The organism is Pectinatus haikarae (genome assembly GCF_015732185.1).
Taxonomy (GTDB): domain Bacteria; phylum Bacillota; class Negativicutes; order Selenomonadales; family Selenomonadaceae; genus Pectinatus; species Pectinatus haikarae.
In genome coordinates this window covers 114,179-171,849 of sequence record NZ_WIQM01000004.1, presented here as the reverse complement: position 1 = coordinate 171,849, position 57,671 = coordinate 114,179, and the positions used below count along the sequence as shown (strand labels likewise).

Annotated in this window: 54 protein-coding genes (2 of these 54 running past the window's edge); 3 read left to right on the top strand and 51 right to left on the bottom strand. The window is 41.2% G+C overall.

The window, feature by feature from the left end; all coding sequences use genetic code 11:
- The 3 genes from I6758_RS01985 to I6758_RS01975 form a co-directional block, all read right to left on the bottom strand.
- Positions 1 to 532: the 5' portion of an alpha-galactosidase gene (locus I6758_RS01985; protein WP_196603542.1), read on the bottom strand. Its footprint begins 1,694 nt before the window's first position; only the first 532 of its 2,226 coding nucleotides appear in the window; the start codon lies at positions 530 to 532; its stop codon lies off the left edge, out of view.
- Between the two features lie 43 nt (positions 533 to 575).
- On the bottom strand, positions 576 to 2,480 hold the full coding sequence (locus I6758_RS01980; protein WP_196603541.1) for a PTS sugar transporter subunit IIA: 1,905 nt from the start codon (positions 2,478 to 2,480) through the stop codon (positions 576 to 578).
- 389 nt (positions 2,481 to 2,869) lie between these two features.
- Entirely contained in the window at positions 2,870 to 4,111 is a 1,242-nt protein-coding gene (locus I6758_RS01975) for an ATP-binding protein (RefSeq protein ID WP_196603540.1), read from the bottom strand.
- Positions 4,112 to 4,313: 202 nt separating this feature from the next.
- Here I6758_RS01975 and I6758_RS01970 point away from each other — a divergent pair, with 202 nt between their 5' ends.
- Positions 4,314 to 4,775, top strand: coding sequence for an Hsp20/alpha crystallin family protein (locus I6758_RS01970; RefSeq protein ID WP_196603539.1), 462 nt, complete (start codon positions 4,314 to 4,316; stop codon positions 4,773 to 4,775).
- A gap of 216 nt (positions 4,776 to 4,991) precedes the next feature.
- The gene (locus I6758_RS01965) at positions 4,992 to 6,782 is read left to right on the top strand and encodes a heme NO-binding domain-containing protein (protein WP_196603538.1); all 1,791 of its coding nucleotides are present in this window, start codon (positions 4,992 to 4,994) and stop codon (positions 6,780 to 6,782) included.
- Positions 6,783 to 6,942: 160 nt separating this feature from the next.
- On the opposite strand, the gene ftsZ is transcribed toward I6758_RS01965, so the two are convergent.
- Complete coding sequence (ftsZ, locus tag I6758_RS01960; protein WP_196603537.1) at positions 6,943 to 8,070, bottom strand: cell division protein FtsZ; 1,128 nt, start codon at positions 8,068 to 8,070, stop codon at positions 6,943 to 6,945.
- A gap of 429 nt (positions 8,071 to 8,499) precedes the next feature.
- Between ftsZ and I6758_RS01955 the strand changes: the two genes are divergently transcribed.
- Positions 8,500 to 9,618, top strand: coding sequence for an N-acetylmuramoyl-L-alanine amidase (locus I6758_RS01955; protein ID WP_231038457.1), 1,119 nt, complete (start codon positions 8,500 to 8,502; stop codon positions 9,616 to 9,618).
- Between the two features lie 76 nt (positions 9,619 to 9,694).
- Here I6758_RS01955 and I6758_RS01950 read toward each other — a convergent pair whose 3' ends face one another.
- The 47 genes from I6758_RS01950 to I6758_RS01720 all read right to left on the bottom strand — a co-directional run.
- Positions 9,695 to 10,414 (bottom strand): SagB/ThcOx family dehydrogenase, encoded by a 720-nt coding sequence (locus I6758_RS01950; RefSeq protein ID WP_231038456.1) that lies wholly within the window; start codon positions 10,412 to 10,414, stop codon positions 9,695 to 9,697.
- A gap of 62 nt (positions 10,415 to 10,476) precedes the next feature.
- On the bottom strand, positions 10,477 to 11,190 hold the full coding sequence (hisIE, locus tag I6758_RS01945; RefSeq protein ID WP_196603535.1) for a bifunctional phosphoribosyl-AMP cyclohydrolase/phosphoribosyl-ATP diphosphatase HisIE: 714 nt from the start codon (positions 11,188 to 11,190) through the stop codon (positions 10,477 to 10,479).
- Positions 11,187 to 11,945, bottom strand: a complete 759-nt coding sequence (gene hisF, locus I6758_RS01940) for an imidazole glycerol phosphate synthase subunit HisF (protein ID WP_196603534.1) — start codon at positions 11,943 to 11,945, stop codon at positions 11,187 to 11,189. Before hisF ends, hisIE begins: the two co-directional genes overlap by 4 nt.
- Positions 11,946 to 11,947: 2 nt before the next feature.
- Positions 11,948 to 12,676, bottom strand: coding sequence for a 1-(5-phosphoribosyl)-5-[(5-phosphoribosylamino)methylideneamino]imidazole-4-carboxamide isomerase (gene hisA / locus I6758_RS01935; protein ID WP_196603533.1), 729 nt, complete (start codon positions 12,674 to 12,676; stop codon positions 11,948 to 11,950).
- A 69-nt stretch (positions 12,677 to 12,745) separates the two neighbouring features.
- Positions 12,746 to 13,279, bottom strand: coding sequence for a DsbA family oxidoreductase (locus I6758_RS01930; RefSeq protein ID WP_196603532.1), 534 nt, complete (start codon positions 13,277 to 13,279; stop codon positions 12,746 to 12,748).
- Between the two features lie 43 nt (positions 13,280 to 13,322).
- A complete protein-coding gene (gene hisH, locus I6758_RS01925) occupies positions 13,323 to 13,922 on the bottom strand; it encodes an imidazole glycerol phosphate synthase subunit HisH (RefSeq protein WP_196603531.1) in 600 nt (199 codons plus the stop codon).
- A 1-nt stretch (position 13,923) separates the two neighbouring features.
- A complete protein-coding gene (gene hisB, locus I6758_RS01920) occupies positions 13,924 to 14,508 on the bottom strand; it encodes an imidazoleglycerol-phosphate dehydratase HisB (protein WP_196603530.1) in 585 nt (194 codons plus the stop codon).
- Between the two features lie 4 nt (positions 14,509 to 14,512).
- Positions 14,513 to 15,580 (bottom strand): histidinol-phosphate transaminase, encoded by a 1,068-nt coding sequence (gene hisC, locus I6758_RS01915; protein ID WP_196603529.1) that lies wholly within the window; start codon positions 15,578 to 15,580, stop codon positions 14,513 to 14,515.
- A gap of 21 nt (positions 15,581 to 15,601) precedes the next feature.
- The gene (gene hisG, locus I6758_RS01910; RefSeq protein WP_196603796.1) at positions 15,602 to 16,252 is read right to left on the bottom strand and encodes an ATP phosphoribosyltransferase; all 651 of its coding nucleotides are present in this window, start codon (positions 16,250 to 16,252) and stop codon (positions 15,602 to 15,604) included.
- Positions 16,253 to 16,373: 121 nt separating this feature from the next.
- Positions 16,374 to 16,895 carry an HD domain-containing protein gene (locus I6758_RS01905; protein ID WP_196603528.1) on the bottom strand — a complete coding sequence of 174 codons (522 nt, stop codon included), beginning with the start codon at positions 16,893 to 16,895 and terminating at the stop codon, positions 16,374 to 16,376.
- Positions 16,892 to 18,040 carry an ATP phosphoribosyltransferase regulatory subunit gene (gene hisZ / locus I6758_RS01900; RefSeq protein ID WP_196603795.1) on the bottom strand — a complete coding sequence of 383 codons (1,149 nt, stop codon included), beginning with the start codon at positions 18,038 to 18,040 and terminating at the stop codon, positions 16,892 to 16,894. The genes I6758_RS01905 and hisZ overlap by 4 nt, the downstream gene beginning before the upstream one ends.
- Positions 18,041 to 18,082: 42 nt before the next feature.
- Entirely contained in the window at positions 18,083 to 18,409 is a 327-nt protein-coding gene (locus I6758_RS01895) for a YerC/YecD family TrpR-related protein (protein WP_196603527.1), read from the bottom strand.
- Between the two features lie 218 nt (positions 18,410 to 18,627).
- Entirely contained in the window at positions 18,628 to 19,431 is an 804-nt protein-coding gene (locus I6758_RS01890; RefSeq protein ID WP_196603526.1) for an MBL fold metallo-hydrolase, read from the bottom strand.
- Positions 19,432 to 19,506: 75 nt separating this feature from the next.
- Positions 19,507 to 21,240 (bottom strand): adenine deaminase, encoded by a 1,734-nt coding sequence (gene ade / locus I6758_RS01885; protein ID WP_196603525.1) that lies wholly within the window; start codon positions 21,238 to 21,240, stop codon positions 19,507 to 19,509.
- A 53-nt stretch (positions 21,241 to 21,293) separates the two neighbouring features.
- Positions 21,294 to 21,728, bottom strand: a complete 435-nt coding sequence (locus tag I6758_RS01880; protein ID WP_231038455.1) for a RuvC family protein — start codon at positions 21,726 to 21,728, stop codon at positions 21,294 to 21,296.
- Positions 21,703 to 22,902 (bottom strand): DUF3084 domain-containing protein, encoded by a 1,200-nt coding sequence (locus I6758_RS01875; RefSeq protein WP_196603524.1) that lies wholly within the window; start codon positions 22,900 to 22,902, stop codon positions 21,703 to 21,705. The genes I6758_RS01880 and I6758_RS01875 overlap by 26 nt, the downstream gene beginning before the upstream one ends.
- A gap of 148 nt (positions 22,903 to 23,050) precedes the next feature.
- Positions 23,051 to 24,136, bottom strand: coding sequence for an LptF/LptG family permease (locus I6758_RS01870; protein ID WP_196603523.1), 1,086 nt, complete (start codon positions 24,134 to 24,136; stop codon positions 23,051 to 23,053).
- A gap of 13 nt (positions 24,137 to 24,149) precedes the next feature.
- Positions 24,150 to 24,869, bottom strand: a complete 720-nt coding sequence (gene lptB, locus I6758_RS01865; RefSeq protein WP_196603522.1) for an LPS export ABC transporter ATP-binding protein — start codon at positions 24,867 to 24,869, stop codon at positions 24,150 to 24,152.
- Between the two features lie 233 nt (positions 24,870 to 25,102).
- On the bottom strand, positions 25,103 to 25,783 hold the full coding sequence (locus I6758_RS01860) for an LptA/OstA family protein (protein WP_231038479.1): 681 nt from the start codon (positions 25,781 to 25,783) through the stop codon (positions 25,103 to 25,105).
- A gap of 2 nt (positions 25,784 to 25,785) precedes the next feature.
- Entirely contained in the window at positions 25,786 to 26,352 is a 567-nt protein-coding gene (gene lptC, locus I6758_RS01855) for an LPS export ABC transporter periplasmic protein LptC (protein WP_196603520.1), read from the bottom strand.
- Positions 26,353 to 26,355: 3 nt separating this feature from the next.
- On the bottom strand, positions 26,356 to 27,255 hold the full coding sequence (locus tag I6758_RS01850; RefSeq protein WP_196603519.1) for a lysophospholipid acyltransferase family protein: 900 nt from the start codon (positions 27,253 to 27,255) through the stop codon (positions 26,356 to 26,358).
- A gap of 133 nt (positions 27,256 to 27,388) precedes the next feature.
- Positions 27,389 to 27,961, bottom strand: coding sequence for a KdsC family phosphatase (locus I6758_RS01845; protein WP_196603518.1), 573 nt, complete (start codon positions 27,959 to 27,961; stop codon positions 27,389 to 27,391).
- Positions 27,961 to 28,938 (bottom strand): KpsF/GutQ family sugar-phosphate isomerase, encoded by a 978-nt coding sequence (locus I6758_RS01840; protein ID WP_196603517.1) that lies wholly within the window; start codon positions 28,936 to 28,938, stop codon positions 27,961 to 27,963. The genes I6758_RS01845 and I6758_RS01840 overlap by 1 nt, the downstream gene beginning before the upstream one ends.
- Before the next feature lie 48 nt (positions 28,939 to 28,986).
- Positions 28,987 to 29,811 carry a 3-deoxy-8-phosphooctulonate synthase gene (gene kdsA / locus I6758_RS01835; protein ID WP_196603516.1) on the bottom strand — a complete coding sequence of 275 codons (825 nt, stop codon included), beginning with the start codon at positions 29,809 to 29,811 and terminating at the stop codon, positions 28,987 to 28,989.
- Positions 29,804 to 30,550, bottom strand: coding sequence for a 3-deoxy-manno-octulosonate cytidylyltransferase (gene kdsB / locus I6758_RS01830; protein ID WP_196603515.1), 747 nt, complete (start codon positions 30,548 to 30,550; stop codon positions 29,804 to 29,806). The genes kdsA and kdsB overlap by 8 nt, the downstream gene beginning before the upstream one ends.
- 95 nt (positions 30,551 to 30,645) lie before the next feature.
- Positions 30,646 to 33,138, bottom strand: a complete 2,493-nt coding sequence (gene lpxK / locus I6758_RS01825; RefSeq protein ID WP_196603514.1) for a tetraacyldisaccharide 4'-kinase — start codon at positions 33,136 to 33,138, stop codon at positions 30,646 to 30,648.
- Positions 33,139 to 33,141: 3 nt separating this feature from the next.
- Positions 33,142 to 34,881, bottom strand: coding sequence for an ABC transporter ATP-binding protein (locus tag I6758_RS01820; protein ID WP_196603513.1), 1,740 nt, complete (start codon positions 34,879 to 34,881; stop codon positions 33,142 to 33,144).
- A gap of 39 nt (positions 34,882 to 34,920) precedes the next feature.
- The gene (lpxB, locus tag I6758_RS01815) at positions 34,921 to 36,081 is read right to left on the bottom strand and encodes a lipid-A-disaccharide synthase (protein ID WP_196603512.1); all 1,161 of its coding nucleotides are present in this window, start codon (positions 36,079 to 36,081) and stop codon (positions 34,921 to 34,923) included.
- A gap of 95 nt (positions 36,082 to 36,176) precedes the next feature.
- A complete protein-coding gene (locus tag I6758_RS01810) occupies positions 36,177 to 36,983 on the bottom strand; it encodes an LpxI family protein (RefSeq protein ID WP_196603511.1) in 807 nt (268 codons plus the stop codon).
- A 12-nt stretch (positions 36,984 to 36,995) separates the two neighbouring features.
- The gene (gene lpxA / locus I6758_RS01805) at positions 36,996 to 37,811 is read right to left on the bottom strand and encodes an acyl-ACP--UDP-N-acetylglucosamine O-acyltransferase (RefSeq protein ID WP_196603510.1); all 816 of its coding nucleotides are present in this window, start codon (positions 37,809 to 37,811) and stop codon (positions 36,996 to 36,998) included.
- A 154-nt stretch (positions 37,812 to 37,965) separates the two neighbouring features.
- Positions 37,966 to 38,409 carry a 3-hydroxyacyl-ACP dehydratase FabZ gene (gene fabZ / locus I6758_RS01800; protein ID WP_196603509.1) on the bottom strand — a complete coding sequence of 148 codons (444 nt, stop codon included), beginning with the start codon at positions 38,407 to 38,409 and terminating at the stop codon, positions 37,966 to 37,968.
- Positions 38,410 to 38,431: 22 nt separating this feature from the next.
- On the bottom strand, positions 38,432 to 39,259 hold the full coding sequence (gene lpxC, locus I6758_RS01795; protein WP_196603508.1) for a UDP-3-O-acyl-N-acetylglucosamine deacetylase: 828 nt from the start codon (positions 39,257 to 39,259) through the stop codon (positions 38,432 to 38,434).
- 99 nt (positions 39,260 to 39,358) lie between these two features.
- Positions 39,359 to 39,988: a YjbH domain-containing protein gene (locus I6758_RS01790; RefSeq protein ID WP_196603507.1), complete on the bottom strand. Its 630-nt coding sequence runs from the start codon at positions 39,986 to 39,988 to the stop codon at positions 39,359 to 39,361.
- A gap of 188 nt (positions 39,989 to 40,176) precedes the next feature.
- Positions 40,177 to 41,190: a UDP-3-O-(3-hydroxymyristoyl)glucosamine N-acyltransferase gene (gene lpxD, locus I6758_RS01785; RefSeq protein WP_196603506.1), complete on the bottom strand. Its 1,014-nt coding sequence runs from the start codon at positions 41,188 to 41,190 to the stop codon at positions 40,177 to 40,179.
- A gap of 13 nt (positions 41,191 to 41,203) precedes the next feature.
- Positions 41,204 to 41,689: an OmpH family outer membrane protein gene (locus I6758_RS01780; protein WP_196603505.1), complete on the bottom strand. Its 486-nt coding sequence runs from the start codon at positions 41,687 to 41,689 to the stop codon at positions 41,204 to 41,206.
- Positions 41,690 to 41,711: 22 nt separating this feature from the next.
- The gene (locus tag I6758_RS01775) at positions 41,712 to 42,758 is read right to left on the bottom strand and encodes a hypothetical protein (RefSeq protein WP_196603504.1); all 1,047 of its coding nucleotides are present in this window, start codon (positions 42,756 to 42,758) and stop codon (positions 41,712 to 41,714) included.
- 63 nt (positions 42,759 to 42,821) lie between these two features.
- Positions 42,822 to 43,295 (bottom strand): OmpH family outer membrane protein, encoded by a 474-nt coding sequence (locus I6758_RS01770; protein ID WP_196603503.1) that lies wholly within the window; start codon positions 43,293 to 43,295, stop codon positions 42,822 to 42,824.
- A gap of 89 nt (positions 43,296 to 43,384) precedes the next feature.
- Positions 43,385 to 44,683: a hypothetical protein gene (locus I6758_RS01765; RefSeq protein WP_196603502.1), complete on the bottom strand. Its 1,299-nt coding sequence runs from the start codon at positions 44,681 to 44,683 to the stop codon at positions 43,385 to 43,387.
- 21 nt (positions 44,684 to 44,704) lie between these two features.
- On the bottom strand, positions 44,705 to 46,681 hold the full coding sequence (locus I6758_RS01760; RefSeq protein ID WP_196603501.1) for a BamA/OMP85 family outer membrane protein: 1,977 nt from the start codon (positions 46,679 to 46,681) through the stop codon (positions 44,705 to 44,707).
- A gap of 32 nt (positions 46,682 to 46,713) precedes the next feature.
- Complete coding sequence (locus I6758_RS01755) at positions 46,714 to 47,277, bottom strand: hypothetical protein (protein WP_196603500.1); 564 nt, start codon at positions 47,275 to 47,277, stop codon at positions 46,714 to 46,716.
- Positions 47,278 to 47,456: 179 nt separating this feature from the next.
- Positions 47,457 to 48,083, bottom strand: a complete 627-nt coding sequence (locus I6758_RS01750) for a sigma-70 family RNA polymerase sigma factor (protein WP_196603499.1) — start codon at positions 48,081 to 48,083, stop codon at positions 47,457 to 47,459.
- 68 nt (positions 48,084 to 48,151) lie between these two features.
- Entirely contained in the window at positions 48,152 to 52,462 is a 4,311-nt protein-coding gene (locus tag I6758_RS01745; protein WP_196603498.1) for a translocation/assembly module TamB domain-containing protein, read from the bottom strand.
- A gap of 36 nt (positions 52,463 to 52,498) precedes the next feature.
- Positions 52,499 to 53,902, bottom strand: a complete 1,404-nt coding sequence (locus I6758_RS01740) for a TolC family protein (RefSeq protein WP_196603497.1) — start codon at positions 53,900 to 53,902, stop codon at positions 52,499 to 52,501.
- A 44-nt stretch (positions 53,903 to 53,946) separates the two neighbouring features.
- The gene (locus I6758_RS01735; protein ID WP_196603496.1) at positions 53,947 to 55,224 is read right to left on the bottom strand and encodes an MlaD family protein; all 1,278 of its coding nucleotides are present in this window, start codon (positions 55,222 to 55,224) and stop codon (positions 53,947 to 53,949) included.
- A gap of 65 nt (positions 55,225 to 55,289) precedes the next feature.
- Positions 55,290 to 56,021, bottom strand: a complete 732-nt coding sequence (locus I6758_RS01730) for an ABC transporter ATP-binding protein (RefSeq protein ID WP_196603793.1) — start codon at positions 56,019 to 56,021, stop codon at positions 55,290 to 55,292.
- Between the two features lie 12 nt (positions 56,022 to 56,033).
- Positions 56,034 to 56,798, bottom strand: a complete 765-nt coding sequence (locus I6758_RS01725; RefSeq protein ID WP_196603495.1) for an MlaE family ABC transporter permease — start codon at positions 56,796 to 56,798, stop codon at positions 56,034 to 56,036.
- Positions 56,799 to 57,017: 219 nt separating this feature from the next.
- A protein-coding gene (locus tag I6758_RS01720; RefSeq protein WP_196603494.1) for a SpoIVB peptidase S55 domain-containing protein crosses the window boundary here: on the bottom strand, positions 57,018 to 57,671 show its 3' portion. 1,263 nt of this gene lie beyond the right edge of the window; 654 of the gene's 1,917 nt are visible here — the last part of the coding sequence; its start codon lies off the right edge, out of view — the gene reads right to left on this strand; it ends in the stop codon at positions 57,018 to 57,020.

Here is a 57,671-nt window from a genome sequence, read left to right as displayed (position 1 = left end):
CAGCCAGGGTAAACTCCTTACTTCCGCAGTTATTGAAAAGCGCGCTGCGGACCAGTACATCCTGATGAGGAAAAATACTGTAAGACAGCTCCAGCTCCAGTCCGGAAAAAACATCTTCCATATGGATAATTAAAGTTTGCGCATCGTCTTTAGTGTCGTCAAAGGCAGACGGCAGTCCTGCAATACGTGTTTTCCCTTCAACTATTTCATATCGTTTGTAAACGAATTCTGAAATCCTGCTGCCATTTTCTGCTATCAATTTATATGCCGGATACCGGAAATCTCCTTTACCAAAACTGGCATATTCCTGTTTTAATACATCTGGCTGGAAATCCGGTCTCTCCAATTTCCATGCAGTCGTGGCATTCCGCTGCTCACGAACAGATAAATTGACATACTGCGGACGCACATGTATTTTGCTTCCATAGTACAGCTGTCCCAGCTCACCATTCTCCATCACCTGAAAAATATAACTGGTATTATCTGTCTGCAAATGAAAAGTACCGGTTTTTTCTTCTGCTGTAATTGCCAATTTACACCCTCCCAGCAAATTTTTATCAGCTATGCATAAAATTTTATTTCAAATTCAAAACAGGGCTGTCCTGCTCGACCGTACCCTCCGTTTTGAGCATTTCCAAACGCAGCTTTTCATTATCGTTAGTAATAGTTACCATTACAGTATCATCATAGCCCGCCTTTCGTATTTCTTCACGCGAAAACCTGCCCAGCAGCTCACCGCGCTTCACATGCTGGCCTTGTGCGCAATATGTTGCAAAACCATTGCCGCGCAGCTGTGCAGTATTGATGCCGATATGGATCAGTACCAGCGCCCCTCCTGCCGAACGTATGATCATGACATGTCTGGTAGGAAAAACCGTTTCGACAATGCCGTCAAAAGGTGCATACAATTCATCCGCCGACGGTTGTACGGCAAAGCCGCGTCCCATTTTTCCGACAGAAAAAGTTTCATCCCGAACATTTTCCAGCGGCAGCAGACGGCCTTTTACCGGTGCATTGATAAGCAAATCAGCTCCTTCAGACAGCTGCGAAGAATTTTCTTCATTTAATTTATTAGACCATGTTTTTTCCAATTTATCGACGATCTCCGCATGCTTTTCTTCTGTCAAAGTGACTTTTTTATAGAAAAGCAAACACGATATCAGCAGCAGTACTGCCGGAACACCAAAGAGCATCACTTTAAAGACCATTTGGCCCTGCGCGGTTATGGATTCTGCGGAAGCCCCTGAGGTCATTCCTGCCCATACCGCAGCAATTCCTATAAATCCGTTTGAGATTGCTCCGCCAAATTTATCTATAAGCGGACGAACAGACAATGTCAAAGACTCATCCCTGTGCCCCAATTTCAATTGCCCATATTCAACAGAGTCTGTCATTATCATCAGCACACACAGGAAAACAAGCGGCTGCGGTATATAGAACAATACCCCTGCCGCCAGCACCAGCGGCAGCGACTTGCCCGCCACAGTGAAAAGAAAAATACTCAGCAGCAGCACAGCGACGGCTGCAAAAAAAACGTTGCGTCTGCTGAATTTTTTGGCCAAAGTTGGAAAGGTCAAGACAATGAATATACCAATGGCAGTGTTGATCGTCGCCAAAATACTGAATTGCGCGGCATTGCCCACAATAAATGTAAAATAATAAAGTTCGACCGCATTAACAATCTGAATGCCGCTGCTATAAAATACATAAGCCAGAGCTATCCACATCAGCTGATCATTGCGCACCAGTACTTTCAAAACGTCCTTGAATGTAGTTTTTTCTTTGTTCTTGCGCAAAGCGGATTCATTTTCCCTGGTTCCCAGAACCACGACAATTGCCGAAATCCATGAAACAAGTCCGATAACCACCGCAAAGGCAAACCATCCCTGGCTGTCACCCTGTCCATGATTTTCGTATTGTGAAAAAAGCAGAACTATAGGCATGACCACGATACCGACGATATTGGCACCGATGTGCGAACCGACACGAGCAAAAGTTGCCGTCTTTTCACGTTCTCTCGAATCAAAGGATATTGCCGGTATCATTGACCAGAAGCCGACATCCTTAAATGAATAAAAAATATCCATCATAATATAAAAGACAGCAAACAGCGCTAAATATAAATATGGATTGCTTGTATTTAATCCTCCCATATTTGTAAACAAAACTACCAGAGCAACAGAACCGATCGTGCCGCCGATCAAAATCCACGGCTTGAAATGCCCCAGCCGCGTACGCGTATTATCAATTGCATTGCCGATAAAAGGATCAATGACCAATTCCAAGATTCGCAGAACCATGATAATTATTGTAATATACCCGATCATTTCGGCGCCCATGGCGCCACTGTCTTTATCAAAAAGATGTGATGTGATAAACATAATGAAATACGTCGACAGTGTCGCATAAAAAGCATCATGACCAAACGCACCGAATGAATAGGCGAGCCGGGAATAAATATGCTGATTATTTCCTGACATAATTAATAGTGCCTCCTTTTTGCATAAAAAATTATCATATTAAAATAAAATTAATTATTTTTTATGCATTGATAATTTTCCAAAAATTAAATATGTTTTTACGTAAACGTTTACGATTATAGGGACATTATACAGCTTTTAAAATAAAAAGTAAACCTCTACTTTATTTTTTATTCAATTTATTTACAACTAAAAATAATCCTCCGGCAGCACTCGGCAGGAGAACAATGTCTGGCAGAAATAGGCGGCGCCCTGCCATTGTGCAGTTGCTTCAGACGGAAATTTTGCAGGCTGCGCCGGCGGCATAGACACGAAGCTTGAGCTTCTCGAACATGGTGATGCCGGCGTGTCCCGTTTATTCGTTCCTCGTAAAAATCCCTGAATCTGCTTTAATCATCATCCTTATTTTTCTGCCCTAAATACCAGTTAACAAACTGCCTGGCGATTCGTCCGCTTCTTCCCGAATGTGTCATTTCCCAACGGAGCCCTTCAAGCCGCAGTTCCTTTTTTTCGAGTTCAACTCCTGCTTTTTTGAGATAACTGTCAATAATCGACAAATATTCATCCTGACTGGGCGCATCATAGTTTATTATCAAGCCGAACCGATCGGATAACGATATTGATTCATTCACACTGTCATTGCGATAAAGTTCTTCCTGCGTATCTTCTCTGTCCCTCCATGTCTCCTTGATAAGATGCCGTCTATTGGAAGTAGCATATAAAAGCACATTTTGCGGCATGGCAGAAACGCCTCCTTCGATGACAGATTTCAAATATTTATATTCTGTTTCTCCCTCGTTGAACGATAAATCATCGAGAAAAATGATGAATTTATACCCAGCCAGACATCTCAGTTTTTTCATTATTTCAGGCATTACTTTTATTTGATCGCGTGTTATCTGCACGAGCCGCAGATTTTTTTTATAAAATTCATTGGCCAAGGCCTTTACCCCGGAAGATTTTCCGGTGCCTCGCGCACCTGCCAATAAAATATTATTGGCGGGCCTGTTTTCTAAAAATACCTGAGTATTGCTGCGCAGCATTTTTTTTTGCTTTTCATAGCCGACCAGATCTGACATTCTTATTTTTTCAAAATATTCTATCCCCATAAGACCTGTATTATTATGCCAGCAAAAAGCACGATAACGCGCCAGCTCTCCCGACCCAAATTTCTTATAATGATTCAACAGACATTGCGCTGCACCGGCAGCAGAATCGATACATTCCAGAGTGCAGCGCAGCTCCTTATAAGCTTCAAATGCAGACTCACATGCCGGTTCATAATTATTTAATATTTCATCTATGTTTTCCGATTTTTTTATTTCTTTTAAAAGAACAGGATAAATGGCTTCCATATCCATTTCCAGCAATTTTCCCACACTTTTTCCTGCATGACCGCCGCGTTGAATATTATCGGCAGCCATGTTATTGCCTCCCGCCAGCAGATAGACAATATATGCGGGAAACAATCTTCCTGACAGTCCCAGCGACTCGCCCTTAGATATCAGCTCTTCAAAGAAAATATGCCATTTTTTCTTATCATTACTATTTTCGGCTTCATCATACGCTTTGAGCACTGCATCTTGTGCAAAATCACGAAAAAGCAGCAGTTGTGTTAATTTTTTCCCCATTTTCTCACCTATTCATTAATACATTTTTATATAATAGTAACAGACTTTTTGTCTATTGCCAACAAATAAAGTCACTTTTCATTTAATATTGACTTTTTGACTTTTATCGGTATAATATAAATATAAGGCTGAAAAGAAATGTCTGCTGATCATTTCTCTGCCGTCTATGTTTATACTAATGTATTTTTAAGGGGGTTTTCTTATGTTTGGTTTAGTTCCGTTTACAAAAAATAATGTTAGCAAGAAGGAAGATGCCTTCGGCCGCTTATTTGATCTTTTCAATGAACCTTTTTTTAATTCAGCAATTGCTCCTGTACAAACCGCTATGTCTGGTTTTGCCTCTTTTAAAGTCGATGTAAGAGATCTCGGTGATGTTTATGAATTATCCGCTGAGCTTCCGGGCGTAAAGAAAGAGGATATTTCACTTAACTATGATAATGGTTATCTTACTATTCAGGCAAACAGCAAGGATGAAAAAGCAGAAAAAGACGATACCGGAAAATATATACGCCGTGAACGCCGTTATGGCAGCATGTCTCGTTCTTTTTATATAGATAATATAGACGAAGCACGGGCAAAAGCCGAGTTCACGGACGGTATACTCAATATTAATCTGCCGAAAACGATCCCGAACGACAGCACCACCCATATAAATATTGAGTGACCTGTATCTGTTTTTTATAAAAAATTTTGCGTCAAATATGCAATGACCGGGGGAACTTAAAAGCTTTTCTTTTGTGCTTTTTGTACAACAGAAAAGCTTTTTTAATACCGCTATACTTTATTTCTCAGATAATTATTTGCATCAATAGATAATCATTTACTACCCTAAAAAAAAAGTATATAATTAGCAGCATAAGAATAAAGAGGAGAGTATATAATGAAAGGTACAGTAGTAAGCACGTGGACACGCACCTGCAAAAAACTCTGGGGTGATGATCTCGTGAGAGGCGTCATGGATGACATAGGACTTGGTTCCGATCATATTTTTACACCGAGTGAGGACATCGATGATGCAGTCTCTCAGGCGCTTGGTGATACACTGGCAAAAAAGTTAGGAAAACCTTCTGCCGAAATCTGGCGTGCCATTGGCAGAGACAATATTACAACTTTCTTTGAATTTTACCCCGGTTTTTTTCAAAGAGAAAATCTGCATGCTTTTTTAAGCTCACTGTACGACATTCATGTAGAAGTGACACGGCTTATCCCAGGTGCAAATCCGCCTGCCGTTGAAATGAAAAACATCTCTTCTACTGAATCCATTTTTACATATCGTTCCAAGCGGAAAAAATTTGATTATTTTCGCGGTCTTCTGGATGGCGCCGCTGCGCACTATCATGAAAAAATAGAAATTTCAGAAATAGAAAAAGGAACTGAGCACCTGAAACTCAAGCTCAAATTTTCTTATAAGATACAAAGCAATCATACCTACCGTTTGAATTGCCTTTTCAGTTTTTTACCTTCTCTCTCATTTAAAATTGGACTTTTGACGGCTATATGTATGTTTATAGCTGCACTTCTCTCAAAGGCAGTCGGTTTTTCCTTCCCCTTGTGGATTCCAATTTTCACCGGCTTTTTATCTGGTATTATTTCTTCTTTATTCCTGCGCCCTCTTTCCTCCGTCAAAGATTTACTCACCGCTCTCAATGAGCATAATTATGCTACTACTGTGAATATAATTTCCAGAGACATATTCAGCTCACTTTCCGATCAAATAGAATCTTATAAAATCAGCATGCGCCGCAGCTTCACCGGCATTAAAGGCGGTCAGGATGAACTATCCCGCTACGGTGATGTTTTCAGTGATCTTGGCAATACCATGAGCACAACTTCCGACACTATTGCGCAGGTAGTAAACAGCAGTGCCGAATCATCTGTTGTAGCTTCCGAAAAAGTTTCGCAGGCTGTAAGTATTTTAAACGATAATATTTCTGCATTGAAAAATGTCGTTCAAAAACAGGCCAGCAATAATACTCATTTGCAAACAGCCGTCGGTGAAATTGAAAATTGTTTTTCCAATGTTCATGATTCAAGCGAGAAAATCAATTCCAGCATGGCTAATTTTGCCAAGGTCAACGCTTCGGTAGAAGGTCTGCGTGATCAGACCAAGCGCATCACCGAAATCACCAGCACGGTGGCTGCCATTGCCGGACAGACAAATCTACTCGCACTCAATGCAGCTATAGAAGCTGCGCGGGCAGGAGAACATGGTAAAGGCTTCGCGATTGTTGCGGAAGAGGTCAGAAAACTTGCCGAACAATCCCAGGAACAGTCTCAGATCATTTCAGATGATGTTCAGACAATAACCAAGACTATCGAAGAAGTTGTCGAGCATGTAGATGTCGAATATGATATTCTTTCAGAGGAAAATGCCAATCTGATCTCGGTTGTGACCGAAAACACTGCCTATTTGAAGAAAATACGTACAGTTTCTGACAGCATCGTTGAAATAATAAGTCAATTGGAACATGAAATGTCCGGTATGAATGATGTTTATGAAAAAATAGAATCCATCGTAGATATTGCTCAGGACAATTCTGCATCCACAGAAGAAGTCAACGCATCTATTCATATCTATAATGAAAAAATCAAGGGTCTGCTTGATAAAATCGGGGAATTCAAAAAACTGGCACAGTATTTCTCTGATGATATAAATATTTTTAAAGTTTGACTATAATACCTAAATTTTCTGTAATGAACAAATTTCCAACATATGCTTTTCACCTTACACCTCAAAACTAAAAAGACCTTGGCAAAATAGTGATAATAAATCACTGTGCTGCCAAGGTCTTTTTATCTGCGCGGCAGAAAAAATTTTTCTGCCGTCAGAATCATATATCCTTTTTTTTATCTATTTTTTCTATATCAAAAATCAATCTGCCCAAATTTTTATCTGAGCCCGCAGTTGAATCAGTCTTCTGCATAAAAACAGGCAAATCCGGAGCCGATGAAGGATTTTCGCTGGCGGCCTCCTCTTTTTTCGCGGGTGCCGCAATCTTGTCATCCACAAAATCAGTTGCGATAATCGTGGCTCTGACTTTCCCTGCCAAACTTTTATCTATAACTGTACCCAATATTATGTTAACATCGGAACTTGTATTCTCATAAATAAACTTGGTGGCTTCATTTACTTCAAAAAGGCTTAACGTTTCATCGCCGGTTATATTTAAAACAATACCTCTGGCCCCATTTACAGAGCGCTCTATCAAGGGACTTTCTACAGCCATTTTGACAGCATTTACCGCTCCGCTGCCTTCTCCTATGCCCAAAAGAGCTTCTGAATTGCCATTTTGCTTGAAAATAGACTTAACATCTGCAAAATCGACATTTATAACGCCAACCGTCAAAATCAACTCCGACACACAGCGGATGGCCTGTTTTAAAACACTATCCACCATATGAAAGGCATTCAGCAGCGACATATGCTTATTAGTCCCATGCAATTCGAGCAATTTATCATTCTGAATGACGATCAATGCATCAAGAAAGGGTCGCATGGCTTCCACACCGGCCATAGCTGTTTTCCTTTTGCGTGAACCTTCGAACGAAAACGGTATTGTAAATACACCGATAGTAAGGATTCCCATAGAATGAGCAATTTCAGCAATTACCGGTGCCGCTCCGGTGCCGGTCCCCCCGCCCATTCCCGCCGTAATGAAAATCATATCAGCTCCGGTCAACGAATCCCTTATAAGCGATTCGTCATTGACAGCAGCCGTCTGCCCCAATGCCACCTTACCGCCGCTGCCGAGTCCGCGCGTTACATTTTCACCTATTTGGAAAAGGCTGATGCTTTTCTGCGCCAAAGTCTGCAGCTGTTTTTTATCCGTATTTACAGCAATAAGATCCATCCCCGAATGTTCCTCATCTGCTATGCGTTTCAGCACACTGTTGCCGCCGCCACCGATACCGATAATTTTTATATTGACAATTGTTCCCCGTATATCTTCCCTTTGCAAAAAGATCCCCCCTTTATTATCATGGGCCAGCCATACACGACAATATCTCTGATTCCGTCACATTTTTAATGCTTTTTCTTTATTATTATTCGTTATATGAATCCTCAGTCCTGCCAATCATTGCATTAAATCAGCCGGACCGGATTGCACGAGCGCAAAATTATCATTGCATCTGTCATCTATTATATACATTGGCAATGGCATATATCAAGTAATAGATTTTTATTTTGTCTTTTTCAAATTTTTGTTGTAGAATATTAGAATGTAATAATATATATAATATTAATAGTGCTCTGCTTTACTTTGAAAAATCACTTGTTTATTACCTGCTTGATCATCAGCTGTCTTATTGCTGATTTTTTACAAACTTAAACTATTATGCGGCCAATTTTTATATGCGATATTCCAACATAGCGGGAGGGAGTTTTTTTGCCCAGAATATTATCTTTTTTCTTGATCAATATATTTTTATTCAGTTTTTTTCTGTCTTTGCCTCAAACCGCCAGAGCGGGCAATTTTACTGCTGCTGCGTCCTCTCTGGCGAAGATCACCGATATCCGTATAAGTTCTGCCAATGGCAAAGTACGGCTTGTTGCCGATGCAGATAAGGAAATTGATTATGAATCCTTTGGTTTGTCTTCTCCTGATCGTATTGTCATAGATCTGAAAGGTGCGTGGATCACCCCATCTGTAAAAAAAGAATTTACAGTAGCCAATAAAAATATCCGCAATATCCGTGTAGCTCAGTTTTCTCATGATACTGTCCGCATAGTTATCAATACTTCTCTCAAACGTGATTCATATGATGTTTTTTCCTTATCTGCCGGCAGCGTTCCGTATCGTGTCGTAATGGATTTTGGCAGGCTTAAGGAACATTCCCAAACCTCGTCCGCAAAAACCGCGTCTTCTGCCTCAACATCTGTAATCCCTTCCAATACAACTGCTGATATATTTACTTCACCGGGGATAAAAGGCAAAAAGATAGCCATCGACCCCGGACACGGCGGCAATGATTCCGGTGCAGTAGGCTACAATGGCGCAAAAGAAAAAGATTCTACGCTGCGGATAGGTTTAAAATTGAAAAAAATGCTGGAAGACGCCGGTGCCACGGTCATAATGACCAGAACCACAGATACCTCCGTCGCTGCGCCCACCGCAAGTGATGTTGCAGAATTGCAGGCTCGATGCGATATAGCCAACAAAGCCGGTGCCGACATATTTATCAGTATTCATAACGATTCTTTTACCGATACATCTGCCAATGGCACCTCCACTTACTATTATGAAAATGGAAGCGGCCTGAGTGAACGCCTTGCCGAATATCTTCGCCGCGGCATTATCGATAATTTAAATACTCCGGACAGAGGCACAAAAACAGCCAATTTTTATGTGATCAAACATACTGATATGCCTGCAGTCCTTATCGAAGCCGCCTTTATATCAAATCCTACCGAGCAGGCATTGCTGACTTCTGACAGCGGTACTGATAAATTTGCTGCCGGTATTTACAATGGAATCAATAAATTTTTTTCATCCGCTGGATCATGAGCACTTAAACAAAAAGCTGCCGTACTGCAGAAAACAATGCAGTACGGCAGCTTTTTATTTTATATATCATTTACATTTATATCTTGCCCACGGCGGCGCCATAAACAACAAACTGTTCATCTTTCGGCAGAGCCAGCTCTTCATTTATCTGCTCATCATCGAAAGCTCCAAGCGCGCACACGCCTGCTTTTATAGTTTGTGCCGCAAGATAAATATTCTGGCACACATGCCCTGCATCCAAAAATGCATACCTATATCCCCTCGAGCCATAACGGCAGGCAACTCTTTCAATGACTGTACTCCATATAAAAGTAACGGCACTGTTAAGAACAACCTTGAAGGTAGAAAAACAATTGCTGACAGCGTCCCTGTCTGCATCCACTTTGACCAAGCTGTGTTCAACAGCCAAAAAGCGATATACACCGGCTTCCAGGCCCTCCACATTGTTTACAAGAATATATGTTTCCAGAGAATGGCTCGCTCCCGCCGAGGGGACCGTGCGCAATGTAAAATTCTCATTGGCCATTTTGACGCCCTGCGTACACCAAAGAAGATATGACAATTCTTTCAGGGAAAGCGACTCTTTACTATATTGGCGAATAGTTGCCCTAAGTTCTATCATTTCAAGAAAATTCACAGTATGATCTTCCAGCATATCCGGTTCCGGCAATATGATCACTGCCTCGCCCTCAGCGGCCGGCAGTTCAAGAAGCGGCCTGCCGGTCTGTTTCTTCCCTTTGCCTTTTTGCCATGAAGATTCCTGTAAAAATTCCTTTGCACATTTTACATCTTCCATATTTTCCTCCATAGATTACGCAAAATATTATTTTCTATAAACAGCAATACCCATCGGCATTCTCATTGCTCTTCCGGATCCAAATCATCAGGATCAATAAAACTATGATATTCACCACCACCGCTGCGCCGCCCTAAAAGTTCCCCGAGCAGTTCTTCCGGTGCTATATTATGGTAGGCCAGTGCAACCAGACAATGATACCAAAGATCTCCCATTTCATAAAGTATTTCTTTCCTATCATTATTCTTGGATGCTATGATCGTTTCTACTGCTTCTTCACCCAATTTTTTGAGTATTTTATCTTGTCCGTGTCTTAACAAATAATTCGTATATGAACCCTCGACAGGATGTATTTTCCTGTCCTGAATTACAGCGTATAACTCGTTAAGCACTTTTGTCAGGCTTGCCGAGTGCTGCTCTTTCTCCCGGAGAACAGCTATTTCTTTATTAGAAGAACCCAGCCGTCTGCCGCTGAAACATGTGTATGTCCCTGTATGACAGGCGCATCCTGTTTGATGTACTCTTACTAAAAGGGTATCACCGTCACAGTCATAAAATATCTCTTCTATCTTCTGCTTATTGCCGGAAGTTTCGCCTTTATTCCAGAGTTCTTGCCGGCTGCGGCTGAAAAACCAGGTATAACCGGTAGACAGTGTTTTTTTCAGCGATTCTTCATTCATATACGCCAGCATCAATACCTGATCGTTATCTATTTCCTGAATCACAGCCGGTACTAATCCCTGTTCGTCAAATTTCACTTTATCTATATCAATCATAATCTTACCTCCACACCCCGTGACAACAGATATTCCTTCACCTGACGAATGCGAAACCTGCCATAGTGGAATACCGAAGCCGCCAACACAGCATCGGCTTTCCCCTCTGTCAATACATCGTAAAAGTGCGACAATTCTCCTGCCCCGCCTGATGCAATGACAGGAACCGATACCGCTTCCGATACAGCCCGTGTCAGAGCTATATCATATCCGTTTTTCGTTCCGTCAGCATCCATACTGGTCAGCAGTATTTCACCGGCACCGAGAGAAACCGCTTTTTTCACCCATTCCAGACAATCGAGTCCTGTCGGTGTGCGCCCTCCATTTATATAAACTTCCCAGGAATCTTCACCGTCCCTTTTGGCATCTACCGCCAGCACAACGCATTGATTGCCGAATTTTACCGCTCCTTCGCTTATCAGTGCCGGGTCTGTAACTGCAGCCGTATTAAGGGATATTTTATCAGCACCTGCTTTGAGCATGTTCCGCATATCATCTGTGGAACGTATTCCTCCGCCCACCGTAAATGGGATGAATACCTGTGATGCACAGCCGGACGCAACTTCCACCATAGTATCGCGTTTTTCATTGGAAGCAGTAATATCCAAAAATACCAATTCATCTGCACATTCCTTATCATAAAGACATGCCATTTCTACCGGATCACCGGCATCGCGCAAAGAAACAAAATTCGTTCCTTTTACAACACGCCCCGCTTTCACATCCAGGCAGGGAATAATCCTTTTTGTATACATTTTTATTCACCCTCGGCAATTTCTATTGCGGCCTTCAGATCAAGAGCACCGGTATAGATGGCTTTACCGGCAATAATGCCAACAATACCGTCTTTCTCATATTTTTTCAGTTCGCCGATTTCATCCAGAGAAGACAACCCCCCGGAAGCAATCACATTTACCCTGCTGCTCTTAGCTAAATTTGCGGTTGCCTGCACATTTATTCCCAATAATGTCCCGTCCCTGGAAATATCAGTATAAATTATATTTTTTACACCCGCCAGTGCCATTCTCCTTGCCAGTTCAACAGCATGCACATTTCCCGATACGCCCCAGCCCTCAACCGCTACGATCCCATCCTTTGCATCAATGCCGACTGCTATCCTGTCGCCAAATAACCTGCATGCATCCGTTACCAGCTGCGGATTCTGCACTGCTGCCGATCCCAGAATGACACGGCTTACTCCTATCTGCAAAATACTTTCTATATTGTCAATCGTACGTATACCGCCGCCCAGTTCTACCGGAATATCAGTAGTATCGACAATCTGCTTTATTACCGGTAAGTTTTTTGATACACCGGCCAGAGCACCGTCCAAATCAACGATATGAAGATATTTAGCTCCCATATCAGCCCATTTTTGGGCAGTTTGGACAGGCTGCTCAGAAAATATTGTTTCTCTGGTAAAATCCCCCTTAAAAAGGCGCACACATTTTCCGCCCCTTATATCAATAGCCGGCAAAATCAACATAAATATAACCTCACAATCCCTATATCCATAATCTGTTTATTTGGCAAATGTTCCCGCCGTACATGGTTATCAATCCTGAATAAATTTTTCCAATTCTTCTATTGTTACCATTACACCATTCCCCGAACCTATTTTTGCCATGCCCCTGGCATAACTCGGCACCGCGTCAAATTCCTTTTCTGACCATGCATATATATTTCCCTGTGTCACCAGATCTTGATAAAGCCCTTGTGTCAATGCTTCGGTAAATTCTTTTTTATCTACTGAACATTGTTCTGCTATATCGCTTAAAACCGCAATATCCGAAATATCTTTATGATGTTCAAAGGTCGCTTCAAATGCCAATTTATGATATTTCATCAAGTCACCCGCATGCGCCAATACAAAATACATGCCGCAAATAGCCAGATCACTGTGCACACCGTGCTCTTCCGGACGAGGATGGGCTTCGCATGGACGCCATATGATATCCAGTTTCGGGTACTTTTTCATAAGCTCCATCAGATTTTTATGGCCGCGATAGCAGTAGGGACAAGCATAATCAAAAAAAACTTCCAACTTCCCCGCATCTTCACGTCCCTTTATTTCATAAATATCAGACATAGATAATACCTCCCTTAAATATTTTATTTTCTATTTATCTTTATTATAGCATAACAAAATTTCTTAAAATTTGCATCCCTACTTCTCCCGATTTTTCCGGATGAAATTGAGTCGCCCAAACAAAACCATTCCCCACTGCCGCAGTTACTTTTTCACCATATTCTGTCCACGCGATTACCAGTGACTGATCGTCGGGAACCGCATGATAACTATGCACAAAATAAACATAGGGGCGTTCAGGAAGATTCTTCAGCAGCTGCATCCCGTCTCTTGCAAAAATGTTGTTCCAGCCCATATGCGGTATCTTAAGTTCAGGTGCATTTATTTTTTTCACCATGCCTTTGAAAATCCCCAGTCCTCTTACTCCCGGATTTTCTTCGCTGCCCTCGAACAGCAATTGCAAACCAAGACATATTCCCAAAAAAGGTTTGCTTTTTGCTGCTTCATGCAGCACAGGGACAAGCCCTGTTTTCGACAGCGTATCCATACAGTCACCGAAAGCTCCGACTCCCGGTAAAACCACTTTGTCTGCTTTTTCTATTTCTTTGTGACTGTCCGTTATACGTGCCTCTGCACCTAAAAAAGCAAAAGCCTTCTGTACACTGAACAAATTGCCGCGTCCATAATCCACTATTGCGATCATATTACAGGACCCCCTTGCTGCTTGGTATACCGTCCACTCGAGGATCTTTTTCCACTGCTTCCCGCAATGCATGTCCGAGTGCCTTGAATATCGCCTCAATTTTGTGATGCGAATTTTTTCCGTACAATACCTTTATATGCAGCGTTATTCCTGCATGAAAAGCAAATGCCCGAAAAAATTCTTCTGCCAGCTGCGTATCAAAAGAGCCGATCATCGGTGCCAATTCTCCCGCCTCAAAAACCAAAAACGGCCTGTTGCTTATATCAAGAGATACCATGGCCAGTACCTCGTCCATCGGAATATAAAAGGTACCATATCTTTTGATCCCTTTTTTATCGCCGACAGCACTGAAAAACGCATCCCCCATGGCAATGCCTATATCCTCTACAGTATGATGTCCATCCACTTCTATATCGCCATCGCATGTCACGTTCAGATCTATCAGCCCATGCACAGCCAGCAGTGTCAGCATATGATCAAAAAAACCGATTTTTGTATCGACAGCGGCTTTGCCCGTGCCATCAAGATTGATCGTGGTTTTTATAGAGGTTTCCAGAGTCCGGCGTTCTATAGTAAATTGGCGCATATGCTCACTCCTCAGTGTGATTTTCCACAAATTCTTTGACAATTTTCATAAACGTATCATTTTCTTCCCGCAGGCCTGCTGAAATGCGGATACAATTCTCAAGTCCAGGAGCATTGCCGAAGCTTCTCACCCCTATACCTATATTTATCAAATATTCGTTCAAAGCAGCTGCCTTATCATATTTCATCAAAATAAAGTTCGTCGCGGACGGATAAATTTTTATACCTTCCATCTGCTTCAATTGCAGAGCCATGCGTTCACGCTCGGCGATCATCATCGCAATACGCGGTTCATATTCATGTCTCATTTGATAAACGATATCTGCCGTCACCGCCGAAAGGATATTCAAGTGATACGGCATAAACACTTTGCCTGTCATTTCCGTTATTTTCTTATCAGCTATCATATAACCGACTCTTGCCCCCGCCAGACCGTAAGCTTTTGAGAAAGTGCGTGCCACAATCATATGCGGATATTTGTGCTGTATTTCCGTGGCTGATTTTTTATCAAACTCTATATATGCTTCATCTACCACAAATGCACAGCTGATATTTTGCGCTATATACTCTATGTCTTCCAGAGGAATATGCGTGCCTGTCGGATTGTTCGGTGCACATACCACAGCCAGATGCGCCTTATTGGTATTTACTGTTTCTACAAATTTTCCCGCATTCAAACGATACTCTTCATCCAGATCAAAAGGTACGCTTATTGAATTGCTCAAATCCGCATAAATTTTATACATTGAAAAAGACGGTCTGGGATAAACTACCTTATGATTGCGCCCGCCAAAGCAAAAAAACATTTTTTCCAAAATCTCGCTGGAACCATTGGCCAAAAGTATATTGCCGCGCTGCACATGAAATGCCCCCGCGAGCTGCTCGGCCAGGGACTCAGTCTCCGTATTCGGATATCTATTAAAAGCAAGCCTTGACAAGCCGCTCATAACCCGCTCTTCCACAACGGGCGGCAGGTTCATATTACATTCATTGGCATTGAGCTTAATATTCCAGTCACGCTCAACCACATCATAGGTAGGCAAATTTTTTATGCCTGTACGGTATTTCAACATATATAATCTATCCCTCCAAATTCAGCCGATAATCGCACGTAGATCTTCGAGCATTTTGCTGATTCTGTCAAATTTCATTTTAAAACTGACTCTGTTAGCTATAAGTCTGGCTGTAGCATCAGCTATAAAAGCATACTCCTCCAGATCATTTTCCCGCAGAGTGGTCCCCGTTTCCACAATATCCACAATACTTTCCGATAATCCTACAATAGGTCCAAGCTCGATCGAACCATGCAGTTTTATATATTCCATCTGCATGCCCTTACTATTAAAAAATTCCGCCGCAATATGCGGGAATTTAGTAGCTACCCTGGTATTGGCATAATCAGCAAGATGTGCTCTTTTTGCTTGCTTCGCCACTGCCATCATCAAATGGCATTTGGCAATTTTAAGATCCAGCAGCTCATAGACATCCTTTGCCGATTCCAGCAAAACATCCTTGCCGATCACCCCTATATCAGCTGCTCCATATTCTACATAAACAGGCACATCTGCTGTTTTGGTTATTATGAATCGTATTTTTTTATCTCTGTTGGTTATTATAAGTTTGCGTGATTTATCCGATAAACCTTCCGCCGTATAGCCTATTTTTTTAAATAATTCGGCAGCTTTGCCAAAAACTTTTCCTTTCGGCAAAGCAATAGTCAAGTATTCCATATTTTCTGCAGACATCAAGCCAACGCCCTTCTTTTCTGATTTTGCTATAATGCAATCTTCTTTACCTGGCACAGACAATCGCACCTCTTCGACCGGCAGCCTTCCCATTAGACATCCAAAAAATTTCCCGCCGTTTTCAATTGAGAGCATCAGCCATACGCAGCAAAATAAGTTCATTGCTGTCAGCCGCATTTGGTTTATCATGATGCCGTTTTACCAATTGCGCCACAGCCCATTCATCTATCTGTTCCAGCTTTTCAGCACCCAACGCTGCGTGATGCATGCATATATATAAAGCATTGCGTCTTCTGCCAATAGTACCTCTGCTTCCTCTTCGGGCAGCACGGACTGCCGCCTTGACAGATATTGCTTCCAGCAGCACAAATACGACCTTGTCAGCAAGACAAACAGCAGCGGCGTTTCTTCCTATATCATGAAGCAGTGCCGCCTTGACCAAAAGCCTCCTGTTTACCGTACGATGATCGGCCATTCTTGCAGCCGTATATGCCGTAAGTACCGCATGCCTTCTGTCATAGATATTCATTTCGTTAAACAAGCCCAGTTCCTTATCGTGTAAATATTCGGATACAAAGACCCTATCTTTGTCAGAAAGCCTGGCAGCAAGAGCATGCCAAAACTGCATGATCCTTTTTATCATTGAATATAAACCAGATTAACATAATTTTTTGCCCGGCAGTAAGCTTCCGCTTCCGATAGCTTTTGCGGACTGCCTGCAAGTTCCGTTATTTCTCCTGCATCTCTCAGCAGCATAGCTTTTTCGACGGCTTCATCAAGTCTTCCTTCGGCATAGGCAACGTAATTTTCTTTACTGTTGGTGAGACACTCCGTCTTACCCTGATTTTTCAAAGCCAGCATGAGACGTTCCAAGCCGAGAGCAAACCCTGTAGCCGGACAGTTTTTTCCGAAATCAGCCAGAAGATTATCGTAACGCCCGCCGCCGCATAACGGACTGCCAAGTCCGGGCGCATATATTTCAAAGACCATTCCGGTATAGTAACTAAAATCCCGGATAACTCCCAGATCGAAAACCACATATTTATCGATGCCATAATTTTTCAAAAGGTCATAAATCTTTTCCAAATTATCCAATGCTTTTTTGCTTTGTTCATCCAGTGCAAACGCAGCCGCTTTTTTCAAAACATTTTCATTGCCATGCAGCATCGGCAGCGAACGCAGAAAAGCTCTTGCCTCATCCGGCAGTGCAGTTTCTGCTGTTATCCTGTCCAATTCGACCAGATCATGCTTTTCCAAGGCCCTGCGAATATATTTTTGCTTATCCTGTGCCAGATTCCACTGCTGCATAAGGCCATTGATAAAAGCCACCTGCCCCATACAGACCTGGAAATTGACCAGTCCTGCTTTCAGCATGCTTTCTATGGCAAGAGCCACAATTTCTGCATCACCGGTAGGTTCACCGTTTCCCATCAGTTCCACTCCGGCCTGATAAAATTCGCATTGTCTGCCTGTCTGCGCCTGTTCATAACGATAAACCTTGCATATATATGAAAGCTTAAATGGTATATCGTCATTTTGCATTCGGCTCGAAACCAGTCTTGCTATCGAGGTAGTCATTTCATTGCGCAGCGCCAAGGTTCTGTTGTTTTTGTCGAAAAATTTAAACATATGCCGCTGTATACTGTTCTTATTCCCCATGGTCAATGTATCAAGATATTCCACTGCCGGTGTGATGACCTCATCATACCCCCATACCTTAAATAAATTGGCCAATACATTTTCAATGTTCCGTTTGATGGCTGCATCATGCGGCAAAAAATCTCTCATGCCATAAGGTATTTCTAATAAAAAATTTTTCTCCCTGCACACTTACTTTTTCTCTCCGTTCCGTCCGATAATATTTTTTTCTATTCCCAGCCTGTCCAATACTAAATTGTAACCGTCGGCACCGTAATTAAGGCAGCGCTTCACCCGGCTTATCGTAGCGGTACTGGCCCCTGTGCGGGATACAATCTTTTCATAAATATGTCCCTGCCGCAGCATGGCCGCAACTTCAAGCCGTTGGGACATGGCTTTTATTTCACTTACAGTACAGATATCTTCAAAAAACTGATAGCACTCTTCAAGGTTCTTTAAACTTAATACCGCTTCACATAAATGGTCATTCAATTCATCTTTTAATTTTGGATTACTCACTAAATGATCCTCCCAATAATTTTACATTTTTCTTCGTTAAGTCTTTATCGAATAAAAAACTATAATATAGTTATACACTAAAAGCAGCAAATAATCAATATATTATTTGCTGCTTTCAGTTGAAAAAATATTGAACAAATATCAATAAACAGGCTGTGTATATTTGCTCTGCCGTACCGTTAAAAAAGCTGTCCTTATCTCCTCACTGTCAGTGATCATCAGAAGACTATCTTTTCAAGATCGTCCGGTATATATATTATATCCTTGAAAAACTTTTCAGCTTCAGACATATATTTTTCTTTTCTCTGCGGGAATGTCTTGTCCTCTGTATGATACAGCAGAACCGCTCCTGCCTGCAATTCTCCGGCTGCAGAGCATGCTTCCTTCACCGTACTGTGATTTTTTTCATAAGGATTGAATAGATCTCTGTCAGCATAAAGACAGAATGCCTCCGACATCAAAAGATCACTGTCAAAAACAGTATCACGGCAATGTTCATTATAAGGCTCATCACCAAGACAAGAAAGCTTATATCCATCAGAAAAAACCGCACTGAAACCAAACTGTTTCTTTTTAGTGGACAGAATATCAAAAAATGTCACATGCATATCAAGAATTTCCAAATTCTCTCCATCATTTACAGTGCGGAAAAAAATACGTTTACCGAGCTGTTCGGCATCCTTTTTTTTAAGAGTGAGTTCAGCTATAGTCTTTATAATATGGAGGACTTCGTCATGTCCATATATCCAGAAATCTCCCTCATATTTATTTTTTCCCATAAGCGCCGCTATTTTTCTGATTACCCAAATCACACCGAGAACATGATCGGTATGACCGTGTGTCACAAACATATGATGCAATTCGGCAAAGGACAAACCTGCTTTTTCCATATGATTCAAAATGGTGTTGCCGCCGCCAGCATCGACCAAAAAAATTTTCTCGTTTTCATTTATAGCAAAACAGGTGTTATAATATTTCGTTACCATGGCATTTCCGGTGCCCAGCATTACCAATTCTCTCATCAAATACCACTCCGTATCCATTCTGCGATATATCTATTATTCAGCTGATAGCACACAATCCGTATAAAGACACTTTCATGCTTCTATGCTGGTAAATGCAAATTTGGTTACATCAAATAAACCCATGTCTGTGATCTTAAGTTCCGGAATAACAGGCAGAGACATAAAGCATAACGTCATTATCGGATCTATATTTTCATTAACGCCGAGCAGTTTATAAGCTGTTTCATGAATAAACGTAAGTCTGTTACTGACCCATCTGCCGTCCTTATCACTCATAATGCCTGCTATAGGCATTGGCATAGACGCAGCTGTTTTTCGATTACAGGCAAGCAGTATCCCGCCCTGCTGCTTTATCAATTCATTTACCGCATATTCCATGTCCCTGTCATTCGTCCCCACGACGATGATATTATGCGAATCGTGAGCAATAGAAACAGCCACTGCTCCTTGCTTTATGCCATAATTTTGCAGCAGCGCAACTGCTACATTGCCTGTGTTCCTATGCCTTTCTACTACAGCTATTTTAACGATATCATGCTCAGGCGAATATATAAATCTGCCGCTTTCATCAAGCTTTACCGTAGCTGTTCCCTTTTCAGTCACTACTCCTCCGGGAAGAATAGAAATAGTTTTAACTTTATCAGACTTCAGATATAAACTTAATTTTTCAACGGAAAAATCCTTAACATGACAGCTTCCTGCCACAGTGTCTATTGGGTGCTTTACCACCTTTGGCAAATATTTACCGTTCTGAGCCGTCAAAATTCCGTCAATATAAACTTCGGAAATATTGAAATTTTCAAGATCATCAACTATTGTCAGATCAGCCTTTTTCCCGGGAGCCACCGCACCTCTGTCAGATAGCCCATAGCATTCGGCAGCATTGAGCGAAGCCATGCGGACAGCCGAAAACGGACTTATTCCGGCTCTCACACAAAACCGAAGATGCTCTTCCAAATGCCCTTTTTCAAAAATTGTCTTTGTTTGCCGGTCATCAGAACACAACAAACAGCGCCGTTCATTGTCTCTTGTCACTCCGCCGATAAGGTTGGACAAATCATCACACGCAGAACCTCTACGCAGGAGCACATACATTCCGCGTTCTATTTTTTCATGCATTTCTTTTACAGAGGAACACTCATGATCGGTAAGTATGCCCGCCACGATATAGGCATTGAGTCCATAACCGGAAAGGCCCGGCCCATGTCCGTCAATAATTTTTCCATTGTACTTTGCAGTCATAATTTTATTGATAACTTCGTCGTCATTATTAATTACACCGGGAAAATTCATAAATTCTCCCAGACCAAGGATTTTCTCCGAAGCCATAGAATCCGCCATAAGTTTAGCCGTAAGCTCTGCCCCCGCATGCTCAAAGGGAGTTGCCGGGACACAGGACGGCATCATAAATTTTATATCCAGCCTTGCATTCGCGGCAGCCTCAAGCATATATGAGAGCCCGGTAAGGCCGCACACATTCACAATTTCATGGGGATCCGCGATAATTGTCGATGTACCGTGCGGCACTAAAAGCGCGCCCAGCTCTTCCGGGCTTACGCAGGATGACTCGATGTGGATGTGAGCATCTATAAGTCCCGGCATAACAATCGCGCCGCACATATCCTTTTCATTATCACTTCTGTAGCTGCCGATCCCTGCAATAACCCCCCCGCTTATTGCGATATCACCGCAGAGCAGCCTTGCACTGTACACATCAACAATGCGGCAATTGCGCAGCGCCAGATCAGCATTCTGTCTGCCTGCCGCCACATTGATCAATTTTTCCAGCTGTTTTTTCTCTATCATAGATTTTACATCCCTGCTTTCACTGATCTCTTCACGCAAAATCGGCAATAAAGTCACAAATTCTTCATATGTGTCAGATATTTTTCACCGATAACAACCGCAGCAAAATCATCCACAGGCACCGGCGGTACAAGCATGCCCGACGGAATAAAACGCAATAATCCCTTAGGCGGATTTTCCTGCCAATATCGTTTTCTGGCCTCGTCCGTCGTTCTGTATTCATCGACTACAACAACTTTCATAGAAGGAAATTCCTCCTCAAGCATTTTTTTTGTCATCTTTCCCGTGGTTCCGCTGCCCAGTGCAAAAACTGTTATCTGATATCTTATTTCCAAAGCTTTTAAAACAGCTGCTAATTTCCCCGCAGATACTGTCTTCTGAACCAATGTTCTTCTGTTGACTGTCAGCACTGCCACACCACACTTTTCCCGTCCGGGATCTATAGCAATTATGCATTTTTCATCAGTTTCCATTATTATCCAGATCATCCACTTTCAATACCAGCCGCAGCGGTCCCAATATATTCGTTGCCCCGTTTGAATAAGCAGTCAGTTTGATTTTTCCCTTCACTCTGGCCATTGTTTCAGTTACACTGTACAGCTGATCCATACTGATAACACCTATGGATCCTCTTAAAGGATCGGGAAGTATACCATTGGCTGATGCTATAGTGTTTATGTCATGCAGAAAACCCAAAAGAACTTGCTGCGCTGTATTTTGACTTCCGTCCATAACAAATTCGCCGCTTGTTATCATGGTCCCATCCTGATAAACAGTTTTATCCGGATACAGCTCTATATTACTTCGCACCGGTTCACCCTTTACCAAATTTGATGCAGCTATGAGTCTGACTACCATATCCTTGTTCACCGAACTGATTTTAGTGATTGTATTTTCATATTCTTCGGGGTAGATCCATATTCCGGCCTGATCCGCCTGACCACCGTCCGTGGTGCCGGCAATTCTCGTATTTGCCATCGCTATGAGTTTTGCCAGTCCGTTCTGTGCTGCCCCTCGGTCTGTGGTCGCAGGGACTACCCCGCCGAAAATAAGTTCACCTGCCTGGTAGACTATCCTTTTACTGCTCAGATCCCCGTTTCTTTTCACCAGGTCATTGTTTTGCTCCTGCAGTATATTATTGCCGCTCTTAAGTTCATTATTATACAGCTGCAGCGTATTATTGGTTGCATTCAGATAGATATTCTGTCCTGACAGATCTGTGTTCTGATTTTCAAGTTCGGCATTATCCGCCAGCAGCTTTGCCTGATGCTCTTTCATCTTTTCAGTCTGGATCTTAGCATCTACCAGTTCATTTCTGGTATCTTCCAAGTTCACCTGCATATGTTTTTGTTCCTGTTTTGCACTATCCAGATCACTGTCCGCTTTATTAAGATCTTCCTGCGTTATCTTTATTCTCTGCTGAAGCTTTTCCATACCAAAAAGGGCAGTTCTGACATCTTTGGAAATAACAGCCATAGCACCAAATGTCACTGTAGTGATTGCAATTCCCGTAACTATTGTCACTATTATTGATGTATGCCTTGGTCTCAAGCCAAAAAGCGACATTTTCCGCTTACCTACCTTACTGCCCAAACGGTCTCCAATAAAGGCTATAAGTCCGCCAACTATAATCAATACCACTATCAATACGATACCATACATCAAAAAGCCCCCTTTCTGGCAATCACTTACCAATCAAATGCATCAGCTGCAAATTCTTTTTATATCAGACAACTTATTCTTTTCTCTTTTAAAATTTTTACATACACCTATATGCAAGCTGCTGTCAGCTCCATAAATCCGTCATATGTTAAATGCGCCCCGCTTTTCTGATCAAATAGCAGCCGATGGCTGCACCTATTAAATTTGGCAGCCACACTGCATAGGCAGGCGGGATACCCACTCTGCCGACAACACCAGCTATCGTCATCAGAGTATAGTATATAAAAATAATGATAATACTTAAACCAAAACCGATAGATGAACTATTGCGGTTGGGCTGTAACCCAAGCGGAGCGCCGATCAATGTGAAGATGAAGCTTGCCATCGGCACAGTTATTCTCTGATACAGCTCTATTTCCAGATCTGTTGTATCAACATACTGTCCGCGCATTATTTTTATCTGCGCTCCCAATTCTTTCATAGTCATTTCTTCCGGTTTTTTCTGCTCTCGTATTATATTATCCGGACTTTCCTGTATAGGTAATTTTTGTGTATCGAAATGCATGGTATGCGACATTTCTCCGTCTGCTATGGAGTATATCACTCCATTATGCAGCAGCCATTCATTATTTGTCCAATCTGCATAGTCAGCGTTTTCTACCCTTACCAATTTTCCGTCTTCAAAATCCTGCATGGACACCCACTCCATACGATTTTTTTCGGCATCATACCTGCGAGCATAGATAAGACGCTGAATATTTCCATCCTTGATTTCTTTTAGAATTATATGTTCTCTTGACTGAGGTGAAGCACTATTTTTAATTTCATAATTAACCACATCAGCATAAGCCTGGTTAGCCCAGGGCACCACATATTCGTTAAAGGCTATTGCAAAAATACTGACAACAATTCCCATTACTATTATAGGACGCATAATACGGTACAGGCTTATACCACAGGATTTCATAGCCGTTATTTCACTTGCTCCTGACAGCTTGCCAAAGACCAGCAGCGATGCCAAAAGCATAGACATCGGAAAGGTCCAGAGCATTATCGCCGGCATACTGTAAATAAATAAACGTATTACAGAAGAAAATGATGCTCCATACTGCGTAACATACTGGGCGATCCGGAACAGTGTACCCGAACCGATAAAAACAGCGGAAAAAGCAAAAATGCCGAACAAGAAGGCTACTAATATTTCTTTCAATATATATCGGTCTAAAATTCGCATGTACAATCTGCTCCTATAATGTAAAATTGTCGCCCAGATAAAATTTTCTGGCAACCTGGCTGCCGGCTATTGTCTTACTGTCACCCGAAACAAGAATTTTCCCTTCATTCATGATATAAGCCCTGTGCACTATATTCAAAGTTTCACGGACATTATGATCTGTGATCAGTATTCCCATACCCCGTTTACACAGATATGCTATTATACCTTGAATATCGGCTACTGCCAGAGGATCGATCCCTGCAAATGGCTCATCAAGTAAAATAAACTGCGGTTCCAATGCCAAGCATCTGGCAATTTCAGCTCTTCGCCGCTCTCCTCCCGAAAGCTGCAGCCCTTTTCGCATGCTGACACGTTCAAGACCAAATTCTTTCAGCAGTTCGTCCTTTTTCTTATGCTGATCACTTTTTGTCAATGAGGTTGTTTCTAAAATTGCCAGTATATTTTCCTCAACTGTCAGCTTACGAAAAATAGATGATTCCTGTGCCAGATAGCTAATGCCCAGTTCAGCCCTTTTATACATAGGCATCCCCGTGACATTCACATCAGACAAAAAAATCTGTCCCTTCGTCGGACGTTCTATCCCTATTATCATATAAAAAGTCGTAGTCTTACCGGCACCATTTGGTCCAAGCAATCCCACGATTTCTCCTTTTTGCACATTCAAGGACACATTATCTACTACATTGCGTCCTTTATAGGTCTTTATAAGTTCCTTTACTTCTATACTCAAGTCCGTACCTCCAAGATAGTCTCACTGCCAGACATTATTCATTTAAAAAGTGCATATTTAATATGCACTTTTTAATATAAACAAATATTATCAATATTGCAATGCAAAAATCAAATTTACTTAAAATCATTTATTTTGCCGCTATCCGCCAGATACCGATCAAAAGTAAAATGAACCGCAATTGTTTTTTATATTACAAAGGCGGCGCAAAACGCGCCGCTGTACAGATATTCTTATTTTACCGCTGCTTGTCCCGTATCGTTCAGATATAAGGTAAGCTTTTCTCCGCGCAATGTATTATTATCCTGCATAGCAACCGCGTTGCCGGTCAAAATGACTTTATTGTTATCATTGCCATAATAATCGGCATTATTACTGTATGCATCTATATTACGTGTCTGACTGGTTATATGCACATTGCCCACAGCAATAAAATGATTATCCTGCAGATAAGCCTCCAAGCGGTTTCCGGTAATCGTACCTTCTGCTGTCACAATAGTTCCGCTATTTGGCATAAGTGCATAATTAGTATCAGAATTATATTCCAGCCGCGGACCGGATATAGTTTTATCCAGTTGATGAGCCACTACATTGCCATTGGCAATAAGCATATTTGAACCCTGCGTAAAAACCTCATTGGCTGTCATATGCAGATTTTCCTTATCGGCAACGACATTTCCTGTTATATGGCCCTCACTCGTTTTTGAGTTATAAACGGCTTGTGCGCCGCTGATGCGTGAACTTTCCTGTATCATTACAACATTTCCAGTAGCTGTTATAACACCAGAGCTTGTATCATACTCAACGGTATTGGCATTCAATTCGGTAGGTTTTCCCGTATCAGCCAAAGCATTTCCCGCATATAAAACCATTGTCAGAAAAACTGCTGCAGCTATTTTTATTCCGCTGTTCATTTTCAATTTGCGCCACGCCCCTTTACTATATGCGCATTGCCCGACAGTTTGAACTGAAGAAAAGCATTGCTGCTTTCAATTCTATCTCCCTGAGCCTGCATATCACCTTTTGTTATCTTTATACTTCCCTCACCGACAAATATTTGCGCCGCATTATCCCATGATACCTTTTCCGCATCAAAGACCATTCCGTCATCACTTTGCGCATGTACGCCATTATCCATGAGTATATTTTTAGACTTGTCATCATATATCCCATGCGGTGCTGTCAAAACAAGTATCTGCCCATTTTCCTCATAATATTTACCATGGATATTCTCCATTTCTGCTTTCTGTGTCTGTGGATCCATTTTAATATTATCCGCACTTAATTCCCATACTTTTTTGCCATTGCGCTCTTCAACGATGGTATTTCCCGTATAATCCATGGTCTGTTCATTTTTAACATCATCGGCTGCTTTTTTCTGTGGAACAGGTTTTGTCGCCACAGCCCAGACACAGACTGCGATAACAACTATAATGAATCCATATATTGCTATTTTATTTTTATTAATTTTTAAGCTTTTCATGTGTTATCGTCTTCCTGATACATGATGTTTTATTTTTTTTTCGTCCGAAGCTGTATTCCATCTTTTTTGGAACCACAGCCATTGCGTAGGATTTTCTCTGATAACATTTTCAACAAATTTTGTCATCTTTACAGTAAATCTTAACAAATCAGCATCTGTATCGCCGGTATTTTCATATCGCATAATATCACCGACTATGAGTCTGTGTCTGCCGTTCTCACAGCGTACGATAAATAAGGGAACCACCGGTGATAAAAATTTGCGGGCAAATACAGCAGGGCCGAGCGGTGTTGATGCCGGTCTGCCAAAAAAATCAATGAATGCCCCACCGGGACCAGCATCTTGATCGGCTAAAAATCCAAGAATTTTACCCTTTTTGAGTGCTCTGGCTGCAGCCAATAGCTCACTTGTCCCCCGGGCAAAAACTTCTACTCCAACCATTTCACGGTATTCATTCAATATACGTGTATGCTGTGCGTTTGGCTGCGGTTTTACTATCGTTGTGGTAGGGATACCATTAAAGGCCAACGAAGCCGCCATCCATTCCCAATTACCAACATGTCCTGTCAGAACAACTACGCCATGTTCTTCCCGCAATGCCTCACGCAATTTTTCTATTCCTTCTGGGTCAACAAAATAATTTATATTGTCCTTATTAAGCCGCGGCATATAAAGAATCTCTACAAACGCCTTACCCATATTTATAAAAGACTGACGGACAAGTTCCGCTGCCTCTGTCTCACCGTTTCCCAGAGATGCGCGCATCTGCAGAATTGCCCGTTTACGTTCCTTAGCAATCAGCTGAAAATATAATATGCCCAATATTTTACCGATAAATAATAAAAATTTATGCGGCATCAGGCACATAAAAAAACTCAAAAACTTCAAGATATAATATTGCAACGGCGTTTTCCCTCCCAGCTTGTATCTGCGCAGTCCGAATCCTGCAATGCTGGCAGACTCCTCCGACAGCTGTTTTTCCGTCGGAGCGGACTGCTGTTCTGTCACTTTGTCAATGATGACGGCAACAGTATGCTTATTGAGACTTGTTATCCAACATCCTCGCTGAGCTGCCGCCGTTAAGATAATCAGTTATAATTGACTGCCATTTTCCCTGAGCTTTTAAAATAAATTCTACGATTTGTCTGACGGCTCCATATCCGCCGGCAAAATCACTGACAAAATGTGCTGTCTTTTTTACTTCTTCCACAGCATCACCGACAGCTGCCGGAAACCCTACCTTTGTCATTATAGGCAAATCAACAATATCATCGCCAATATAAGCCATCTGTTCATCTGTTATGGCAAAATTTGCTTTCAGTTCTTCGTAGGCCTTCATTTTATAGAGATTTCCTTGATAGACAGCATCAAACTTTAATTCTTTCCCGCGAGTTTCCACTATAGCCGATTTTCTTCCTGTTATTATAGCCAGCTTTATTCCGTTTTCTCTCGCCAGACTTATCCCCAGACCATCTCTTACAAAAAAAGTTTTGAAAGCTTCACCATCACTGCCATAGTACAGCTTGCCATCACTTAAAACTCCGTCGATATCAAATATGATCATACGGACTTTTGCTGCATGCGCTTCAGCGCCTTCTCTTAGCAGCATTATACCACACCCTGACGCAATAAATCAGTAAGATGAACGATTCCGACCGGCTTATTCTTTTCATCAATCACAGGTAAAACCGTTATCGGACGAGGTTTATGTTTTTCCATGATGCCCAGAGCTTCCGCCGCCATTTTATTTTTCGTTATGGTAAGCGGTGATTTTGTCATGAGATGTTCCACCGGTTCATTCAGAAATTCTATTCCTTTGGATAATCCCCGCCTTATATCGCCGTCAGTAATAAGACCAATAAAGCTGCCTGACTTGTCAACTACCGAAGTAGCGCCAAGACCTTTATCTGTCATTAAAAACAATGCTTCTTTTGCTGTTCTGTCTTTTTCAATAACCGGATTGTCTTCTTCACTGTGCATTACATTCTCCACTGTCAGCAGCAATCTTCGTCCCAATGCTCCTCCTGGATGAAAAACAGCAAAATCTTTTGCCGTAAAATTGCGTACAGATAAGAGTGCCATTGCCACTGCATCTCCCATTGCAAGTGTCGCCGTCGTACTGGCAGTCGGTGCCAGTCCCAGCGGACATGCTTCTTTCTCAATGCTCACGTCTATATAGTATTCCGCATTTTTCCCAAGAAAAGAATCCCTCTTACCGCACATGGCAATTATGGAAGCGCCTATTCTTTTTATTATAGGCAGAATATTTACCACCTCAGTAGATTCCCCACTGTGTGACAATGCCATGACTATGTCTTCATCTGTAACCATGCCAAGGTCGCCGTGGAAGGCCTCTCCTGGATGCATAAAAAATGCTGGAGTCCCCGTACTTGCCAGCGTAGCAGCAATTTTCCTGCCTATATGACCTGACTTTCCCATACCTGTCAGTATTATACGTCCCTTACAATGCAGAATAGCCTCAACTGCTGTTTCAAATTCATCATTTATATGTGCAGCAAGATTCCTTACAGCGTCTGCCTCTATAGCAAGCGCTTCAAGTGCCTTCTCCTTTATCGTACCTTCCAATTTGTGTACCTCCCGGTTAATACCGAACAAATTCTATTTTATACTCAATCAAAAATGTTTTTTTGCAATTTCATGTATGGCCAAAGCATCTTTCAATATGTCTTCCAAATTATCAAGGCAAACCATATTGGGTCCATCAGAAAGAGCTTCCTGAGGGTTATCATGCACTTCCATAAATAAACCGTCTACGCCTGCGCCTACTGCAGCACGGGTCAAATATTCTACATATTCACGATTGCCTGAGGAACATGTGCCGCCGCCTCCCGGTAATTGCACACTGTGCGTAGCATCAAAAATAACCGGATAGCCGAAAGAGCGCATGATGGGAAATGACCGCATATCGACCACAAGGTTATTGTAACCAAAAGATGCGCCTCTTTCCGTAAGCATAATTTGCTCATTTCCTGCGCTCTTGATCTTATCGATTACATTCTTCATATCTTTTGGTGCCATAAACTGCCCTTTTTTCACATTGACAGTTTTTCCCGTTTTAGCTGCGGCATAAAGGAGATCCGTCTGACGGCAGAGAAAGGCAGGTATTTGAATTACATCCAAAACCTTTCCTGCCGGTCCTACCTGCTCTTCCGAATGTACATCACTGACAACAGGCACATTCAGCTCTTGCTTTATTCTTTTCAAAACTGCCAGACCTTCTTCCAATCCTGGCCCGCGAAAACCTTTATATGATGAACGATTTGCCTTGTCGAAAGATGCCTTGAATACATAAGGAATTCCCAGCTTGTATGCTATTTCCTTAGCGCGTCTGCCAATATATAAGCTTCTTTCATATCCTTCAAGCACGCATGGTCCAGCCAGCAAAACCAAGGGATTTTTCGGTCCAACCTCAAAATCCGCTATTTTAACGTTATTCATAATTATGCGCCCCTTCTCTTTTTCTGTAATATTCGTTTACCCTGACAAGATCTTCCGGTGTATCTACACCAATAAAACGTTTATTAGATGTTATAACCTTTATTTTATAACCATTTTCAATGGCTCTGAGCTGTTCAAGGGATTCTGTCTGTTCCAGCGGCGTAGGTTTCATTTGTGCATATCGCAGCAAAAAATCTTTTTTATAAGCATATATGCCTATATGCTTATAAACTGCCACAGACGTATTATTACGCGGATATGGAATCAGCGATCTGGAAAAATAGATTGCGTAATCATCCTTATCAGTAATTACTTTAACATTACCCGGTTCACTTTTTTCTTCTTCAAGCATAGGTGTTTTCACCGTTGCCATATTAAGATCTTCATTATCAATAAACAGTCTTCCCAGCCTGTCGATAATTTCCGGATCAATAAGCGGCTCATCGCCCTGTATATTTATAACCACGTCTGCATCCGGATAATGACCGGCCGCTTCTGCCAGCCGATCAGTACCTGTAGGATGATCGCTGCGTGTCATCACCGCTTTGCCTCCTGCTTCGACTACTGCTCTAAAAATACGCTCATCATCAACCGCTGCAATAAAATCGACTGGGACATTGGCTTTTACGGCCTGCTCGTACACCCGCACAATCAAGGGTTTGCCCGCAACGTCAGCCAAAGGTTTGCCCGGCAATCGCGTCGATGAAAAACGTGCCGGTATTATACAGATTATCTTCACTATATCCATTCTCCTTCACCAACAGAGATTTTTTCGTGCATAAAACAAAAATAATTTTTCCTCATGTGTGACCAGCTCTGGCATATACTGCAGGACTATTGAAAATCATTTATTTTTAAAGCCGGCAAATGTGCCTTTAGATATCCTTCAAATTCCTCAGAACCGTCTTTAAATTTTATTTCAATACTAATTATATAAATAGGTATACGATCTTCCTGGTTGATAATCTGCTTAGGAAATTTTACCGCGTCCTTATCAGTTATAATGATCGCTTCCGCATTGCGCGAAGCAGCCTGCTTCATAACGGCTGTTATTTCCTGTGCGGTATAATCATGATGGTCTGGAAAACGAATACTTTCTACTATTATCACACCTATACTTTGCAGAGTCTGTTCTAACGAAGCCGGATTACCTATAGCCGAAACGGCTATAATCTTACACCCAGCCATTTCTGTTGTTTTTCTCCCGATACTGCCTATATTATCCGACCAATCGCTTATTTCCACAAAACCTTTAGGATTATGTACACTTTCCACTACCAAGGCATGATTGTTGTTTTTGGTCAATGTTTTCCTTATATATTCACAAGAATGGGGCGCTGCCTGATCAACTTTCGTCAAGAGGCAAATATCGGCACGATTCAGATGTGAAAGAGATTCACGCAAAGTCCCCCGAGGCAGGACGTAGCCATTGCCAAAAATATTTATTGAATCAACCAGCAGAATATCTAGATTTCTTTTCAGCTGCCAATGTTGATAACCATCATCCAAAATTGCTATTTCTATACCAAAATGTTCAATTGCATACTGACCGGTAATTGATCTGTCAGCACCGATAAGCACCGGCACATCAGGCAGGTTTTTTGCGAGCAGAAAAGCTTCATCCCCAGCTTCAGCAGCTGTCATCAGCAGTTTTTTGCCATCGGAAACCACGCCCACGTCACCACGCCACTTAGCCCTATAGCCGCGATTTAGGATGGCTACCTTATATCCCATTCCTCTTATCTCTTTGGCCAGTCTCTGTGAAGTAGGCGTTTTTCCTGTTCCCCCAACAGTGATATTGCCAATGCTGATCACGTAGCAGTCAATTCTTTCCTGCCGCAAAATTTTACATTGATAAAGCCATAATTTAAAATTTACCAGCTGCTCATATATAAAAGAAAATATCCGCAAAACAGCGATCAATATGTGTCCGAAAAAGGTTTTCTTTCTTCTGCCATGCACTAATTCAAATAAATATGTCTGAAAATTTTCTATTGCCTCTGTCGACGGCACTGCCAATGTTTTAGGATTTTTACCAAGTTCATCCAGGACCTCTCGCAAAATGACAGCCGAACGCCGTGATGCCCCTTGATTTTCATGTATTATCTCCAGACTTGTCTCTTCCATACGATGACGAATCTCCGGCTGACGGAACAATTTAAGCATTTGTTCTGTCAGCATTTTTTCATCGTCTGCCGTAATGCAGGCATTACGATTTTTGAAAAGCATATAGGTATCCTTGAAATTGAACATATTCCTGCCGACAATTATTGCCTTGCCATGAGCTGCCGGTTCCAATATATTGTGCCCGCCATGCGGTATAATACTGCCGCCGACAAAAATAACATCACCTACACTGTATATTTTCCCAAGCTCACCTATCGTATCTAAAATAACAATATCATGCCCGCAAGCTGCCTTTTTGTTCAAATCTGTCCGAAAAGCTGTTTTAAACTTATATTGCTGGCATATCGCCTTGACATCATCCTTGCGGATTATTTTACGCGGCGCAATAATCAGTTTTACTTTGGGAAATTCCTCTTTCAGTTTACGGAATGCCCCCAATACATAAGCTTCCTCGCCTCTATGTGTACTGCCCGCGATTACTATTCCAGAGGCATCGGCTAACCCCATTGATTCAAGTATCTTCCTTTTCTCTTCCGCCGATACGTTAGTATAAGTCTGGTCAAATTTTGTATTTCCCGTAACTGCAACCAACTTAGGATCTGCACCAAGTCTTATTATATAAGATGCGTCTATTTCAGACTGCATAGCAAATTTATTGACCGTACCGATCATATCGCTGAGCAGACTGAACATATATTGATATCTTTTCACACTTTTATCACTGATTCTGCCGTTTACCATCATTACAGCAACATTGTAACGCCGTGCAGCCTTAAGCAGATTTGGCCAAAGTTCTGTTTCCACTGGTAAGAATATACGCGGACGTATTTTTTTTACTGTATTGGCCGCTAAAAAGGGCAGGTCGAGAGGAAAATATATTATACTGTCTGCATCTCCTATTATTCGATTAGCCATTGTATACCCTGAACAGGTAACCACTGATATCAAAATAGGAGTATCAGGAAATTCCTTGCGAAATTCCCTGATCAGCGGACTTGTGGCTACAATTTCACCGACAGAAGCTGCATGGACCCATATACAATCTTTTCCCGCTACTTTATCAAGCGCATGCTTCGGCAAAAATCCGAAACTTTGTTTCATGCGCTCCCCAAACCCCTTCTCCCTTATGAGGCGCACAAGAAAATACGGCATCAGTATAATTATGAGCACTACAACTACAATGTCATATAGTATCTGCATCAATCACACCTGCCTAGATTTTTTATCATTAAACTGTATATTATACAGATGGCCATACAGACCATTCTTCGCAAGCAGCTCACTATGCGTGCCTGATTCCACCATCTCGCCGTTTTCCATTACAATTATATTGTCAGCCTGCAGAATTGTCGACAGGCGATGCGCTATGACAAATGAAGTTCTGCCTATCATCAGTTTATCAAGAGCTTCCTGTACCAATTCTTCGCTTTCCGTATCAAGCGCTGACGTAGCTTCATCCAGTATCAATATACGCGGATTTTTCAAAATAGCCCGCGCTATGGCAATGCGCTGCCGCTGCCCGCCGGATAAAGTTATTCCTCGTTCACCAATTTTAGTATCATATCCATTTTCTAATTCCGAAATAAAATGATGGGCATTGGCAGCTTTTGCCGCAGCCACAACTTCTTCGTCTGAAGCTTCAAGCCGCCCATAACGTATGTTGTGCATCACGGTATCGCTGAACAGCATCGTTTCCTGCGGCACTATACCTATTTGTTCACGCAGTGAATTGATCTTCACATCACGCACATCCACATCATCAATACTGACTGTTCCCTCAGTTACATCATAGAAACGGGGAATCAAATTGACAATTGTCGTTTTCCCGGCTCCGCTGGGTCCGACGATAGCCACTACCTGTCCCGGTTCTGCCTTGATCGATAAATTACTCAACACCGGCCGTTCTGTATTATAAGAAAAACTGACATTCTTGAATTCTACTTTTCCTTCAACTTCAGGGAGAATCATTGCATTTTCTTTATCTTTTATTCTTTCTTCAGTATCGAGCACATTGAATACTCGTTCTGCGGCTGCCATAGCTTTCTGCACCGTTCCGAAGACCCGGCTTATACGTTTGACAGGATTTGCCAGATTAACCGCATACGTTAAAAATGCAACCAATGATCCTGCCGTAAGAGAGCCATGTACTACCTGATATCCGCCGAACCACAATATTAACGTCACTATGACCGCCGCAAGGAATTCCACAATAGGCGTCAGTAAAGACATAAGCTGCACGCCCTTCATGTTGGCTCTGAAATTAAGATAATTTTGCTTTTTGAATCGTTCTATTTCATAATCTTCACGGACAAAAGATTTTATAACACGTACAGCGGAAATTGTTTCCTGCAGCAAAGAGGTTATATCTGCTGTTCTTTCCTGCACAACAGCTCCGTTTGCCTTAAGTTTGCGGCCGAAAATCTTCATTGCCTGACCTATTAAGGGTACTACGATTATTGTCACAAACGCAAGTTTCCAATCAAGATAAAACATCATACAAACAGATCCGATAAAAATAGAAGATTCTGTGACAAGATCAATAAGGCTGTTGACTAAAGCCACCTGCAGCGCAGCCACATCATTTGTTATATAGCTCATAATTGTGCCCGTCTGTTGTTTCTCATAATAGGCAAGCTGGAACTCCTGGAATTTCTTATAGAGAATTTCCCTGATATCAATAATGACTTTTTCCGCAACATAAGAAACCAGATATGTCTGTCCATAATAAAATATACCGCGGAAAAAGAAAACTACAACAATTCCTGCGCCCAGCAGATTGAGCGTCATCATATCCTTCTGCGCCAGTACTTTATCAATAAGATCCTTTATAATCCAGGGGACATAAAGATTCGCCGCGGCTGCTAAAATAATGCAAACAACCGCCATTCCCAGACGCGGGATATAAGGTTTTATAAATTGTAAAAGTCGCTTATAATTATTCATTCGTTATTCTTTGTTCCTGTTCGTTCGATTTTATGTCACTTACTCATTCTGGCAGACTGAACCAGCTGAACTGAATTTATCTGCCGTTTCTATTATTAATCCGGCTGTGCGGTCCGCTACACCCGGTATGCCCAGCTTTCTTTTTATGCTCTTCAAGACCGCTTCATTCTTTTCTCTGCCATTTTGCATAATGGAATCCGCGGCAATAACAATATTCTCCGGAGTGACATTATCTTGTAAAAGCTCCGGTATAATCTTTTTTTGCGCCAGAATATTAGGAAGACTGAAAAATTCTACATCAACAAATAATTTTGCTATGCAATATGTCAGCTTCGACATGCGGTACAAAACGACCGAAGGAAGCCCCATCATAGCCGCTTCCAAAACTACCGTTCCTGACGTAGCGAAAGCGACATCACAATTCCCCATCAGATCATAAAGCCTGTCCCTATGGAATTTCAAAATCAATCCGTATTTTCCTGCCATATCACGCAAATGTTCTTCATCAATCCCCTGCGCCACAGCTATATGGAATTCAGTCTCACTATGCTTTTCCTTAAATAAACATGCTGCTTGCAGCATCACAGGCAGTATCATTTCTATTTCCTGTTTACGGCTTCCCGGCAAAAGCAGAATATGTATTTTTTTACTGTCCAGTGAGAAGTATTCATAAGCTTCACTGCTGTTCATAGCAGCTTTCACTGTGTCGAGAAGCGGATTGCCAACAAATTGAATGTCGGCTCCTGCCGCCTCATAAGCATCTGTTTCAAAAGGAAAAATTGCAGCGATCTTATTGGCAATTTTTGCCACATTTTTTGCTCTTCCCTTTCGCCATGCCCATGCGGACGGCGGAATATAGGAAAACACAGGAATATTGAGTTTCCTTGCTGCTGGTGCCAGACGCCAGTTAAAATCGGGATAATCGATCAGAACAAGTATATCCGGTTTTTCGGTCTTCATAAAACGTATCATTTTAGAACGGAGTTTAAGCAATCTGCCCACATTGAGCAAAACCTCATAAAACCCCATGACGCTGTACTGCGCCATGTCGGCAACAAGATCCACACCTTCCCTGCGCATCATAGCTCCACCAAGACCAAACATTTTTATGCCGGGTTCCATTTTTTTCAATGCAGCCGCCAAATTAGCACCATGCATATCGCCCGATACTTCTCCGGCAGAAAACATTATTTTATGCATCATATCTCCAACCAAATAAATTCGTTATGGGCAAAACAACGAGCAGAAAAAGACGCGAGGATAATTCATTTTGAAAATCCGCCGCGTCTATTTTATCAGATCGCCACTACCACTATACCATTGTCATTCGCGACAGACAAGAATTTTTCTCTGTCTACAATTATTGTTTTTCCTGACTCAACCGCCAATACCTTGGCATCGGATGCAATCATAGATTCAATTGTCCTTATACCAACTGTCGGTACATCAAAACGGTCATCCTGCTGTGGTTTAGCAGTTTTCACCACTACTGCACCGCCTCCGGCAAGTGTTCCTCCGCGCAAAATGCATGCATCAGTTCCTTCTATGGCTTCAAGAGCCATAATTGCCCTATCTTTAATTACGACTGTCTGCCCTATATCAAGCTCTCCTAATTTTTTTGCTGTTAAAAAACCAAACTTGATATCATCACTTTCACTTTCTGTGGGCTTACATGCCGACAGTATACCTGCTTTGGGCATAAGCAGTTTCAGCAATGCAGTTTGGTCAACCGTTTCGATTCCTTCAGCTGCGAGCTCTCGTACAAATGCCAGCATCAAAGTATCGTCGTTTCGATCTTTAAGCGACATAATCAATTTCATCATTCTATCATCTATCTGCTCATGCTGCCCATTAAACAGCAATTTTTTTGTTACCTTTCCCAGCATTGTAACCTTATTTATATTATTATCTTTAAAAAATTTTATAATTTCATCTAACTTTGCTACATTAATCCTAACAAAACATTCCGAAGCCTTCTCCAAAGCTTCGTCTGAAGATGCCAATAAGCCTACAGCAAAAACCTTCATTCCTGCACTTTTGGCAGCAGACGCAAATTCTACCGGCAGTCTGCCCTCACCGGCCAATAAGCCTACAGCTTCCATACAAATCCCCTTTTATTCCACATTATCCCTACGCGTGCGACATATGCCGCGTTCTGCATTACGCAGAAATCGCAGCAAGTGCTCTATTTCTTCACATGATTCAACATCCTGCTCAATAACTTCTATTGCCTGTGAAAGACTAAGACTGGATCTATACAATATTTTGTAAGCTTTTTTTATATTTCGTCTGGCATCTATAGAAACACCTGCCCTGGACATGCCTACATTGTTAAGTCCGCTGACTTTAGCCGGATGCCCGTCAACGATAGTGTAGGGTACAACATCCTGGACTAGTTTAGAAGCCCCGCCGATCATCGCATTGCGCCCAATACGAACGAATTGGTGAACGCCTGTTATCCCGCCGATAACAACTCTGTCTTCAACCACAACATGCCCTGCAATCATCGCCGAATTAGACATAATTACATGATTGCCGACAATGCAGTTATGCGCCACATGCGTGTAAGCCATGAGGAGACAATCATCACCTATACGGGTCTCGCTTTCAGCTCCACAGCCGCGATGAATAGTGGCACATTCTCTTATAGTAGTTCTATCCCCTATAAAAACATAAGATTTTTCACTTTTAAATTTCAAATCCTGTGGATCAGATCCAATTACTGCTCCCGGATAGATAACACAATTCTCACCTATCCCTGTCCAACCTGTCACTATCGCATGCGGCATTATTTTTGTACCGTTGCCAATTTCAACATTTTCATCAATTACTGCATATGGCCCTATTTGAACGTTCTTACCAATCTTCGCATGGGGATGTATAACAGCGGTTGGATGTATATATGCAATTACTTTATTTTCTGCATTCATAATCCCACTCCTCACCAACGTCGGAACTTTATCCAACATCTTTTATATGGATAAAATCCATACGAGGAAAATTATTCCACCCTTCATATTTCTTTAAAAACAACTATTTTCAGAAAAATTTCATACATTTTTGGCATATTCCTATTGATCATAACTATTTTTCGGCATCATTTACTTTTTTTAGAGCAAATGTAAAATCTCCCTGAGCTACAAGTTTATCATCGACAAAAGCTTCTGCATGGAGTTTGCCAAATTCTCCCCGCACTTTCATTAAGCTGGCTTTCATTACTAATTGATCACCGGGAACAACGGGAACTTTAAATTTCACATTTTCCATTCCACCAAAAAATGCCAGTTTTCCACGATTTTCTTCCGGATATAGCATGGCAAACCCACCCACCTGTGCCATAGCCTCCAAAATAAGAACGCCTGGCATTATCGGATGATTAGGAAAATGTCCGCGAAAATGTGCCTCTCCTATCGTTACATTTTTTATTCCTATTGCACTTTTAAAGGGAACAACTTCCAGGATACGGTCAATAAGCAAAAACGGCGGACGATGCGGCAATACTTTTTGAATTTCATTTATATCGATCATTCTTATTCCTCCAATTTTTAAACTATTGGCAATTTCTTCTTATTATCTTTGCCAATTCGGTATTAAGTTGATGTCCTGATTTTACGGCAATAAAATGCCCCTTTACAACTCCGCCGCTCAGTCTGATATCACCTATTATATCAAGTATTTTATGACGGACTAACTCGTCTATAAAACGCAGTTTATTTATCCATCCTTTATCATTATAAACAATTACATTATCTAACGTTCCGCCCAAACCTAATCCCATCTTTTTGAGCTGCTCAATTTCTTTTTCGTAAGCAATAGTGCGTGCAGGAGCTATTTCTTCTGCATAAGTCGATTCATCAACTATAAAGTCAGCATATTGTATGCCTATTAAAGGATGTTCATTCAATGATGTAAAACTTATTCTCAATCCATCATAAGGAACAGCTATGACAAATCTCTCTCCGTCATCTATGCGGTAAACTTTATCTATAATCACCGGCCTGCGCTGCCTGTCCTGTATTTTTCTGCCTGCCTTCTGCAGTGCGGCAAAAAAATAAGCAGAACAGCCATCCTCAACAGGCGGCTCCTCTCCATCTATCTCTATGTAACAATTATCAATAGCATATATATGTAGGGCTGAAAGAAGGTGCTCAATGGTAAAAATCCGCACATCACCATTGCTGATAGTTGTGGCCCGAACGGTTGTCGTTACATGTTCCGCAACGGCTTCTATCTGCGGCATTCCCGGCATATCAGTTCTCACAAAAACAATGCCGGTATCCACTGGGGCCGGCAATATCTTCATTATGACACCTTTTCCTGAATGAAGCCCCATTCCGTCACATATGACTTGCCGAGCCACTGTTGTCTGATAACACATTAAAAATCCTCCCGCTAGATATTATTATATTTTACAGGACTTCTGCTTTTCCTGCAAGTCCTTTTGCGGTACGACGCAGCCGCCGTATTATTACCTGCATTACGGCACTGTATATGTAATTCCCCAAAATGGCTCTTTATCACGCCATCCCGCTGTTATTTGCAATCCGCGCGCCGTTGCCATACGAAGACCATATGATGTTTTTTTATCGATATGTTCTATCATTAATGACATATCCGGAAAGGATCCTCCTTTTGAAAGCGGAATCAGTCTTGTTTCTACCCCTACAAAACCATCTTTATAATAGTTGGTGCCGACTCCCGCCGTAAGTCTCAGCCCAAAAGGCACTGCCTTGCTAGCCGAAATATAGACAGATCTTTTATCATTGTTTGCCATATCATATACACCCAAGGCTATACCGGGATTAAGAATTTTTTCCTGCCGGATATTAACCTTGGCATTTAAGGTTTTTAAGGTATGTTCTTTATCTTCATTGCGCAATGAACCGCTTATTTCTATATTTTTCGTTAAAGGAAGAGCAAAAACTTCATAATTCTTTTTATCAAGACTATAATACCCCACTTCCATTTGATCAGTCCTTACTATATCAGAAGTAGGAATATCAATCAGACCAGTCGATCCATATGTGGTTGGAGCCATTTCAGCACATGGTAGTTTAAACAGAATCACAGCAGCAAGAATAGCCGACATATATATGTTGCGCAGCATGGTATAATCCTTTCAAGTTGTTCTTATATTATCTATTATAATATAACTAACCAAAAAAAACGGCTGGCGCCGTTTTTTAATACAAAATTTTTATTTAACGATTATATTATGCCACGTATTCAGATTGACGTATATACTCTTTCCAAAAACAGCATACTTTTGTCAAAACTACTTTACATGAAACTTCATCAATTATCATTCCCTGAATCACGCTGCATCTTTTTCATTTTTTTCAGCAACTCCGGCAAATGCGATGAAGCAGCTGTGATCCTCAGCCATTCCTGATGGGGCCTGGCCGGAAAACCTGCGTAAAAAACACCTTCAGGTGTATCATTTATAACACCGGACCGTGCTGCGAATATCGAATCGGCACCAATATTAATATGTCCTACTATACCCGCTTGTCCACCAAAGGTCACATTTCTTCCCACCTTTGTGGAACCGGATATACCTGTTTGAGCAACAATCAAAGTATTTTCGCCGATGTCGCAGCTATGCCCAATATGTACAAGATTATCAATTTTTGTTCCCCTGCGAATATAAGTAGACCCCATTGCAGCACGATCTACTGCCGCATGTGCTCCTATTTCAACATCATCTTCTATAACTACGTTTCCCACCTGAGGAACTTTTATATGTTTACCGTTTTTAGTGACAAAACCGAAACCGTCAGAACCGACTACGGCTGAACTGTGAATTATCACATTTTCACCGACTTCGCAAAATTCGCGCACTGTAACGCTTGAATACAACATGCTGCCCTTGCCAATTCTTGCGTATTGTCCAACATAAACATGTGGGTATAATATCACATTATCGCCGACAACTGCATTATCATCAACAACTGCAAATGGCATAATGGCCACATTTTTGCCGATTACAACGTTATTACCTATCGAGGCTTTATCACTTATTTTGCGTTTTATTGCCAACGGTGGAGTAAAAAGCTTTACGAGCTTTATAAATACTTCCCGGGGATTATCCACAAAAATAGCCGGCAGAGAAAAATTATCTACGGTATTAGGAATAATTACGGCAGATGCACCGCATTTTTCAGCCTCTTCAATATGCCCATCAACAGCAAATGTGATATCTCCTTGAGCTGCTGCCGCAATGCCCGCAACTCCCCTGATCATAATTGTCGCCTCACCGGCCAGTCGTCCGTCAATGATTTGAGCCAGCTCACCTAATGTTTTTTCCATAGCTGAATACTCCTCACTGCAACTTTTGAATAACTTCATCTGTTACATCAATACCACCCTGTACAACGACTCCATCCACACTGGCCGCATTTTCTTCCGGGGCTGTCGGATCAATACCGGCTGATGATTTAATAGTTACCGCAGACAATCCTTTTTCCTTGGAAATCTGTTCCAAAATTTTATCTATAAGCGCTTGTCTCTGAGCATTGTATTTCTGCTGCACTCCATAAACTTTGCGTTGAAGATCCTGTACTGCCTTTGTATAATCCTCCTTAGACATGCTGTCTTGTTTTTTAGACAAGTCTTCCATCTGTTCAGTAAAAGGTTTATACTCTTTCTCAAAATTGTCGTTCAATACTTTCAGCTGAGGACTTTCCGCAGCAACTCGACTTATATCTATATAACCTATTTTAGCTTTATTGGAACACCCTCCCAATAATACACTAATTCCTATAATCAACAGCGATACCATCAAAATATATTTCATTTTTTGATTCAAAATCTTATTCCTCCCTGCCTGTTTAACCGGCATTCTGCATTTGTTTTAGGACATCGTCTGTAATATCCAGCACAGACGATGTTGTCACTATTTGGTCACTGAAAAGACTGTCCCATCCATCCTTTGTCAAAAATGTATCATTTGATATTTGCTGTTGATCGGCATAAATGATATCCAAATGATACATAACAGCAAATTTCGATGCTTTCGCAGCAATATCATTGATCATAATTTCTCTCAATGCATTTATCTCACTATTCTTATTATCAAATGCTTTTAATAAGGCTAAATATGTTTTTCTGCGATCGGTCATTTCATCATTCTGCCTTTTTATCATCTCTTCTCTCGCATTTTCGAAAGCTGCTTTTTGCGAATCGGCTTTAGCCAGATTATCAGCATCTCTTTCTGTCAAGGTACCTTTAAAATGATTAAGACGATCGCTGTAATATTTTCCCAGTTCCTTTTGAATATAACTTTCATATTTTTCTGAGACAGCCCGAACCTTTGCAGAACGTTCTTTTTTCAGCCTCATAATTTCCTTCTGAAGATTATCTATTTCATCGGGAGTAAGTCGCAAATTTTCCGCATTATCCAGTTTTAAGGAACAATTGAAGATTGCATTTTCATATTTATCATTTTCCGTTTTCATCTCTGCCGATTTTGGGTCAGCTACCTGCGCACGCAAACTTTTTTCCCTTGCCACCAGTTCATCCTGCAGTTTCCTATCAACAATACGTATGCCCATATCATCTTTCTGTTGTGCAAGATTAGAAAAAGCCTCTGCTGTTTCATTGTCTGATTTCTCTTGCGGAATATTTCCGGGCTGCTTACTTATTTCTGCGGCAATAGCTGTCCTTTCATCGTAAAGTTTGCGCAAATCATTGTAACGGGGATGCAGTTTAATAACTTCACTAAGTCTTATTACTCCAGCACTGTAATTTGAAGAGGGCTTGTCAGCAATCGGCCTTGAAAAATACTTTACAGCAAAAAAAGCCGATATCAGGACAGCAATAAGTACAACTGCGCCGACAGCAGCGTTTCTGCCTCTTTTTGACGGCCGCTTATCCATAAAACATCCCACCTCCCCAAAGCATGGCTAAGATTCCTGCAACAGCAGCGATTTTCAATAAAATTACTGTTGTTTTTTCATCTTGCTCATAACATCCTGTGTTATATCCTGTCCGCCGTAAATGACACTATTTTTATCCAGTACAACAGCTAATCCCTTTGCATCTGCAATTGACTGCACGTTAGCCTTTACTGTTTCTACAATCGGGTCCAGCAATTCTTTCTGCTTTTTAAGCATATCTTCTCTCACCGTATTGGCATAGTCACTTTTTTCCTGATCACTCATATTTGCCGTTTTGCTGTTGAAATCATCTTCTGCCTTTTTTTGTTCATCCTGCATCTGCTGGCGTGCTTGTGCTAACTGTGGTGAACTTGAGACAAGCTGACGGTAATCGACAACCCCTACATTAGAGGAAGATGCTGCCGAAGCCATTCCCGTGTCATATTGCGATATACCAATAGCCACAATACTAAGTACAAATACTGCAGCAATAACAAAGCTTATAATTTTTATCTGTTTCTTCTCAAAATTGATCATCAAACTATTCTCCCTTTATTTAAGCATATTATATATCCTTTAGAACAGAATCATTATAGCAAACAAAGCTTTTTTATTCAAGCAGACAGTCAAAAATGCCCTATCAATCTCAGCCACTTGTCTTCTTTATGATCGGACTGCTGCCAGACATATTCCAGGCTGACAAAGTCATGTACATTATATCTTACTGCACCCTCCCAAAAATCCTGTGACGGAGCATAGTCAAACCGAGCCGACCATTTTCTGTTGAATATTCGTTGCGTATCAATGCTCCAATAATTATTATCAAAAAAGTACCGCCCGCCGACACGCCATCTGTTGTCAAAATGATAATAGTATCCTGCGGCCCAGTCCAAATCAGCTTCCTGTGGTTTAAAAAAGATCTGGGTAAAAAATTCATTTTTAGGCGTTATAAAACTGCCGGCATGAAGTTTATAGGTCATGCTTTCACCGTTATTGGCACGCCCAAAGTCAGCCCATCCCTCAATATTTATATTATATTTCGCCGTATCAGAATAACTATTTATCATAGTTTGCTCATCCGGTCTTATTTCCACTTGTGTATGTATAGCCAGCAGTGAAAATGACGTTCTGCGATCTAAAGCTTCACCCAGCCTTTTCGCAAAATAATCTTTATGCCTGTTTACAAAAGCTACCGGAACACCTAAAAGTATATTGGTCTGTGTCTGAAAAAAACTTCTTTCCTGCAGCAGATAAAGATTGGGAACTGTATCTGATCTCATCGCCAGGTCAATATTTCGTACTACCGGCATCCGCGGATAAATAGTTACTGTTACACCTGTAACTTCCCCAGTTCTCATCTCAAAATCTGCCCTGAATTCAGGCAGCCTCTTTTCCATAAAATCATTTAAACTATGTTTTAAAACGCCATTGCTCCAATCGACCGCATCTACAGGAAGCCCGCATAAGTTTTCCGAAAACAGCTCATGCAGTCCTTGTATATCATTCAGCGCCAGAGCAGCGATTTCCGGTGAGACACCGTCCGTTGCCACCTGTACATCGACATCCTTAATAGTGTCATTCCACGGCAGCAGACTGACTTTTACGTTCACAGTTTCATTCACAGATGATATAAAAACATCACTAACAGTATAACCTATAAGTATTTTATCAAATACATCTTTTATTATTGTTTGATATTGCACTTTCCCTGTATCGATTTCATCCATGCTTCTGCCATCCATTAGCTGACCTGCAATCACTGAAACACTGGCCTGCATCCTATTTTTAATCATTGTTGGCAGCGGGCCGGCCGACACGACATCAACAGCAATATTATCATCATTTGCTATTGCTGCATTGGCAGCGTGAAATCCGAATAAAAATACACATACCGGCAAAAGCACAAATATTCTTCTAAATTTCATAATACTGCCTTTTAAACCTTTTTAAAACGTTCCGCCCACAGAGAAATTTGTTCTTCCTCCATCTTCACCTATACCATAGTCAAGGCGAAGAGGACCAACAGGTGTTTCGATTTGAATGCCGATGCCGTAACTATGATGAAGGCTGAAAGAATCTTCTATAGACTGCCATTGCCAATTCTTTCCGCTCCATGCGTCGCCCATATCAAAAAAAAGTGCTCCCTGTACTTTTGTCACTACCGGAAATCTATATTCGACAGAGCCGGAAATCATGTTATTCCCCTTGAACTGATCATCTTTGTACCCGCGCAGAGAACCTTGTCCGCCAATCTGAAACTGTCCGGCTTCAGGCAGATCATTATCCGAATATCCACCGTCAAGACGCAGCGCTAAAACATGTGAATGCCCCAAGTTATAGAATCGCTGGCTGTTAAACATATACTTGTTATAATTGAAATCGCCGCCCATACCGGCAAATTCCGCAGCTATACTGTAGGTACTGCCCTGTGTCGGATTGTAAACATTGTCTCTGGTGTCAAGTGAATGAGTAAGGATTATGCTGCGTGTAGTACCAAAATTGCTGTCCAGCCATGCAGTTTCATTACTTCGATCATAATCACCTTCCTCATGACCTTTATATTCATCCTGCCTGTTCTTTAACGTTATAAAATTCGTTGTATATTCATTTACCGGGCGGCCAAAAGTTATTTCCCCGCCTTTGTAATTGCGGTTATAGCCTTCTATCTCATGTCCGTCCGTATTATAATCATAATATTCATAGGTCCGATCATATAAGCGCAGTGTCATTGATGTTTCTTTCGAATCAAGCCAAGGATGACGATAACTAAAAGAAATACCATGATCATCATCATCATTACCGCCAAATTCATAGGTCAGTTTTGCCGCATCGCCTGTCCCCCGAAAATTACTGTCGCTCAAACTGATCATCCCTATTACACCATCACTGTTGCTATAGCCTGCACCTACACCAAAGGAACCCGTCCGTTTTTCTACAACTGTAGTTTCTATTATAACGCCATTGGGGTTTTTACCGGGCAGCAATTTCATATTCACATCTTCAAAAAAGCCCAAATTATAGATACGCTGCATGCTGCGTTTTGCAAGTTTTGCATTAAATGTGTCCCCCGGTTTCATACGCATTTCTCGCGTTATGACTTTTTCCTTTGTCTTATCATTGCCCTTTACAGAATATCCCTCAAGCACACCTTCATTAAATTTCAGATTCAATACGCCATCTTCATTTATTGACATGTCATCGATCTTCGCAAGAATATATCCTTCTTTTCTATATGCTGCTTCTATATTGGCTATATCATCGCTCAGCGTTTTGCTGTTTAAAAGCTCCCCTTCTTTCACAGTCAGCATAGATCTTATTTTATCCTCGGGAAGTTCTTTGTTGCCGGATATGTTCACTTTATGAAGAACGGGATTTTCCATAACGTGGTATGTTATTTTTACTCCTTCAGGCACTACTTCATATGTAGGAAAATTATCATAAAATAATCCCGTTTCATAAATAGCCTGACGATCTGCTTCTACATTGCTGCCCTTAAAGGTATCGCCCGCTTTTATTTTCACAACATTTGATACAGTTGATGCCGGTAATGTTTCCAAACCTGTTACATCAACACTGACCACAATTTGCCCGTCATATTGATTTTCTGTTTTTGTCAGATCGTCTTCGGAAGGACGCTGCTGCTTCCAAATATCAATAGGTTTTATTTTATTACTGCTTTCCGCTCCAGACGGCGCCTCAGAATGAAGCGTTTCTTCATCTGCTGTCGGAGAAGCTCCAGTATCCTGACTTGTTTCTGCTCTATCAGTTACTGCCAATTGCTGTCCGCTCGTCGTACCTTCATCAGCGGTTGTATAGACTTCACCATCATCCTGCGCATATACAACAGGTGCTTTTACAAAAGCAAAATTAGTAACGGCTACTGCCAAAGCACAGGCTAACAAACGACCCTTTTTTCTATTCAAATAAATTACCTCCTGAATTTTTTAAATTTTTATTATTCCTGCAAAGTACTCTTTGCTGTGTGCATCAATTGCTGCATTTTTTTAGAAGGTGCCTGTATTGCCTTCTCTGTATCCTCTTTTTTAGGAACTATTTCTTCATGATCTTTTTTTACGGCAGATTCTTTTATTTCTTTTTCTGCGGCAGGCTGCTGCACAATAGGGCTAATAGCAGCGGGCTCATTACCTGCTATTTCTTTTATAGATTCTGGCGGAGGTGTCTGTACTGCAGTTACAGTGTTCTCCTCCTGTTTTTCTGCTGCAACGACAATAGGCGGCACAGGTTTTACCGCAGCAGCTCTATCTTGTACTACAGTCAGCTGATAACTGCCTGCAGCCAAAAGTAAAACACCTGCAGATAAAGGTATTATATATTTTCGCCAAAACGGTTTAGCAAACTCCGTCATTTTTTCTCTGGCGCGTTTTATTTCCGCTTCTGCCAGCATAATATGCAAATCGCCGCGTATATTATTCTTATTTTCCAAGGAATTTTCCGCTTTTCCCAACCATTTTCTGGCTGCAGTGACATGGTCCTTCATCACATTGTCAACTTTTGCCATAAAGCTGTCCCTCCTATCCATGCTATTATTAAAATCCATTTCCAGAAAATTTTTCCGCATGTCATTTTAGATTAAATTCGCTTCTATTCAGGCTTATTCCTTTTTTAAACAGCTTTTATAACAACAAACGACGTATTGCTTACATATTGCTCACCTATTTAATTTTATATGATATTTATTCAATTCCAATGCTGCATAAATTTGGCCATCATTCCGCGCAAACGGCGCACTGCTGTTTTCTGCAGGCGATAAACATGAGATAAACTTACCTGCATTGTATCAGCCAATTCTTGTGGTGCCTTATCTTTCAAATAAACGCCATCAAGAACCGTCCTTTCTTTAGGCGGCAGACGAAGCATTACTTCCTGTATACGTCCTGTCAAAAAATTTTTTTCGGCTTGATCTTGTACATCTGCTGTAATATCTGCTATCGCTACCATATCATCCCAAAAATCATGCAGGCTGCAGCATTTATTATCTCCGGCGTATTCTCTGCCCATATAATTCAGTACACGCCCCTTTATCCGATGAACAGCATATAATGAAAATGCAACCTTTTTCTCCGGATCATATCGTTCTACAGCTTCGATAAGTCCCACTGTACCTTCCTGAATCAAATCCATTGCCGACTCCATTTTCCAAAAGGGTCGTACACATTTAAATACGAGGGGCTGATAGGCTTCTATGATTTTGCATCGGGACTGCTCGTCATTTTCCTGCTTATATGCGTTCCATAAAATTTTCTCCTCTTCCTGCGTAAGCAATTTTACTTTTTTTATTTCAGCCATATAATCATTTATATCCATAATCAACCACCTCCTGCCATGATGTAATTTTTAGCTTTAAAACCTAAGACTCTCCTCTAAGTAATTACTCAAAACTTTATATTTGCTTCCAGCGTCATCCTGTAACCATCTCTGCTATCCCACTCATTGAGGATACTCATGCTTTTATTGATGTCATATTGTATCCCGAATTTATGATCATCATAATTTATACTGTTTGTATATTTAAGCATAGTTTTACTGGAAATATATTTACCGACTTCAATATTGTATACTTCATCATAATTGTTTTGCCCGCTATGCTCATTTTCATTGTAAACCGTATCACTTACGATATTAAATTCATCAAGCTGCAGGGTATCTCTCACAAAATTTTCTATCTCATTGAAAAAACTCATTTGCAGTCCAATTGTAGCCAGCTGTGTCAAATCAGAAGAGTTGACATTTTCTCCCTGCCTATATGCATTGCGGAAGGTCAAAAGTTTTATTATTTCTTCCTGACTCATCTGGGGCTCCGAAGTAAGCAGGAACTGCATATTGTCTACCGGCCCGTCTATGGCTAAATTTACCTTTGTCTGAGACAAATTTGCATCAGCCTTAAACGTTATGCTAGGCAAAAATGAGCCGACTTGGTTAAAATAAGCGCTTCCTTCTCTTATTTTAAAAACTGTCCTTAGATATTCAACACTGCCCCGCAGTACATTGATTTCTCCTGACGGCATCGGATGGCTTGTTGTCCCTGCAAAATGCGCTTTTCCACTTATGTCCATATCATAAAGCATCGACTTGTAAAAACGAACATCATTGCCTATATTTATGCCCATATCAATCAGCATTTCCGGTAAAAAGGAAGAATTACTGTCAGGGATTCCCGGAAAAGATACTGTAGCTTTTTCTATATCAATATTGCCTGTCAGTTTGGGCATAACTCTATCAAAAAACTGCCCTTCGCTCAAAGAAATTTGAGCACTGAACGGCCCGCGGTAAAAGCTGCTGTCAATAGAAAGCTTATCGGCATTTAAAGAAAAATTGTACTGTCTCAGTCCGCCGCCTGTTATTAATGTATCTCCTGTGAGAGAATACGTTCCGCTGCCCATTTGCCCGCTGAAATTATTTATTTTCATCTTCTCACGGTCAAAAATTATATCCATTTGCATATTCTGTATCGGCAGCCCCAGCTCTTTTATTTTCATTGCCCCATTATCCATTTTTAAAGCTCCTGAAAACAATGGATGAGCCAACGTTCCATTTATTTTCAGATTTCCTTTCAATGGTCCTGTTGCCCAATCCACATGCTTTGTCAGCAAAGGAATAATGTTCAGATCAGCATTATCCAAAGATATATTCAAATCTACCTGTTCATAGTTTGTCAGCATCTCCCACGGTTTTGCCTTTAATGCTGCGAGAGGAATCTTTCCGCTCGCTGAAGCCCTATATTCACCCTTGTTCAGCAATATTTGTCTGACATTGATAACACCCTTATCCATATTTATCAGGCCCGTCATCTTATCAAAGGTTGCCGTTCCCACCCCGCCATTGATTATTTCAAAAGACACATTGGCCTCCGGATCATCAGCAGTTCCGCTCAATTGGGCATATGCATTCATTGTACCAGTGACATCCGCATTATAATTTACAAGACCTGTCAACAGTTTTGCGTCCAAGCCCTCCGTGGAAAAAGTCATATCTATAGGACCGTTTATTACCCAGGTCCCCTTTGCCGCTGCCTTTCCGCCATTTTGTTCTCCATAAAATTTATTAACCGTTATCATATTATTATTATAAGATGCATCAATAGTGATCTTTTGCAGCGGATACTCTTTCAAATAACCATTTTCTATTCCTCCCGATAAATGCATATCAGGATTATCCAAATTGCCGCTTAGATCGACACTGCCATTAAATGTTCCCCGCAAATAATCATTTTTCAAATTAGCCATTGCTGCTAATGTTTCAGCCTTTACGCCATTTACCTCTAATTTTCCCATCAAAGCTCCATTAAAGATATCGGCCTGCCCGTGCAGTGACACGCTGCCATCCCCTTGCAGCCACTGCAGGTTGTTGACTGCCAATACTCCATTTTGATAATTGCATTGTCCATTTACTGAAGTCACAGATTCTCCGTTAAAAATTAATTTTTCTGCCTGCAAATTACCGGAAAAATTTATATTATCAAAAGTTCCCCCGATATGTCCTGTAAAATTTGCCCGCCCCTCAATGGGATATGGCAGATAAGACGGCATTTTGGCAAGCTCTATATCATCTATCAGCACATCAAAGTCCAGTGTATTGCTGTTATATATCTGACCACTGATTTTCACATTGGCAAACGGTGATTTTACACTGAAATTCCGGAGAGTCGCATTCCCGTTTGAATAAGTATAATCACCCTCCGCTGCAGTCAAAAGGAGTCCATGATAACTGCCCTCGTGAAAAAGTATATGTCCTGATGCCGCAATATTATCCAGTGATCCTGTCAGATGCAGTGTATTATCAATATTTCCTGTTATAGGCTGCCCGGGAAAAAGTATAGCTGCAAAATTTTCTATTCGCGCATTCTTAGTATTTATTAACAAATCGATGCCTCGGCTTCCCTTGAAACCCACAACGCCTTGCGCACTGTGTACAATCTCATTGTCTTTATTTCTGACCGTAAATTTCTTTATCTGTACTCCATCCATACTGCCAACGGCAGAAACCCGCAGATTATGATAAGGTTGATTCAATATCTGTCCGTCTGCAGCTCCCAATTCCAGTTCTAAATACGGGTTATCCATATTCCCGCTCAAATGTCCGTAAAATGCCGCAGATCCGGTTGCTGGCATAGTTGTAAAATTCTGAAGTAACGCCAGATCTATATTTGAACCATAAAATTCCAAATTCAGCTGCCGCCCGTCAATAGTCCCGGCCGCTGAGGCATTTCCCCTGCCGTCAAGTGATACGGTCAGCGCTCCTATGTCAATATGCTGCCCTTTTTTCATCAGAGAAACATCTGCTTTATCTATGGCGATTCCATTATATGCTGCATTTTTTAAAGAAGCCGACGCATATCCTTCTATACTGTCAAAATCTGTTGTTTTCCCTGTAAAAACGGCATTAGCCGAAATTGTTCCCGAAAGTTTCGGCAGATATTCTTTTAATGCGTCACATTGTATATTTTCCACAACAGCATATACCTTATATGATTCATCATTTATATGATATATTCCATTGGCCATGACTTTCCCACCCGCGAAATCAAAGGAGCTGTCCTTTATATATAAAACATTATCCGCAAAACTTCCTTTTACTCGTGCATTGCTGAGTGTATATCCATAAAGGCTTGCCTCCTTTACAGATAAATCCGCATAAATTATTGGTGAACTGACTGTTCCCTCTACCTCAGCAGAAAATGCCGTATCTCCGTCAAAAGGAATATCTTTTAATATGTGTTTAGGATTTATTGCATCTGACTGTACTGTCAAAGCTAATTTGGGATCATCTGCAAAATCTACTTTTCCATGGAGATTCACTGTCTCTCCTTCTACTGCTGCCTTTGCAAAAACAGTCAGATAATCTTTATTGAAAATAATCTGGCTTTTAATGCCATCGACATCCATCCCCATCACTCTGCACGATGCATCCTCAATATCCGCTTTCCCCCTGAGGGCTGTCAATTCTTCGCCATCCAGATCGGCAACAATATCCGCATTTTTTATAATGCCGCCGTTTATGGTGACATTCTGCGGCAGCATATTTTCCGGTATAAGATACAGATACGAGGAAACGTCAATTTTATCTGATTTTACACTAAAATGTTTTTTATCATTTTCCATACTTCCCGAAAGAACAATTTTAGTACCCGCATTTGTAAAATCCGCTTTTATAAATGTCTGAGGAAAATCTGACATATCAATATCTGCGTTTACATTTGCAAAATCAAATTTTTTACCCTCAAGTCCAATATTCATCTCCCCATTTTCTGCTTTTATATTTCCTTTAAAGGTACTCTCTGTCTGACTATCTGTAGTGATGTCGTTATAATTCCACGTACCGTCTTCTCTTTTTATTATATCGGCTATAGGTCTGTTTATATTTACAGAGGTGATGCTGCCTGCCATATCGCCAAAAATGATTGATACCGGATTGAAAAAAACAACAGCCTCATCTGACGAAATGATCCTATCGCCATTTTTATCATAAATAATTATTTTATCTGCTCTTATGCTTGATAAAGAAATTACCCGCAAAGAACCTATTTCAACCTTTGTATGTACAGTCTGCGTCAAAATATCACTGATCGCCCGTGCAGCGGATTCCATAAAAGCATTTGAGCGGCTTACATAAAAAAAAGAAGCCGCAATCAATATACCGATAAATGCAAATACAATTATCGCAACCTTTTTTTGCGGCATCTTCATTCATTATCCTCCTGCCAAGCACCCATAAAATATATTTTAGTTATTTGATTCCGTACCGCGGTCAAGTACATTAAGTCCTGAGGAATCATTTTTCTCTGCATCGATATCATCAGTACCTGGCACAGTAATATCCTTAGCCACTAATTGTGCTGATATTCCCATAGCTTTGTACAAAGCTGCCTTACTGGTAGTATAGTTGTATAAGGCCTGATTATAATTCATGCGTGCATTCGTATAATAGGTAATAGCATCAAGCCTGTCACTGTTAGTGCCAACTCCTGCCTGATAACGTACATCAGCTATCCTGTTATTTTCTGCTGCCTGATCAACAGCCGTTTTAGTTGTTATAATATTTTGACGAGCTGCATCCATAGACAAGTAAGCCTGACGTACATCAAGACGTATTTGGTCATTTGTATCAGCTTGTTCCTGCTGAGCGCGCACAAGTGCCGCTTCAGCCTGCTTTACCTGAGAATGGGTAACATTGCTGTCAAATATATTCCAGCTTGCTTGAACACCATACCAGGATTTATCACTTTGATCATTATTCAGCATGTTATTGCCATCTATGCTTTTTTCCGCCACTGCCGAAACCTGCGGTATATAACCAGCTCTTGCCGCGGCTATCGCTGTTTCAGCCTGCTCAACCGTCTTTTGCGAGGCTATGCCATCGGGTCTGTTTTCAATCGCTATATCTGTGCATTCCTGCATCGTCTTAGAAAAACCTGTATCCATCAAGTAATTATCACTCGGTTCAACGGCAGTCATAAGATTCTGCCCTATGATCTTATTAAAGCTTGTCACAGCTATCTGCAAATTATTATCTGCCGTAACAAGATCCTGCTGCGCATTTGCGAGGTTCACTTCAGCTTCAAGTAAATCTACTTTAGGAACAACTCCGGCACTATATTTAGCATTGGCAATCTGTACATGTTCATTATACTGTGTGACAGTATCTTCATCGACTTTTTTTATATTTTGATAATTTAAAATGCTATAGTACGCCTGTAATGTTTGAAGTTCTATACTTTGCTGTTCATTTTTTAAGGTAAGTGCACTTATATCCACACCCAGTCTGGCACTTTTTACATTATTTTCAAGTTGTCCGCCAGTATATATGGGAATACTTGCTTCCAAAGAATTACTATATGAATGATCAATGTTCAGATCATTGTAATAATGACCGGCCACTTTGTAGGCCGACCCTGCCCACGTCAATGTAACGCCGCGTTTGCCCTGCGCTTCTCCCAAAACGGCCTTCGCCTTATCAAGATCAGCCTCTTCTTGTTTTATGCTATGGTTATTATTCAACGCTTCCGTGATACTTTCCTGCAAAGACATCGCGCGCGCAAACACCGTAGAGCTTAATGATACCGTTAAAATTCCACTTAAAACCAATGCGGTCAATTTTTTTGTCCACTTATTTTTATTCTTTATCAAAACTGCTGCCTCCCAAATATGAACGTGTATAATCAAAACACTTTTTAAAATTCCCTGCGTATGCCCAAATAGGTCGTTCGGTCAGCCTTGCTGTTGACATCATTGACCTGGCCAAGAAGATAAACATCTGGTGCTATTCTATACTGTCCCCGCAGTTTAATTCGAATGTCATCAGAATCATACGCATCAACAGAAAATCTCCATGGCCCGCTGTATGTATCAATCCCCACTCCGGGTTTATTATCGATGAGACCCATGCGGCCTGAAAAAAAATTATTTCCGGAACCTATCTGCAAATTCGTGGTTGGATTATCCCCCCCGATATCATCTCCTCCAATTAATAAAAAATCATTAGGATTATCATAAATTCTAAGATCAGCATTAACCATCAAATCGGATTTTTTCCCGCTGTACAAAACATCCGTGCCCACTTTTGTTTGGATAGAACTGATCTTAGTCATTATTTTATTGGCCCTTTTCGAAACATCACTGGCATTATGAATCATGCTTTGCAGCTCTTCCGCTGTCTGCGGATCAGATATAACAGGCTCTAAATTCGCTGCCATTTTCTCAATTCTGTTGCTGGTACTGGCCAGATTGGCAACTGCCGTCCTCATGTTTTCAGTCATTTGACCGTCACCATTCATTTCATTAACCATATTTTCTACACTATAGGATGTGCGTTGCATACTTGAAGTCAGCAATACCATATTCTGTATTATATCATTGATATTTCCCTCATTATTGCCCGCCATACGGGCTATTACCGCAGCGGCTTGATCCATGCTTTCTGTGATATTTTTCAGATTGACTGCTGATGCGATCAACGATTCCTGCACCTGCTGATTGCCGATGATATTATTCATTGAGGTAATCATTTTATCAACTTTTTCCAATGTTTGAGACGCTGATGCAACCAAAGATTCAATACTGTGTTCTTCCGTCCCCTTTACCATCTCTCCATCAGACAAATAAGTATAATCTTCCTGTCCATCAGCATATATATTGACGAATTTTTCTCCCATAAGCCCATCACTGGATATAGTTATTACCGAACTTTTTGGTATCTTTATATTGTCTTTTATTTCCATGAGAACATCCGCACCAAGCCCATTTGTATTAACAGTCCGCACCTTTCCCACATCAACCCCCGCATATCTGACCAGTGCGCCGGGTTTCAATCCATTAACATATTTAAACGATGCTGTTATCTTATAATTTGGTTCTCCCCCAAAGCTGATGTGGCCTAACTGCATTATGATAGCTATTGCCAGCACTAACGCCAAGATCGTAAAAAGACCAACTTTAGCCTCTGTTGTCATATAATCACCTCCACCACAGGATTAATAGACGAAACCATCCTATTTAACAATAAGCTCAATCCATTTTATATTATTCGTCCACCATTTATAAATTCCTGTACTCGTTCATCAGCAGAAGTTTTTATAGCCTTTGCATCCCCCACAGCTATAATTTTCCCTTCGTAAATCATCGCAATACGATCAGCAATATAATAAGCACTGTTCATATCGTGTGTGACTACTACCGATGTCACTCCCATTTTTTCCTGTGTATATTTTATAAGCTTATCTATTTTCCCCGCCATAACTGGATCAAGCCCGGATGTGGGCTCATCATATAATATTATTTCAGGTTCAAAGGCTATCGCCCGGGCCAAACTTACACGTTTTTTCATACCCCCGGATAGTTGGTTCGGCATATACTGTCCAAATTGATCCAAGCCGACCGTATGTAATTTCTTTTCTACTATACTCTCTATTTCTTTTTCAGCCAGTGAACTATGTTCTCTTAAGCCAAATGCTACATTGTCGGCAACTGTCATGGAATCAAAAAGTGCCGAATATTGAAAGACCATTCCCATATTCAACCTGACTTTATCAAGTTCTTCTTCTCTTAAGCTCGATATATCTTTATCCTTTATCCAGACATGACCGCTGCTCGGCTGTTCCAAGCCGATCATCAGTTTCAGCAAGGTGCTTTTCCCAGAACCGCTGGCTCCTATTATTGCAAGGGTCTCTCCTTTATCTATAGATAAATTTATATTCCTTAAAACACTGTGGTCTCTATAAGACTTGTTCACATCTGTCAAATTTATTATCATCCAGTCACCTCATCGATATAAAATTGCAGATAAGAAACAATTGAAAAAAAAGATTGCCATAATTGCATCCACTACTGATTTTGTTGCTGCCTTGCCAACTCCCTCAGCCCCATTTTCCGCATTCAATCCATAATAACAGCCAATAACAGCAATAATAATACCAAACACCACCGCTTTTATAAGCCCGCCCGTAAAATCATGCACTATAACAAAGGTACCTATCGACTGCTTATACATAAAAGAAGAAATATCATAATAATTTGCGACCAGCCATCCGCCAAAGGAACCAACGACATCGCCAAAGACAACAAGAAGAGGCAGCATCAACATACAGGCAAGCAGTCTTGGTGCCACTAAATACCTGATCGGATTAGTAGCCATGACCTTCAGAGCATCAATTTGTTCAGTCACCTTCATAGTACTTATTTCTGCCGTAATAGCCGCACCGACACGGCCTGCTGCTACCACGCCTACCAGAACCGGTCCAAGTTCACGCCCAACGGCGATAGTCACTACACCGCCTATAGTAGACTGCGCACCGAACCTTATAAACTCAATAACGATCTGTAAAGTCAGTACCATTCCCGTAAAAAGCATCGTTAATGCCACTATCGGCAGTGTATCAACTCCAAGATGCGCCATCTGCTGAAGAATATGATGTATCCTTGGCATCCGCCGGCACTGGCTCAGCGTTTGAAAGAAAAGCATGATAAAGCCGCCCCATGTCCCTAAAACTTTCAGAACAGCAGTTCCAACAGCTTCCAGCATAAACATCCAAACACCACCTTCACTTCATAAAAACACTTTGCTTCAAAACATGCTCAGCAATAGTTTTTAATTCACCTACACTATTTTCACACCAAAATCATCCCTTAGATTTTAAAACAAGGTATCTGCAATACTCATATGTAAAAACATTCTATTACATGATTTTAACAATAATAAAAAAAATAGTAAATACTAATTTACTATTTTTTTTAAAAAGCAATACTATTATTTTTTTACATTTAAATTTATACGTACCACATTATCAATAATATAGCTCGTCACTGCTTTATTTTCTTTTGGTTCGAAGCTTTTTTTCCCCATTTGTCCGTCCGCTTCCAATTTTTTTTGCATTTCCAAAGCGCTGGCTATAGCCTTTTCCTGATCTTTTTCGCTTATCATTGCGGGAACAGCTGCTGCCACAATGATTTCATTATTCTTGTCAGTTTGTAAAAATCCCTTTATTTTATCGGCAGCTGACAATGATTTATTCTCCTCAGGCGTCAAATCCAATCCCTGCAACGGAGAAATAACCACCGGCACAAGACCGCCGCCTCTCACTTCCAGTGTCATATTGCCTGACGCCTGATTTTGCGGGACAGTATACGGGATAAGTATCTGTTCCTGCGGACTTCTGTATGGTTCAAGAATAACCTTCAAGTTTACCACTTCTCCCGGATGAACCACAGATTTATCGGGAATTACACTAATAATGGAGGCTGTTTTTCTTTTTTCATTAAATATCATATCAATACTTATACCTGTGACATCATACTGTCTATTTGTATCGGTACAAATAATATTCAGCAGCTGCCCTAATTCAGAAACAGCAAATTGCCCCACATCGGTACTGTTATAGTACATATTGCTTCTGTCTATTTC

Coding starts and splice junctions, on each gene's coding strand:
- I6758_RS01980 (WP_196603541.1), bottom strand. CDS start 2,480: ATGTCAGGAAATAATCAGCATATTTATTCCCGGCTCGCCTATTCATTC.
- I6758_RS01975 (WP_196603540.1), bottom strand. CDS start 4,111: ATGGGGAAAAAATTAACACAACTGCTGCTTTTTCGTGATTTTGCACAA.
- I6758_RS01970 (WP_196603539.1), top strand. CDS start 4,314: ATGTTTGGTTTAGTTCCGTTTACAAAAAATAATGTTAGCAAGAAGGAA.
- I6758_RS01965 (WP_196603538.1), top strand. CDS start 4,992: ATGAAAGGTACAGTAGTAAGCACGTGGACACGCACCTGCAAAAAACTC.
- I6758_RS01950 (WP_231038456.1), bottom strand. CDS start 10,414: ATGGAAGATGTAAAATGTGCAAAGGAATTTTTACAGGAATCTTCATGG.
- hisIE (WP_196603535.1), bottom strand. CDS start 11,190: ATGATTGATATAGATAAAGTGAAATTTGACGAACAGGGATTAGTACCG.
- hisF (WP_196603534.1), bottom strand. CDS start 11,945: ATGTATACAAAAAGGATTATTCCCTGCCTGGATGTGAAAGCGGGGCGT.
- hisA (WP_196603533.1), bottom strand. CDS start 12,676: ATGTTGATTTTGCCGGCTATTGATATAAGGGGCGGAAAATGTGTGCGC.
- I6758_RS01930 (WP_196603532.1), bottom strand. CDS start 13,279: ATGTCTGATATTTATGAAATAAAGGGACGTGAAGATGCGGGGAAGTTG.
- hisH (WP_196603531.1), bottom strand. CDS start 13,922: ATGATCGCAATAGTGGATTATGGACGCGGCAATTTGTTCAGTGTACAG.
- hisB (WP_196603530.1), bottom strand. CDS start 14,508: ATGCGCCAATTTACTATAGAACGCCGGACTCTGGAAACCTCTATAAAA.
- hisC (WP_196603529.1), bottom strand. CDS start 15,580: ATGTTGAAATACCGTACAGGCATAAAAAATTTGCCTACCTATGATGTG.
- hisG (WP_196603796.1), bottom strand. CDS start 16,252: ATGTCTGCAGAAAATATGGAATACTTGACTATTGCTTTGCCGAAAGGA.
- I6758_RS01905 (WP_196603528.1), bottom strand. CDS start 16,895: ATGATAAAAAGGATCATGCAGTTTTGGCATGCTCTTGCTGCCAGGCTT.
- hisZ (WP_196603795.1), bottom strand. CDS start 18,040: ATGAGAGATTTTTTGCCGCATGATGCAGCCATCAAACGGAACATTGAA.
- I6758_RS01890 (WP_196603526.1), bottom strand. CDS start 19,431: ATGAGAGAATTGGTAATGCTGGGCACCGGAAATGCCATGGTAACGAAA.
- ade (WP_196603525.1), bottom strand. CDS start 21,240: ATGATAGAGAAAAAACAGCTGGAAAAATTGATCAATGTGGCGGCAGGC.
- I6758_RS01880 (WP_231038455.1), bottom strand. CDS start 21,728: ATGATCTGGATAATAATGGAAACTGATGAAAAATGCATAATTGCTATA.
- I6758_RS01875 (WP_196603524.1), bottom strand. CDS start 22,902: ATGTATGGTATCGTATTGATAGTGGTATTGATTATAGTTGGCGGACTT.
- I6758_RS01870 (WP_196603523.1), bottom strand. CDS start 24,136: ATGCGAATTTTAGACCGATATATATTGAAAGAAATATTAGTAGCCTTC.
- I6758_RS01860 (WP_231038479.1), bottom strand. CDS start 25,783: ATGAACAGCGGAATAAAAATAGCTGCAGCAGTTTTTCTGACAATGGTT.
- lptC (WP_196603520.1), bottom strand. CDS start 26,352: ATGAAAAGCTTAAAAATTAATAAAAATAAAATAGCAATATATGGATTC.
- I6758_RS01845 (WP_196603518.1), bottom strand. CDS start 27,961: ATGCTGCTAAGAGAAGGCGCTGAAGCGCATGCAGCAAAAGTCCGTATG.
- kdsA (WP_196603516.1), bottom strand. CDS start 29,811: ATGAATAACGTTAAAATAGCGGATTTTGAGGTTGGACCGAAAAATCCC.
- lpxK (WP_196603514.1), bottom strand. CDS start 33,138: ATGCAGATACTATATGACATTGTAGTTGTAGTGCTCATAATTATACTG.
- I6758_RS01820 (WP_196603513.1), bottom strand. CDS start 34,881: ATGAATAATTATAAGCGACTTTTACAATTTATAAAACCTTATATCCCG.
- lpxB (WP_196603512.1), bottom strand. CDS start 36,081: ATGCATAAAATAATGTTTTCTGCCGGAGAAGTATCGGGCGATATGCAT.
- I6758_RS01810 (WP_196603511.1), bottom strand. CDS start 36,983: ATGGAAGCTGTAGGCTTATTGGCCGGTGAGGGCAGACTGCCGGTAGAA.
- lpxA (WP_196603510.1), bottom strand. CDS start 37,811: ATGAATGCAGAAAATAAAGTAATTGCATATATACATCCAACCGCTGTT.
- fabZ (WP_196603509.1), bottom strand. CDS start 38,409: ATGATCGATATAAATGAAATTCAAAAAGTATTGCCGCATCGTCCGCCG.
- lpxC (WP_196603508.1), bottom strand. CDS start 39,259: ATGTGTTATCAGACAACAGTGGCTCGGCAAGTCATATGTGACGGAATG.
- I6758_RS01790 (WP_196603507.1), bottom strand. CDS start 39,988: ATGCTGCGCAACATATATATGTCGGCTATTCTTGCTGCTGTGATTCTG.
- lpxD (WP_196603506.1), bottom strand. CDS start 41,190: ATGGAAAAAACATTAGGTGAGCTGGCTCAAATCATTGACGGACGACTG.
- I6758_RS01775 (WP_196603504.1), bottom strand. CDS start 42,758: ATGGATAAGCGGCCGTCAAAAAGAGGCAGAAACGCTGCTGTCGGCGCA.
- I6758_RS01770 (WP_196603503.1), bottom strand. CDS start 43,295: ATGATCAATTTTGAGAAGAAACAGATAAAAATTATAAGCTTTGTTATT.
- I6758_RS01765 (WP_196603502.1), bottom strand. CDS start 44,683: ATGAAATTTAGAAGAATATTTGTGCTTTTGCCGGTATGTGTATTTTTA.
- I6758_RS01755 (WP_196603500.1), bottom strand. CDS start 47,277: ATGGCAAAAGTTGACAATGTGATGAAGGACCATGTCACTGCAGCCAGA.
- I6758_RS01750 (WP_196603499.1), bottom strand. CDS start 48,083: ATGGATATAAATGATTATATGGCTGAAATAAAAAAAGTAAAATTGCTT.
- I6758_RS01745 (WP_196603498.1), bottom strand. CDS start 52,462: ATGAAGATGCCGCAAAAAAAGGTTGCGATAATTGTATTTGCATTTATC.
- I6758_RS01735 (WP_196603496.1), bottom strand. CDS start 55,224: ATGACAACAGAGGCTAAAGTTGGTCTTTTTACGATCTTGGCGTTAGTG.
- I6758_RS01725 (WP_196603495.1), bottom strand. CDS start 56,798: ATGTTTATGCTGGAAGCTGTTGGAACTGCTGTTCTGAAAGTTTTAGGG.